Source organism: Xanthomonas sp. NCPPB 901, assembly GCF_056725085.1.
In genome coordinates this window covers 1,204,315-1,261,153 of the sequence record NZ_CM161511.1, presented here as the reverse complement: position 1 = coordinate 1,261,153, position 56,839 = coordinate 1,204,315, and the positions used below count along the sequence as shown (strand labels likewise).

Sequence of the window (56,839 nt, the reverse complement as noted above, 5' to 3'; positions counted from 1 at the left end):
GCACATGGACGTGCGCCGCAACCTGGGCTACGGCCGCCACGGCCGCGGTCAGCCGGCGCGTTTCGCATTGGATGCGGTGATCGAACTGCTGGGCATCGGCGCCCTGCTGGGGCGGCGCCCCGACACGCTCTCCGGCGGCGAAGCGCAGCGCGTGGCGATCGGCCGCGCGCTGCTGTCGCAGCCATCGCTGCTGCTGTTCGACGAACCGTTGTCGGCGCTGGACGCCGACCGCCGCAGCGAACTGATCCCCTACCTGCAGCGGGTACGCGACGACGTGCGCCTGCCGATGCTCTACGTCAGCCACCAGGCCGAGGAAGTGGCGCGCATCGCCGATACGGTGCATCGGCTGGACTGACGCCGACATCGCGTTCACCAGGGCCGGGCAGACTGATGTCCCCGCCACGGCAGACCTCGCATGCGTCGCTACCGCAAGCTCGACTTCCCCACGCAGGACGTCCGCCGCTTCCTCGAGCCAGGCCCGGTGGTGCTGGTCAGTTCGGCCTGGAAGCAGCAACGCGACGTCATGACCCTGGGCTGGCACATGGTGCTGGAGTTCACGCCGTCGCTGCTGGCCTGCTGCATCTCCAGCGCCAACCACAGCTTCGCGCTGATCCGGCGCAGCAAGCAATGCGTGATCAACCTGCCCACTGCCGACCTGGTCGATACGGTGGTCGGCATCGGCAACAGCAGCGGCGCGGACCTGGACAAGTTCGCGCACTTCGGCCTCACCGCGGTGCCCGCCACGCACGTGGCGGCGCCGCTGATCGCCGAGTGCTACGCCAGCTTCGAGTGCCGCCTGCACGACGGCAGCCAGATCGGTAAGCACGGCCTGTTCGTGTGGGAGGTGGTCAAGGCGCACGTGGCCACCTCGCCGAAGCGGCCGCGCACCCTGCACTACCGCGGCGACGGCCGCTTCATGCTGTCCGGCCCTGAAATCTCGCGGCGCCGGCTGTTCAAGCCGGAGATGCTGTAGACCGCGGCGGCTGGCGCACCGCGACGGCGCGTCGCGGCAACGGCGGGGGGGTGGATCCCGAACGCGATCGCGGCGCTCAACGCGCGCCGCTCACGCGCCCGGACTGCACACTGGCCTTGCCCTGCCGGACCTCGAAGGTGAACGCGTAGGCCAACGTCACCGGCACCTCCTGCACCGATTGCGCGCCGTCGCAGCGCCCGTCCTGCGCCGGCCGCTGCGCTGGATCGGCATACGTGCAGATCGCCGCCGGCACGAACTGCCACTGCGCAACCGCCTCCTGTACGGCCTGCAGCAGATCGGCCATCTGCGGCTGCGCGCCCGCGCTGCAGTCCGGGCGATCGTCCAGCAGCGCGCTGCGCTCCACCGCACCTTGTGCGGACAGGATCACCCGCACGCACACGGTGGTCGCGGCCAGGCTGCGGCGCGGCGAATCGGCCGGCAACTGCGGCGTCGGCGCCTGCAGCGGTTGCGGCATGCGGAACACCTGCTGCGGCTGCATCCGATACGACGGCACTGCCGCCGCACCCGGCGCCGCACCGAACCCGGTTTCCAGCATGCGCTGATCCACCGAGTCGATGCGCTGGGTCGGCTGCATGGCCTCTCTCGGTGCCTGGCTGGCGCAGCCAGTCACGCCGAACGCGAGCAACATGCCGGTCCACCGGTGCAGCCTCATCGCACAGTCCGCACCATGCCGCACAGCGGCGCGGCGCCACCCGTGCCCGGGAACATCTTGTCGCACAGGCTCGCCACCGCATCGCCGGCGCCTTCGCCCAGGCGGTACCAACGGTAATCCGCGGCCTCGGCGACGCCCGCCGGCGCCGCCACGGGATCCATTTCCACGTCGAACGCCACCGGGATCCGCATGCGGCTGGGCACCGGCCGGCCGTGTTCGGTCGCCGGAGAGAAGCGCCACTTCCAGGCGGCGGAGACCGCCGCCGCGTCCAATGCCGCACTGCCGCTGCCATGGTCGAGCACGCGCACACCGCTGGGCGTGCCGTGTGCGTCAAGCTCGACCAGCAGCATCACCTTCCCGGAAATGCCCGCACGCACGGCCGCTTCGGGATACGTCGGCGGAGTCATGACGATCATCTTGGCCGGCCGCGTCGCCCGCGCGGTGGCAGCTCCGCGCGGCGGCGCGGGCGCGGGCGCACTATCCCTCTCGCTCGCCACCAACGCGCGCGCCATCCCACCGACCGGCGCCGCGGTGGGCAGCGCCAACACCCCTGCACTCCCGCTCAACGCGGCCAGCGTCACCACCGCGATGCCCAAACGACGCCGCCAACCACGCACCGCCGGTCGCCGCAGCAGGGCAATGCGCTGACGCAACACACTACCCGCCTGCCAATGGCAGCCGACCGGCAGGGCCAGCGCATCCAGCTGCGTCTGCAGCATCGCCTCGGCGTAGTGCCGGCGCGCATTGGGATGGCGTGCCAGCACCGCCGCATCGCAGGCCAGTTCCTGATCCAGGCGGAAGCGCGTGGCGGCCCAGTGCAGCAGCGGATTGAACCAGTACACGCAGCGCAGCGCGGCGAGCAGCAGATTGCTGCGGGTGTCGCCGCGGGCGATGTGCATGCGCTCGTGCGCCAGCACCAACTGCGCCTGCGGCGGAGGGTAGCGCGCAGCGAAGTCCGTCGGCACCACCACCTGCGGCCGCCACGCGCCCAGCACCAGTGGCCCATGCAGCGCATGCTCGGCGACCAACACGCCCTCGGCGCCCGGCCGCAAGCGACCCAGGCTGCGCCGATAGCGGCGCTGTTGCCGCCACAACACCGCAGCCGAGGCCAACGCACCCGCCAGCCACACCGTCAGCAACCAGAGCGTGGCGTGGCCGTTCGCCGGCGCACCGCCATCGGCGGATATCTGCGTCCGTGGCACGCCGACCAGCACCGCCGGCATGTCCCACACCAACCCCGCTGGCAACGATGGACGCCATCCGCTCGGCAGCAGTGCCACCAGCAGCGCCAGCGGTACCGCCGCCCATAGCGCGTAGGCGATGCTGGCACCGAAGGCGCGCCGCATCGGCACGCGCACCACCAGCACCGCCACGATGGCCACGCTGACGACCAGCGTGGTGCTCCCGAGGTCCCTCACGATCCCGTCAATGCTCATCGTCCAGCTCCTGGATCAGTCGTTTGAGTTCGGCGATATCGGCGTCGCTGAGCTTGCCGCGTTCGCTGAAGTGCGCCACCAGCGGCGCGATGCGGCCGCCGAACAGGCGGTCGAGCAGGCCTTCGCTCTGTTGCTGCACCCACTGCGCGCGCTGCAGCAGGGGCGTGTACAGATAACGGCGGCCTTGTTTGTCGGCGCGGATCGCGCCCTTGTTGAGCAAGCGGTTGAGCAGGGTCTTGACCGTGGGTTCGGCCCAGCCGCCATGGCCGGACAAGGCGGCGAACACCTCCTCGGCGCTGAGCGGATGCCGCTCCCACAGCACCTCCATGACCACGGCTTCCGCATCGCTGATCGACATTCGATTACACCCGTAAATTTTCATCGATTACACGAGTAAACAAACCCGCTGTCAAGCGCTTTTCTTCACCTCCCTGGGCCGCCGCCTCGGCCTGCGTCGGAACGCCGAGGTCGCGCGGCCGGCGCCATGCACCCTGGGCACCGCGGCCACCGCGGGGCGCATCGACGGCCAGCCAGCATGGGCCGCAAGCGCTCATCGGATGCTGTCTCCCCCTGCTCCGACGTCCCCACGCCACGTCCGAACGCACTGCAATCGGCGGCACACGCTCTAAGCTATGCCGATGACCGATCATCTCGACGACCTCGACGCCGCTGCCGACCTGATCCTGCAGCGCATCGCCGGCCCGCTGCGCGTGGGCGCGCCGCTGGGCCTGGGCAAACCGCACCGCCTGCTCAACGCGCTGTACGACCGCATCGAACGCGATCCGACGCGGCCGATGCAGATCTACACCGCGCTGTCGCTGCATCCGCCGACGCCCGGCGGCGGGCTGCAGGGCCGCTTCGCGCGGCCGTTCGTGCAACGCCATTTCGGCGAGGACTTTCCGCGCCTGCGCTACGTGCAGGCGCTGCAGCGCGATGCGCTGCCGGCGCATATCCAGGTCGAGGAGTTCTACATGCAGTCCGGCGCGCTGCTGCGCTCGACCCAGGCCCAGCGCAGCTACACCAGCCTCAACTACACCCACGCCGCCGACGCGGTGGCGCAGCGCGCGCCGAACCTGATCGTGCAGAAGATGGCGCGCGAGCCCGGCGGCACCCGGCTGTCGTTCTCGTGCAACAACGACATCACCCAGGACACGCTGGCCGCGGTGCAACGGCGCGGCCTGCCGCGGCCGCTGCTGGTGGCCGAAGTCGATCCGCAGTTGCCGTGGATCGGCGGCTGCGCGGCGGTGGAACCGAGCTTCTTCGACGTGGTGGTGACCCCGCCGGGGCCGTATCCGCGCCTGTTCGGACTGCCGCGGCAGCCGGTCGCCGATGCCGATTACGCCATCGGCCTGTACGCCAGCACGCTGGTGCGCGACGGCGGCACCCTGCAGATCGGCATCGGCACCCTGGCCGATGCGCTGTGCCACGCGCTGGTGCTGCGGCACACCGACAACGCGCGCTACAGGCAGGTGCTGGCGGCGCTGGACCCGGAGCTGGAGCGGCATCCGGCGGTCATCGAATGCGGCGGCCTGGAACCATTCGCGGTGGGCCTGTTCGGTTGCAGCGAGATGCTCAACGAAGGCTTCCGGCAACTGGTCCAGTGCGGGGTGATCCGGCGCAAGGTGCTCGACGACGCGCCGCTGCTGCAGCGCGTGGCCGACGGCAGCGCCGACGCGCAGGACCTGCAGCGCCTGGAGCGCGAAGGCGAGTACCTGCAGGGCGCGTTCTACCTGGGCTCGCCGGAGTTCTACGCCTGGCTGCGCGACATGGATCCGCAGGCGCGCGCGGCGATCGGCATGCGCCGCATCAGCGAGATCAACCAGCTCTACGGCGGCGAGGCGCTGCGCCGGCTGCAGCGGCGCGAGGCGCGTTTCTTCAATTCCTGCATGATGGCCACCGCGCTCGGCGCGGCGGTGTCCGATGCGCTGGACGACGGCCGCGTGGTGTCCGGCGTCGGCGGCCAGTACAACTTCGTGGCGATGGCGCACGCGCTGGACGACGCACGCAGCGTGCTGATGTTCCGCGCCGTGCGCAGCGAGGGCGGCGCCGTGCAGTCCAACGTGCGCTGGAACTACGGCCACACCACCATTCCGCGGCACCTGCGCGACCTCTACGTCAACGAGTACGGCATCGCCGACCTGCGCGGCCTGACCGACGAGGATTGCATCGTCGCCATGGCCGGCATTGCCGATGTGCAAGCGCAGACCGCACTGCTGGAGACGGCGAAGGCCAACGGCAAGCTCAGTGCCGGCTTCACCGCGCCGGCGTACTGGCAGCGCAACCGCGCCGGGCGCGTGCGCGACGCATTGGCGCCGTTCCGCCGCGACGGCACCCTGCCCGACTACCCACTGGGCAGCGATTTCACCGAGGTCGAGCAGCGCCTGCTGTGCGCACTGGCCTGGCTGCAGCAACACACCGCCGGCACCGCTGCCAAGCTGAAGACGGTGGCCAGCGCGTTGCTGGCGCGCCCCGCGGCGGAAGCCGCCTGCATGCAGCGCATGGGGCTGGACGCGCCGCGCAGCGTCGGCGAGCGCCTGGAGGCGCGGTTGCTGGCCTTCGCCCTGCAGCGCACGCGCGTACCGCAGTGACGCGCGCGCAACGGCTTCCGTGGGCCGCCTGACGCCGCGGGGTCAGGTGTAGGCGCGGCGTCGGCCGCGACGCGCTACTGGAATGCCCGTCGCGGCGGAAGCCGCGCCCACCAGCGCGATGACGGTTCGCGCTGAGTGGCGGCAAAAGCGACGTAGCAGAGACGCCCTTCAACCAGGCGCAACACCGTGACGACGGCCGCACGCGCATAGGACGCCGCGCACGATCGCAGCACGGCGCGGGCCATGACACGATTCCGCAATACGCACGCAGGAAGCGCGTCAACTCTGCTTGGGATGCTGGCGGGATATCGTTACCAAGCGTGCCCGCGATGCCTTCCCAAGCTCCTGCTCCGATGTCCTCGTCGCTCTCCGGCCGCACCGCGCTGCGTGTGCTGCTGGCGGTACTGGCGCTGTTGCCGCTGGTCGCGTCCGCCGCGCCCAGGCTCAACGACCTGCAGTACATCGGCAGCCACAACAGCTACCACGCCGGTTTCGCGCCCAGCGAAACGGCGCTGTGGAAGCGCCTGGATCCGGCGACGTTCGCGTTGCTGGACTACCGGCATCCGCGGTTGATGCAGCAACTGGACGATGGCGTGCGCCAGATCGAACTGGACATCTACGCCGACGCCAAGGGCGGTCGCTACGCGCACCCGGCGATGATCGACCAACTCGCCAAGGCCGGGCTGCCGCCGGCCCCGCCGATCGCCGCGCCGGGGGTGATGCAGCAACCGGGCTTCAAGGTCATGCACATCCAGGATCTCGACCAGCGCAGCACCTGCCAACCGCTGCTGGCCTGCCTGCGCGAGGTGCGGGCGTGGTCGCAGCGGCACCCCGGGCATCTGCCGATCTTCATCCTGCTGGAAACCAAGCAATCGACAGTGCCTGCGGCCTTCCCGACGGTGCAGCCGGAGCCGTTCGACGGCAAGGCGCTGGATGCGCTGGACGCCGAACTGCGCTCGGTGTTCGCCGCCAACGAGTACATCAGCCCCGACCAGGTGCGCGGCAGCGCGGCCACGCTCAACGCCGCCGTGCGCGCGCAAGGCTGGCCGACGCTGGCGGCGGCGCGCGGCAAGGTGGTGTTCCTGCTCGACCAGCGGGCCGTCGGCCCGGCCTACCTGGCCGGCCATCCGGCCCTGCGCGGCCGGGTGTGTTTCACCAATGCCGATCCCGGCGCCGACGATGCCGCCTTCGTCGAGCGCAACGACGGCAGCGCCGGCGAGATCGCTGGGCTGGTGAAGGCAGGTTACCTGGTGCGCACGCGCACCGATGCCGACCTCAAGGAAGCCGCGCACGCCGACACCACGCGGCGCGACGCCATGCTCGCCAGCGGCGCGCAACTGCTCAGCACCGACTTTCCCGATCACGAGCCGGCCGCCTCCGGCTACGTGGTGCGCTTCCCCGGCGACGCCGTCGCCCGCTGCAATCCGCAACGTCCGCAGGCCGACTGCCACGGCGTCGACCTGCGCCACTGATCGCCGGCGGCCGCGCTGCGTCGCGGCCAGCTCCCACACCTGCGCAATGGAAGGCCTGGGCGATCCGCGCGCCGGCATCGGCGTGTCCGGACCTCGGATCGCAACCGCTGTTTCCCCCAACGAGCGCCCCCCCATGCCCCCGTTCTTCCACCGCCCCCGTCCCCTCTGCTGCGCCATCGCCCTCGCGCTTGCGCTCTCGCCTGCCGCCCACGCCAGCGGCGTCGATGATGTCGATGACGCCAGCGCGCGCACCACCACCACCCTGGACTCGGTCAACGTGCAGGCCACGCAGGCCAGCGTCCCGGGTTCGCTGGACGAACAGCGCCTGTCCAACGGCGTCGCCAGCGTGATGAGCAAGCAGCAGATCGACGCGATTCCCTCGGCCGGCATCGCCGACGTGGTCGCGCACCTGCCCGGCCTGTCGGCCTACAGCGACATGCACCTGGGCCAGGCCACCACCGGCGAGAACGCCTACGTCAGCATCCGCGGCCTGGATGCCAGCTACAACAGCTACCGTCTCAACGGCTTCGGCATGCCCGAGACCGATTCGTCCACGCGCGCGATCTCGCTGAACATGCTCGCGCCGTTCGGCATCCAGTCGGTCAAGGTCTCCAAGTCGCCGACCCCGGACCTGCCGGGCGATGCGATCGGCGGCGCGATCGACATGCGCACGCCCAGCGCGTTCGACTTCGACGGCGACGTTTATGGCAAGACCACCGCGCAAGGCCAGTTCAACGCGCTCGCCTCCGACCTCGGCGGCAAGCACACCGGCGGCACGGTGCAACAGGAGCTCGCCTGGAAGTTCGGCGACGACCGCGCGTTCGGTCTCTATGCCTCGGCGTACTACGGCAAGAACAACAACATGGCGCAGGCGCCCGCGCCCAACAGCGCGTACTTCCCGGCGGACCCGGCGCAGGCCAAGGCGGTGGATCTGCGCGACGTCGGCCCGCTGCTCAGCGCCCGCTATAAGTACAGCGTCTACACCAGCCAGATCGAGCGCTACGGCGGCAACCTCGCCTTCGACTGGCAGGGCGAGCACAGCGCCTTCTTCGCCCGCGCCATCTACGGCAGCTACGCCGTCACCGGCCAGCAGGACCAGTCCAGCGCGCGCCTGGAAACCGTCAACAACCAGCCGACCGCGGTGCGTGGCGGCTACTTCAACACCCACGACATCAAGGAAACCCTGGCCACGTTGCAACTGGGCGGGCAGACCACGCTGGACCGCCTGCGCTTCGACTACGGCGGCTCGTTCGGCCGCGGCACGCGCAGCCGCCCGGACTACGTCGCGGCCAGCCTGTACGGCTTCACCCCGGGCAGTTTCGCGTTCGACCTGAGCGACCCCACCTATCCCAGCATCGGCCCGAGCTCGCCCGCGCTGAAGAACTTCTTCTACAGCCTGGATTCGGCGCTGTTCTGGAAGACCCAGGGCCACGACGCCGGCAGCCACGACAACCGCGCCAGCGCGCATGCCGACATCAGCTACCGCGTGGACGGCGACCTGCTCGACGAGGTCAAGACCGGCCTGTCGCTGGACCACGCCGACCGCGGTTCCTACGACCACCCGTTCTTCCACAAGGACGGCAACTTCATCTACAACGGCCCCTACTTCGGCGGCAGCAACTACGTGTTCCCCAACGCCGGCGGCCCACCGCTGAGCGCACTGCCCGGCCGCCTCACCTACGCCGCCTTCGATGGCCACTACGCCGGCCCGTTCAAGATCCTGGACCGCGACTGGGTGCGCGCGCAGGCGGTGCCCTACAAGTACGTCAACGATCCCGCCGGCGTCGGCGTCTACACCGCCAACGACTACAACGCCAACACCACCTCCAGCACCGAGGCGATCTACGCCGGCTATGCGATGGCGACCCTGCATGTCGGCGCGGTGACCGTGCTGCCCGGCGTGCGCTACGAGCTGACCCGCTATTCGGCCGACGCCTGGCAATCCAACGGCGACGGCATCAATGGCCGCTTCGTCGGCAGCGGCCGCAGCTACGGCGAGGTGCTGCCGGGCATCAGCCTCAACTACCGTCCCGACGAGCTGACCGTCTACCGCGCCTCGCTGCGGCGCAGCTTCAGCCGTCCGGCCTTCGGCCTGATCTCCGGCGAGACCGTGTACACGGTCGATCCGACCCAGAAGATCATCGGCATCTCCAAGCCCAACCCCGACCTGCAGCCGAGCAAGGCCGACAACGCCGACCTGTCCGCCGAGTTCTACGACCGCAACGGCGGCGTGCTCAGCGCCTCGACCTACTACAAGCGCATCACCGGCTTCATCTACACCTCGCAGTCGGCGACCAGCAACGACAACACGCTCGGCGGCCTGGTCCCGACCGGCACCACCTTCGAGGACGGCGTGCCGGTGACCATGCCGCAGAACGGCGGCACCGCCAAGCTGTACGGCGTGGAGCTGGCCGGCAGCAAGCGCCTGCAGGACCTGCCGGGGTTCTGGGGCAATCTCGGCATCGCCGCCAACCTCACCCTGCAGCACAGCGCCGCCGACAGCAAGCGCGCCGACCAGCCCGGCAAGACCTGGCTGCCGCGTGCACCCGAGCGCATCTACAACCTGGACCTGTTCTACGACGACAGCCGCCTGCGCGCCGACCTCAGCTACAACTACACCGGCCTGCAACTGCTCGGCCTGACCAGCGACCGGCTCAACTACTACCTGCAACCGGTCAAGTCGCTGGACTTCACCGCCACCTACCACCTGCCGCACGGCATCGACGTCGGCATCGCCGCCAAGAACCTGCTGAACTCGGCCACGTTCTACGAGACCCAGGGCAAGTCCACGCGCTACATGGCCTACGACCCCGGTGCCGATGGCGCCTACGTGGAAACCGGGCGCGTGTACATGCTTACGCTGAGCTACACCTACTGACGCCGTCCCTGCCTCCGGCGTGCCGCGCCGGAGGCCTTGTGGCGCCCATGCGGGCCGGGACGGGCACAGGCCGGTGGGTGGGCCTGGACAGCGATCAGCCGGCGCGTCGTCCCGGCACGCCCCCCGGCATCCGCGCCGCCAGCCCCGCCTGGACGACGCCAGGACCGCGCGGAGCCCGCCACGCAACGGTTTGCGCCCCGCAGCGGGCGGTTGCCGGCGGGGGATGTCATTCGCGTGTAAAATTGCGGGTTTTTGACCCTACGCATGGCGAAAGCCCTCCCACGGGCGCCCGTCCCGGGCCCGGCCTTCATTCGCCTTCTGGCGCGCCTGAGCGATGCGCCGATGCCCGCGTCCAGCCCCGCGCTGGCCGACCGGCTCGGCCAATGGATCGACTGGAACCGCGCGGTGGCGGTGTCGCGGGCGCTGGACGGCAAACTGCCCGAGCCCGCTGACGACGCGCCCGCGGCGCCGGAACCATCGGCGCTGGAGGCCGAGTGCGTGCGCGTGCGCGCCGCGCTGGAAGAGAGCATCGCACTGGACATCGCCAAGGAGACCGGCAAGCCCGTGGGCAAGCGCCAGCACGACCCGGATGCACCGATCGACTACGCACCGTTCCGCCAGCGCTACCTGACGCTGCAACGCGCCATGCTCACCGCCACCGGGCGCCTGCGCGGCCTGCTGCGCGATGCGCTGATCCCGCTCTCCCCGGACATGGCGCGCCTGGCCGAGGTCGACGCGGTCATGGAACTGACCCTCAGCCCGCGCGAGCAGAGCTTGCTGGCCACGGTGCCCAACCTGCTGGAAGCGCATTTCCAGCGCCTGCGCGCCGCCACGGCGGCGCCCACCCCCGATCCCTCCCTCACCGACGTTCCGCCGGCAGCGTCCGACGCAGCCTGGCTGGCCCTGTTCCGCCAGGACCTGCACAGCGTCCTGCGCGCCGAACTGGACGTCCGCTTCCATCCCATCGAAGCGCTGCTCGCCGCGCTTCGCAGCCGTTGATCCGACCCTCATGCCCAAGACCCTGCTCCATTCCACCCTGTTCCTCGCCGGCCTCGCCGTGGTCTGCTGGATCGGCGCCGGCTATCTCGGCTCCAACCCGCTGGGCGCCGGCTTCGCCGCGCTGATCGGCCTCTGCTACCTGGCCGGCGTCGCCGAGCTGTACCGCTACCGCCAGGCCACCGCGACCCTGCACGCGGCGCTGGCCGATGCCGAGGCCGCGCGCAGCGATCTGGGTGGCTGGCTGCAACGGCTGCACCCGAGCCTGCGCAACGCCGTGCGCCTGCGCATCGAAGGCGAACGCGCGGCGCTGCCGGTGCCGGCGCTGACCCCGTACCTGGTCGGCCTGCTGGTGCTGCTGGGCATGCTCGGCACCTTCCTGGGCATGATGGCCACGCTGCGCGGCACCGGCCTGGCGCTGGACAGCGCCACCGACCTGCAGGCCATCCGCGCCTCGCTGGCGGCGCCGCTGAAGGGCCTGGGCTTCGCCTTCGGCACCTCCATCGCCGGCGTGGCCGCCTCGGCGATGCTCGGCCTGCTCGCCGCGCTGTGCCGGCGCGAGCGCCTGCAGGCGGTGCAGCAACTGGACCTGCATGCGGCGACCGCGCTGCGCACGCATTCGCTGGCCTATCAACGCACGGAGGCGTTCAAGCTGCTGCAGACCCAGGCCACGCTGCTGCCGGGACTGATCGACCGCATGCAGACGATGATGGCGGCGCTGGAGCAGCACAGCGCGGCCAGCGGCGAACGCCTGGCCAGCAGCCAGGACGCCTTCCACAGCCGCACCGAGGCCGCCTACACGCGCCTGGCCGGGGCGGTGGAACAGGCGCTGCAGGCCGGCGTGGCCGCGCACGCGCGGGCGTTCGGCGATGCGCTGGAACCGGTGGTGCAACGCACGCTCGACGGCGTGGCGCGCGAGACCGCCGCGCTGCAGGACACCGTCGGCCAGGCGGTGCAGCGGCAACTGGACGGCCTGTCCAACGGCTTCGCGCACGCCACCGAGCAAGCCACGCAGCGCTGGGACAGCGCGCTGGCCGAGCAGCAACGCGTCAATGGCGCGCTGCTGCAGGAACTCGGCAGCACGCTGCAACGCGCCGGCGACGGCCTGGAACAGCGTGCCACCCGCCTGGTGGAGACGACCGCGGCACGCCTGCAGGCCGCCAGCGACGACGCCAGGCAGGCCTGGGCCGAGGCACTGACGCAGCAACGCGAGGCCAACGACGGCCTGGCCGCGCGCAACGCGCAGGCGCTGGACGCCGTGGCCGCCCGCCTGGACACCACCGCCGAGGCCGCACAACAGGCCTGGGGCGCCGCGCTGACCCAGCAGCGCGAGGTCAACGATGCGCTGGCGACGCGCAACGCGCAGGCGCTGGACACCGTGGCGACGCGCCTGGATGCCACCGCCGCGGCCGCGCAACAAGCCTGGAGCGCGGCGCTGGCGCAGCAGCGCGAGGCCAACGAAGCGCTGGTCGCGCGCAACGCGCAGGCGCTGGACACCGTAACGACCCGCCTCGACGCCACCGCCGCGACCGCGCAACAGGCCTGGAACGCGGCGCTGGCGCAGCAGCGCGAGGCCAACGACACCCTCGCCACGCGCAATGCGCAGGCGCTGGACGCCGCGGCGGCAAGCCTGGAACAGCGCGCCGCCGCGCTCGCCGACACGCTGCAGCAGGCGCACACCCACCTGCAGGAGGCGCTGGAAGCCCGCGACCAGGCGCGCCTGCGCGCCTGGACCGACAGCTTCGCCAGCATGGCCGCGACCCTCGGCGGTCAGTGGGAACAGCACGGCGAGCGCATCGCGCAGCGCCAGCAGGAGATCTGCGGCACCCTGCAGGAGACCGCCGCGGCGATGTCCGCGCAGAGCCAGGCGCACGCGCGCGAGACCATCGCCGAGATCGAACGGCTGGTGCAGGTCGCCTCGGAAGCGCCGAAGGCCGCGGCCGACGTGGTCGCGGAGCTGCGCCAGACGCTCTCCGAGAGCATGGTCCGCGACACCGCCATGCTGGACGAGCGCAATCGGCTGCTGGCCACGCTGCAGACCCTGCTGGAGGCGGTCAACCACGCCTCCACCGAGCAGCGCGAGGCGGTGGACGCGCTGGTGGCGACCTCGGCCGACCTGCTGGAACGCGTCGGCAGCCGTTTCACCGACCGCATTGAGGCCGAGACCGGCAAGCTCGATGCCGCCGCCGCGCAGGTCGCGGCCGGCGCCACCGAAGTGGCCAGCCTGGGCGATGCGTTCGCCGGCGCGGTACAGGCCTTCGGCGACGCCAACACCGCCCTGCTGGAACGCCTGCAGGGCATCGAACAGGCACTGGACAAGTCGCTGGCGCGCAGCGATGAACAGCTGGCGTACTACGTGGCGCAGGCGCGCGAAGTGATCGATCTGAGCATGCTCTCGCAGCAGCAGATCACCGAAGAGCTGCGCCAGCTGGCCGCGCGCCAGGCGCCCGACCAGGCCGACGCGGCATGAGCGAGGAACTGGAGCTCGACGCCGACAGCGGCGCCCCGGTGTGGGCGGTGTTCGGCGACCTGATGTCGGTGCTGCTCGGCGCCTTCGTGCTGATCCTGATCGGGGTGATCGGCGTGCAGTTGCAGCTGTCGAACAAATTGGACGCGGAGATGCGCCAGCGCCAGATCGAAGCGCAGCAGCGCAAGACCCTGGAACAGGCGCTGGCCGTGCCGCTGGCGGCCGGCCGGGTGACCCTGGTGGACGGCCGCATCGGCATCCGCGGCAACGTGCTGTTCGCCCTGAACTCCGACCAGTTGCAGCCGGAAGGCCGGGAACTGCTGAAGAGCCTGGCCGCGCCGCTGGCCGGCTACCTCAAGGCACGCGACGAGATCCTGATGGTCAGCGGCTTCACCGACGACCGCCAGGTGCGCGAGAGCAACCGCCAGTTCGCCGACAACTGGGAGCTGTCGGCCGAGCGCGCGCTGACCGTGACCCGCGCGCTGATCGAGGCAGGCGTGCCGGCCGATGCGATCTTCGCCGCGGCCTTCGGCGCGCAGCAGCCGGTGGCGCCGAACGTCGACGAGGCCGGACGCGCCAGCAACCGCCGCGTGGAAATGGCGCCGCTGCCGCGCCTGCGCAAGAGCGCCGCGACGCCGCATGCCCCCTGATCGGATCGCCGCCGCCGACCGCCTCGCCGCCTGGCGCGCGCAGCGTGCCGAGCGGCTGGACCCGCTGCGCTTCCGCTTCCTCGAAGCGCTGGCGCGCCGCACCCAGGCGCAGCACGGCAAGGCGCGGGAACTGCTGGAGCAGAAGCTGTCCGCTTCGCTGGACGCCTACGCGGCGGCGCTGGCCGCGGCCGCGCAGGACGCCGGCGATGCCAGTGCCGATGCGGCGGCGCGCGCACCCCAACCCGGCCCGCTCGGCACCTTGCTGGCGCAGTACCGGCCGACGACGGCTGCGGCCACCGCCGGCAACGGCCACGACGCCGGCGTCGGCGCCGCCGTGGATGCCGCCGCCGACACCGCCACGGCGGCGGGCGCAATCGGTGCAGACGCCGCTGCGCCATCGCCCTCGCCCGCGAGTGCCACCGCGCGTCTTGCCGCGCCGCAACTGCCGGCCGTCGAAGAGGCACGCCGGCTGTGGACCGAACTGCGCAGCCGCAGCCAGCTGCGGCAATCGCTGCAGCAGGCGCCCGCCGATGCCGGCCCGCTGAATTCCGGCGTGCTGGTGCACCGCTCGCTGGCGCTGATGCGCACGCTCTCGCCCGGCTACCTGCAGCACTTCCTGTCCTACGTCGATGCATTGTCCTGGCTGCAGCAGCTGCAGGAGGCTGGCGCACTGGCGGCGTCGCAGAAGCCCGGCAGCGCCGCTGGAAAACCTGCGACACCGCGCAGCAAACCGCGCAAGCGCGGTTGACCACATCGCCGGTGCACATCGCGCCGATGGCGTGGTCGTAGCAGCGGCTTCAGCCGCGACAGGCGTTCCCGGGAATGGCGGTCGCGGCTGAAGCCGCTCCTACCGGATCCGCTTTTCCCTCGTGCGCCGCATCCGCACGGGCAAGAAAAAGGCCGGCATGCGCCGGCCTTTTTCGTCACCCGTCGTGGAACCGGCTTACAACGCCTTCGCCGCCGCCACCACGTGCTCGGCGGTGATCTGGAAGTGCTTGTACAGCACGTTCGCCGGCGCCGAGGCGCCGAAGCTGTCGATGCCGACCACGGCGCCGTCCAGGCCCACATAGGCGCGCCAGAACGCGGTGACGCCGGCCTCCACCGCCACGCGCTTGCGCACCGCCGACGGCAGCACCGACTCGCGGTAGGCGGCATCCTGGCGATCGAACACGTCGGTGCAGGGCATCGACACCACGCGGGTCTTCAGGCCCGCGGCATCCAGCGCCTGCTTGGCTTCCACCGCCAGGCCGACTTCCGAGCCGGTGCCGATCAGGATCACGTCGGGCGCGCCGCCCTCGGCATCGGCCAGCACGTAGCCGCCGCGTTCGATCAGCTTGATCTGCTCGGCGCTGCGCGGCTGGTGCGGTAGGTTCTGGCGGCTGAACACCAGGCAGCTCGGACCGTCCTTGCGGGTGATCGCGGCCTTCCAGCTCACCGCCGACTCCACCGTGTCGCAGGGGCGCCACACGTCGTTGTTGGGGATGTAGCGCAGCGACGCCAGGTGTTCCACCGGCTGGTGGGTCGGGCCGTCCTCGCCCAGGCCGATCGAGTCGTGGGTGTAGACGTGGATCGCATGCGCCGGGATCAGCGCGCTCATGCGCACGCCGTTGCGCGCGTAGTCGCTGAACACCAGGAAGGTGGCATCGAACGGAATGAAGCCGCCGTGCAGCGCCAGGCCGTTGGCGATGGCGGTCATGCCGAACTCGCGCACGCCGTAGTACACGTAGTTGGCGTTCGGGTCGTCGCTGGCGACCGACTTGCTGGCCTTCCACAGAGTCAGGTTGGAATGCGCCAGGTCGGCCGAACCGCCGACCAGCTCCGGCAGCAGCGGCGCGAACGCCTCGATCGCCATCTGCGAGGCCTTGCGCGAGGCGATGCTCTGGCCTTCGGCGGCCTGCTTGGCGATGTAGGCGTCGGCCTGGGCGAGGAAGTCCTCCGGCAGCTCGCCGTGCGAGCGGCGGGTCAGCTCCGCGGCTTCGGCCGGGTACTGCTTGGCGTACTTGTCGAAGGCCTGTTCCCACTGGGCCTGGCGCAGCGTGCCGGCACCGCCGGCGCGCCAGCCGTCGTAGATCTCCTGCGGAATCTCGAACGGCGCGTACGGCCAGTCCAGCGCCTTGCGCGCGCCTTCCAGTTCTTCCTTGCCCAGCGCGGCGCCGTGCGCGGACTCCTTGCCGGCCTTGGTCGGCGCACCGAAGCCGATGGTGGTGCGGCAGCAGATCAGGGTCGGCTTCTCGCTCTCGGCGATGGCCGCCTCGATCGCCGCCTTGACCGCGTCGGCGTCCTGGCCATCGACGTCGCGGATCACGTGCCAGTTGTAGGCCTCGAAGCGGGCCGGGGTGTTGTCGCTGAACCAGCCGGCGGTGTTGCCGTCGATGGAAATATGGTTGTTGTCCCAGAACGCCACCAGCTTGCCCAGGCCCCAGGTGCCGGCGAGCGAGGCGGCCTCGTGGGAGACGCCTTCCATCATGCAGCCGTCGCCCATGAACACCCAGGTGCGGTGGTCGACGATCTGGTGCTCGGGACGGTTGTAGCGCTGCGCCAGCAGCTTCTCGGCCAGCGCGAAACCGACCGCGTTGGCGAAGCCCTGGCCGAGTGGACCGGTGGTGGTCTCCACCCCCGGGGTCTCGCTGCGCTCGGGGTGGCCGGCGGTCTTGCTGTGCAGCTGGCGGAAGCGCTTGAGTTCTTCGATCGGCAGGTCGTAGCCGGACAGGTGCAGCAGCGCGTACTGCAGCATCGAGCCGTGGCCGTTGGACAGCACGAAGCGGTCGCGGTTGAACCAGTGCGGATTGTTCGGGTTGTGGCTGAGGAAGTCGTTCCACAGCACTTCGGCGATGTCGGCCATGCCCATCGGCATGCCGGGATGGCCGGAATTGGCGGCCTCGACCGCATCGGCGGCAAGGAAACGGATCGCGTTGGCGAGTTGGCGGCGGGTAGGCGTCGTCATGAGGGATCTGTCGGCAGCGGGCGCGTGGCGTCGGGTCCGCTATTGTCCCACAGGCAGGGATTGGGGATTGGGGATTGGGGATTCGTAGCGTCACCGGCTGGACGCCCGAGATGGCGTAGGAGCGGCTTCAGCCGCGACGGGCCATTGCCAGCAGACACCCATCGCGGCTGAAGCCGGTCCAACGCGTGGCCCGTCCGGCCGCGACGCTGCGGCCTTTACCAATCCCGAATCCCGACTCCCTAATCCCGGCCATCTTCTCCCTTGGCCACCAGCGTGGTCAGGGCCAGGTCGCCGGTCACGTTCAGCGCGGTGCGGCACATGTCCAGGAAATGGTTGACGCCCAGGATCATGCCGATGCCGACCGGGTCCACGCCCACCATCGCGCAGATCAGCGCCACCACCGGCAGCGAGCCCGACGGCACGCCGGCGGTGCCGATGCCGCCCAGGATGCACACCAGCATCACCATGCACTGCTGCGCGATGCTCAGCTCCACGCCGAAGAACTGCGCCAGGAAGATCACCGTCACGCCCTCGAACAGCGCGGTGCCGTTCTGGTTGGCGGTGGCGCCCACGGTCAGCACGAAACGCGAGACCTTGTGCGGCAAGCCCATCTGGTCGGCCACGCGCAGCGCGGTCGGCAGCGTGGCGTTGCTGGACGCGGTGGAGAACGCCATCACCGTCGCCTCGCGGGTGGCGCGGAAGAACCACAGCGGCGAGCGCCCGGCCAGGCGCACCGCCAGGCCGTAGCTCACCACCATGTGCAGGCCCAGCGCCAGCACCACCACGCCCACGTAGGCACCCAGCCGTACCAGCAGCTCGAAGCCGAACAGCGCCGCCAGGTTGAACATGAAGCAGGCCACCGCATAGGGCGCCAGGCGGATCACCAGCCCGATCAGGGTCATCGAGATCTCGAACACGCCCTCGATGCCGCGGCGCAGCGTCGCCACCTTGGCGTCTTCGCTGAGCACCATGCCCACGCCGAACATCACCGCGAAGAACATCAGCGACAGGATCGCGCCGTTGCTGGAGGCCGCTTGGACCACGTTGTCGGGCACGATCGACAGCAGCATGTCCATGCCGTGCGGCTGGTGCTTGCTCTGGTCGACGATCTGCGCGGCGCGCTCCACGTTCTGCTGCAGCAGTTGCTGCGCCAGTTCGTGATCCACGCCGATGCCGGGCTTGAGTACGTTGACCAACACCAGGCCGAGCAGCACCGCCACGCCGGACAGCACCACGGTATAGCCCAGCGTCTTCCAGCCGATGCGGCCGAGCGCGCGGATGTCGCCCATTTCCGAAATGCCCATCACCAGCGCCGAGAACAGCAGCGGCACGATGAGCATGAAGATCAGGTTGAGGAACAGCTTGGAGAACGGCGTGGTGAGGTACTTGGTCAGCGCCTGCACCCAGGCCGCATCGCCGCCAACGCTCAGGTGCACCGCCAGCCCCAGCACCAGCCCGAGGACGAAGCCGATCGCCATTTTCCAATGCAACGGCATGCCGGTTTCGGCCTTCACGGGGGTGTCGGTCATGGTGTGCGCCTTGCAAGGAGGAACCTGCAGCTTAACAAACCATAAGCAGGCATCGACCAACGCGCGACGGTGCGCTGCGCAGCGAGCGCATCGGCTTGCGCGCCGCGCCTACTCCGCAGCCCCCCTTTGCGGCGCTGGCGAACCGCAATGCCTGCGACAGCGCGCGTGGCCGGGGCTGCGCGCGCCCGGCTCAGGCGTTGCGCTTGGGATACAGCGGCGGCAGCTCGTCTGCCGCCGCATCGCGCGTTGCCGCGCGCCAGCGCGGACCCGATGCGAACGCCGCGCGCAACGCGGCACGCGCGCCGGCCACATCGCCCCCACCGCCCCAACGCGCGTGCTGCATGCGCAGGACCGCCTCGCGCTGCGCCGGGTCGTCCAGGCGCCGCACCACCGCATCCAGCTCGGCGACGCCGGCCTGCGCGCACAGGATCGCCGCGACCTCGTCCAGGCCGCCGCTGTCCAGGGCCTTGCGCAACTCCGGCAGCGCGGCGCGTGCGCGCGCAGGCGCCGATGTCGCGCCGGGCGCCGTGGCCGGCAACGCCACGACGGCACGCGCACGGCGCGCGCGGCGCCAGGCCCAGACCAGGGTGGCCAGCCACAACACCGCGAAGCCGGTGGCCAGCGCCATCCACAGCGACGACGCGGCCAGCCATCCCCGCAGCGTGTGCGTCGGCGCCACCGCATTGTCGGCCGGCACCACGCTCGGCGCCGGCGCCGCCGGGCTGGCCGGGGCCGGCACCGGCGCGGGCACGCCCTGTCCGGGCTGCACCTGCAGGGTCAGGTCCGGCAGGCTGGCCTCGCGCGCGGCGCCGGCGCTGACGTCCCACCAGGGCATGCGCAGGCCGCGCACCAGCAGCGGACCCGCCGCCTGCGGCACGATCGAGTAGCGGCGGCTGACGGTCACCTGCGGACTGCCGTCGACGAAGCGTTCCTGCACCTGCGGCGGCTCGGCGAACACCTGCGCGCCGTCCACGCTGGGCGTGGGCAGTTCGGGGAACTGCGCCTGGGTCGCGCCGCGTGCGGTGGCCTCGACCACGATGTCGGCCGCCTCGCCGACCTTGGCGCGCTGCGGCGTGGCGGTGTAGCGCAGGCGCAGTTCGTGCAGCGGCAACCATGGCTGCGGCGCATTGGCCGGCTGCGCGCGCACCTGCAGGGTCTGCGCGGTGCCGCGCGCATTGAGTTCGCCGCCGCGGCCGAAGTAGTCGTCGAAGAAGCCGGTGGGGCCGCGGCCGCTGAACCGCGCGCCCGGCAACAACAGCGGTCCGCTGCGCTCGGGCACCAGCAGGTAGTGGCGCTCGACCACCGTATACATGCGCCCGTCGATCTGGCGGCGATTCTGGATGTCGTCGCCGACGCGCTGCAGCGACGCGCCGGCCGGCGTGTCCAGGTCCAGTTCGCCCGAACTCAGCGGCACGCCGAGATACAGCCGCACCACCACGCCCACGCTCTGCTGCACGTAGGGCCGCGCGTCGTCGACGACGGTCTGCACGAACACGTCGGCGTTGCCCACCTGCGCCGGCACAGCGGCGTTGGCGGAGGCAGGCGCCGCGGCGCTGGCCGCCGCGACCTGCAGCCGCAACGGCGCGGTACGCTCGTTGCCGACCTGCAGCGACGGGATCTGCAATGTGCCGGTACTGCGCGGCGTCAGCATCACGCCGAACAGGGACGTCGACGAGACCGCGCCGTTGACGATCTGCATCTGCCGGCTCTTGATCTCGTTGCTCAGCCCGAACTCCGCGCGCAGCGGCGTGTAGTCCGGCGTCGCCATCGCCTGGTCGGTCTCGATGTTGAGGGTCACGCCCTCGCCGGCGCCGACGCTGTCGCGGTCCAGCCACGCGCGCGTGGCGGCGCCTGCCGGCAGCGCCAGCAGCAGCGCGGCCAATCCCATCAGTAGCGCGTAGACGCGCACCTCCTGGCCGAGTCGCCTGAAGTGGATCATGGTTCTTGTTCCCGCTGCCTGCGTTCGTGTTCCAGCCTGAATTTGGCGCGCAACAGATTGCCCGGATCGTCCGGCACCCGCCGCAACCACGCCTCCACCGCCTGGCGCTGCTCGCGCTGTTGCGGCGTCTCGTTCGCAGCGGCAGCGGCGCGCTCGGCGGCCTGTTTGTCGGTACCGCCCTGCTGCGCCATGGCCTGCTGCATCTGCTGGCGCTGCGCCGCATCGGCCTGCTGTTGCGCCTGCGCGTCGCCGGGCTTGGGCGGCGCCTGTTGCGCGTCCTTGGTACCGCTGCGTCCCTGCTGGCCGTCCCGCGGCTGGCCATTTTGTTGCTGTCCGCCCTGTTGCTGGTTGTTCTGCTGCTGGTTGTTCTGCTGCTGGTCCTTCTGCGCACCGTTCTGCTGTTGGCCCGACTGCTGTTGGCCCGACTGCTGCTGACCGTTCTGCTGCTGACCGTTCTTTTGCTGGCCGTTCTGCTGCTGGCCGTTCTGCGACTGCCCATCCTTCTGCTGCTTACCGTCCTTCTGCTGCTTACCGTCCTTGCCCTGCTGGCCGGACTGCGCATTCTGCGACGACTGGCGCTTGCGCGCCGCCTCCACCGCGGCGCGGTTGGCGATCGCATCGGCCATCTGCGGATGCAGCTTCAGCGCCCTGTCGTAGGCGGCGATCGCCTCGTCGTAACGGCCCTGGCGCGCCAGCGCATTGCCGAGGTTGTACCAGCCGGCATCGCTGTCGATGCCTTCGAACTGCTGTTGCGCGGCGGCGAAATTACCCTTGCGATAGGCCTGCACGCCCGCGTCCAGGTGTTGCTGGCGCACCTGGTCGGCACGTTCCCACCATCCGCCCGCAACGGGACCGGGAGCGGCGGCCTGCGGCTGCGCCGTGGTCTGCGCCTGAGCCGGTCCCGGCAGCGCCCACGGCGCCAACACCAGCAGCAGCACCGCCGCACCGCCGCGACGGCGGAACGCCAGCAAGGCCAGCAGCATCAGCGGCGGCAGCAACCAATAGCCCTGGTCGAGCCACACGCGGCCATGGCTGTCGTCGGCGGTGCCGGCGTCCGCTTCCTGCGGCCGCAGCACGCCCAGCGCGCGCAGGTCGCTGTCGTCGGGGGTCAAGCCGGCATAGCGGCCCGCGCCGGCCGCCGCCAGCGCGCGCAGCGAGGCCGCATCCAGTTGCGCATGCGCCAGCCGCCCCTGGTCGTCACGGTAGGCGGCGCCCTGTGCGGTGCCCAGGCCCAGCACCGACACGTGATAGCCCTGCCCGGCGGCGCGCGCCGCCGCCTGCTGCGCCTGCGCGTCGGCCCGATCGCTGAGCACCAGGATGTCGCCACGGGAGAAACCGGCCTGGCGCAGCAACTGTGCCGCCCAGTCGATCGCCAGGTCCGTGCGCTGCCCCGGCACCGGCATCACCTGCGGCGACAACGCATCGAGGAACAGGCCCACGTTGGCCGCATCGTCGGTCAGCGGCGCGACCGTGTACGGCTCGCCGGCATAGGCAAGCAGCGCCACTTCGCCGCCCGCGCGCTCGTGCAGCAGCCGCGCCAGCTTGGCCCGCGCCTGCAACAGCCGCGACGGCGGCAGGTCGCGCGCGTCGATCTGCGCCGACAGGTCCAGCGCGATCACCAACGGCGTGTGCGCCTGCCACAGCGGCTGCGGTTCCTGGCGCCAGCTCGGCCCGGCCAGGGCCAGCACCGCCAGCGTGTAGCCCAACGCCCCCAGCAGCAGGCCGGCACCGCCCTTGGCACTACCGCGCACCAGCAGGTGCGGCAGCAGGTGCGGGTCCACCGTACGCCGCCAGATGATGTCGCGGCGGCGGCGCCGGCGCCACCAACTCCAGGCCAGCAACGGCAGCAACAGCAGCGCCCACAGCCACTCCGGACGCAACAGGTGCAGGGCCTGCAGGAATTCCAGTACGCGGGTCATTGCCGCCTCCAGGGCCAGATGAAGGACAGCAACGCCAGCGCCAGCGCGGCGGCCAGCGGCCAGGCATAGCGTTCGATCCGCGGCCGCACCGCCGGACCGGCCGAACGCACCGGCTCGAGCCGGTCCAGCTCGGCATAGATCGAGGCCAGCTCGGCGGTATCGCGGGCGCGGAAGAAGCGGCCGCCGGTGTCCTGCGCGATCTTGCGCAAGGTGTCCTCGTCGACCTGGTCGTCGCCGCCGCCAGGGATCGGCAGGCCGAACAGCGACATGCCGCCATCGCCACCGAAGGCGATGGTGTACACGCGCACATGTTCGGCCTTGGCCAGTTCGGCGGCCTTCAGCGGGTCGAGTACGCCGGCGGTGTTGACGCCGTCGGTGAGCACGATCAACACCCGCTCGCCCTGCTTCTGCTCGCGCAGGCGCTTGACCGCCAGCGCGATCGCATCGCCCAACGCGGTCTCGCGTCCGGCCAGGCCGACCACGCTGTCGCGCAACTGGTCGCGCACCGTGGCCAGGTCGGCGGTCAGCGGGGTCAGCGCATACGCCTGCTGGCCGAACACCAGCAAGCCGATGCGGTCGCCGTCGCGGCGGTCGAGGAAGTCGGCCAGCACCGCCTTGGCCGCGGTGAGGCGATCGACCACGCGTCCGCCCAGGCTCATGTCCGGCTCGCTCATGCTGCCGGACAGATCCACCGCCAGCATCAGTTGCCGCGCCTGCTGCGGCGGCGCGATGGGTTCGCCCAGTTGCAGTGGCCGCGCCGCGGCTGCGCACAGGCAGAACCAGGCCAGCCAGGCCAGCCACACGCTGGCCCGCCACCGCCCGCCCCGCGTCGGCGCGGCGGCCACCGCCTGCAGGCGCTCGCCATAGGGCACGCGCAAGGCCGGCGCCGTGCCGCGCCGTGCCGGCAACAGCAGCTTGGCCAGCAAGGGCAGCGGCATCGCCAGCCACATCCACGGCCAAGCGAAACCGGCCACCAAGTCGCTGAGGCTCTGCCAGGACGAGGGCAACAGGCTCATCGCCGTCCTCCGCGCCGCGCCGCCATCAGCGCAAGGAACCGGCGCTGCGCGTGCGGCAACAGCGCCTGCACCTGCGCCGGGTCCACGCTGGGCCGATAACCGCCGTCGAGCAGCACACGGCCCGGGCCGGCGGAGAACGGCTGGCGCTTGTCGTCGCCATCCAGAAACCGCAACCAGGCCTCGCCCTGCAACACCGCAGCGGCCGGATCGCGACGTTGCGCCGCGCGCCGCAGCAATTCCGAGACCGCGGCCACCTGCGCCGGCGCTTCACCGCTGCGTGCCGCCGCGTCGAACTGGCGCTGCCAGCGCTGCACGCGCCGGCGCCGGCGCATCCACACCCACAGCGCCGCGCCGATCACCAGCAGCAACAGCGCTGCCAGCATCCACCAACCCGGTGCGGGCGGCCACCAGGCCGGGGCCGGCGGCAGGTGCACATCGCGCAGGGGCAGTTGCTGCGGACTCATGACACGGTCCCCCGCTGCGCCGGCAACAACCACGATTCGCTGGGCACGTCGCTCAACAGCACCCGCACCTGTACGCCGCGGCCCGGCAGTTCCGCGGCCAACGTTTCCAGCGGCTGCACGAACTGCGCGCGCCAGTGCTGTTGCGCGGCGCTCGCCAGCAGGTCCACTTCCACGCGGCGGCCACTCGCCCAGAACGGCAGGGCCGCACGCGGCGGCTGCAGCTCCAATGGATCGGCGAGCAACAGCAGCTCCACGTCGCTGTGCAGCGCCAGCCCGGCCCAGCGCGCCGCGGGCACGGCCTGCGCGCTGGCCGGATCGGCCAGCACGGTCAAACGCGACCCCGGCCGCAACAGCTTGGCCGCGTGATCCAGGGCCATGCCCAGACCGGCATCGTCCTGCGGTGGCTGCGCATACCAGCGCGCCAGCGCATCGAGGACGCGCAGCACGCCACGCGGCCCCGAGGCGGGTGGCACCGGCGCTTCGCTGCGGCTGCCGCGCAAGGCGGCCAGGCGGTCGCCCTGGCGCTGCGCCGCCCACGCCGCCACCGCCCCGGCACGTGCCGCCTGCACCGACTTGAAGCGCACGCGGGTGCCGAAATACAGCGACGGGGCGGTATCGGCGACGATCAGGCTGAGCCGTTCGCGCTCGGCCTGGAACACCTTGGTGTGGGTGCGGCCGCTGCGCGCGGTGAGCCGCCAGTCGATGTGCCGCACGTCGTCGCCGGCCACGTACTCGCGCGATTCGGCGTACTCCATGCCGCGCCCGCGCATCGGCGACGGTGCGGCGCCGCTGAGGCCATGGCGGCCCCGACGCGGCGGCGGTACGCGCGCGACAGCGGCGCGCAGGGCCACCAGTTCGGCCAGGCTGGGACGGATCCCCGCCTCGGCCGGCGCAGCGGCGTGCGGCAGGCCAGGCGCGGTCGGCTGCGGTGCCATCGTCGTTACTCCGCGTGAACGCGGGCGGCGGGCAACCGGACGTGGCGGCGTGCGTTCACGGCGGCGGCACCTTGTCCAGCAACGCGGCGACCAGGCGATCGCCGTCCCAGCCTTCGGCGGTCGCCTCGTAGCTGGGCAGCACGCGGTGGCGCAGCACATCGGCGGCGACCGCACGCACATCGTCGGGCGTGACGAAATCGCGCCCGGCCAGCCAGGCCCGGGCGCGGGCGCAGCGCTCCAGCGCGATCGAACCGCGCGGGCTCGCGCCCCACGCGATGCGCCGCGCCAACGCCGCGTCGTAGCCGCTGGCATCGCGCGAGGCCAGCACCAGTTCGATCAGATAGCGCTCCAGCGGCGGCGCCATGTGCAGCGCCAGCACCGCACGGCGTGCGGCGAACACATCCTCCAGCGGCATGCGCGGCGGCGGTGCCTCGCCGGCCTCCAGCGTCTCGCGTGCGCGCTCGCGCGCCAGGCGCAGGATCTCCGCTTCCGCCGCCGCTTCCGGATAGCCGATCCGCACATGCATCAGGAAGCGGTCCAGTTGCGCTTCCGGCAGCGGGAAGGTGCCTTCCTGTTCGATCGGGTTCTGCGTCGCCATCACCAGGAACAGCTTGGGCAGCGCATAGGTATGCCGACCGACGGTGACCTGGCGCTCGCCCATCGCCTCGAGCAGCGCCGATTGCACCTTGGCCGGCGCACGGTTGATCTCGTCGGCGAGCAGGATCGGATGGAAGATCGGCCCGGGCAGAAACTCGAAGCGGCTCTCCTGTGGACGCCACACCTCGGTGCCGGTGAGGTCGGCCGGCAGCAGATCGGGGGTGAACTGGACGCGGGCGAAGTCCGCTTCCAGGCGCGACGCCAGGGCCCGGATCGCGGTGGTCTTGGCCAGGCCGGGCGCGCCTTCGACCAGCAGATGGCCGTCGGCGAGCAGCGCGATCAGCAGGCGCTCTACCAGCGCCGACTGGCCGATGATGGTTTGGGACAGGCCGTCGCGCAGGGCGACAAACGCGGCGTGCAGGCGCTGCTGCTCGGGCGCGGCCGGCGGGGAAGCGAGGGTTGGGGATGGCGTGTTCATTTGTGCAGTCTGACCGATCGCCGGGGGAAATGGTTCCGCGCGCGGCCGACCTGGCGTGCTGCGAATTCAGGATTTCCTCATCCACCATGGCCCGCAAACGCCGACGGGAGAGGCCTGCGCCTCTCCCGTCGGAGGATCCCGCCTTGTCCGCGCCGATCAGCCGGCGCGCTTGGCCACGCGCATCACCTTCGGGGTCACGAAGATCAGCAGTTCCGCCTTGCTCTTGCTGCGGCCACGCTGCTTGAACAGATTGCCCAGGAACGGGATGTCGCCCAGGAACGGCACCTTGGCAACGCTGCTGCGGTCGGTGAACTCGTAGACGCCGCCGATCACCACGGTCTGCCCGTCGTCGACCAGCACCGCGGTGTTGATCTCGCGGCGATTGATTTCCGGGACCGTGCCGTACAGCGGCAGGGTGACGTAGCGCTCCACCTCGTCCTTCTTGACATTCATGTTCAAGAAGATGCGATTGTCGTCGGTGATCGTCGGCGTCACCTTCAGTTCCAGCAGCACTTCCTTGAACTGCACGTTCGGGGTGGCAGCGGTGCCGCCGGTGCCGCCGGTGACCGTGACGTAGCCGATTTCCTTGCCTTGCCGGATCACCGCCTCGCGCTGGTTGGACGTCACGATACGCGGATTGGAGAGCACCTCACCGCGGCCCTCTTCCTGCAGCGCCGACAATTCCATGTCCAGCGAGAAGTTGGCGCCCAGCAAGGTGTAGGCGATGGCACCCGGCGTGCCGTTGGTGAAGGTGCCGGCGGGCATGTTGAAGTTCAGCCCGCTGGGGATGTTGTGCACACTGTTGTTGAGGATCGACGTGTTGTTGGCCAGGTTGCCGCTGACCACGCCGGTGTTGTCGCCGTACTGCCGGCGACCGGCGATGCCGAAGCGCGCGCCCAGATCGCGGGCGAAGGTATCGGTGGCGATGACGATGCGGCCCTCGATCAGCACCTGGTCGACCGGCCGGTCGATCACGTTGATCAGCTCGCGCATCTGCGCGACCTTCTTGGGGATGTCGCTGATCATCAACGTATTGGTGCGCTCGTCGGCGACGATGCGTCCACGCGGCGACAGGAAGCCGTTGTCGTTCTGGCTGTTGCTGCCACCCGAGCCGCCGCCACCGCCACCGCCACCGCCGATGCCCTTGGCCTCGGTCAGCGCCTTGAAGATCGCCGTGGCGCTGTGGTAGTTGATCTGCACGTAGTCGGTGACCAGGTCCTCGCGGTTCTCGATCGCGATGCGCGCGTCTTCCTTGTCCTGTTCGAACTTGGCCAGCTCCTGCTGCGGCGCGACCCAGATCACCTTGCCGTCGCGGCGCTTGTCCAGGCCCTTGGCGCGCAGCACGATGTCCAGGGCCTGGTCCCACGGCACGTTGACCAGGCGCAGGGTGACGCTGCCCTGCACGGTGTCGGAGGCGACGATGTTGAGATTGGATTCCTCGGCGATCAGCTGCAGCACCGTGCGCACCGGCACGTCCTGGAAGTTGAAGGTCACCGGCTTGCCGCTGTAGCCGCGGGCGGCCACCTGCGCGGCGGCCTGGCTGACCGTGGTCGCGGTGACCGCGCCCACCGCCGGCGCGGCGGCGCGCGGGGTGATCTCGACCACGTAGTCGCTGCCCGACTGGTAGGCCATCGATTCGAACGGGCCATTGGTGTTCAGCACCAGCTCGGCACCGCCGGCGTACGGCTTGGCGTCGATGCGCTGCACCGGGGTGGCGAAGTCGGTGACGTTGAGCGGCCGCTGCAACTCCGGCGGCAGCGTCGCGTTGCCGACGTCGACCACGACGCTGTTGCCCTGGGTGCGCAGATCCGGGCTGGCGCCGGTCCCGCTGAAGGACAGGATCAGCCGTCCCGCGCCGCCGTCGCCGCGCTTGAAGTCGATCTTCGACACCGTGAGCTTGGCCGGCGCCGTCGCAGCTGCGGCGGGCGCGGCAGCAGGCGCGGCGGCCGGCGTCGCGCTGGCGACGACCGCGTTCCCGAGCATCGCCGCCAACCCCAACGCGCATAGCCGCATCGTCGCGTGGCGCCGGATGGGGCGCAAGCTCAGGGCTTTGGAAAAAGTCATCGTGCTATCCCCATAATCAATCATTGATCGTCCAGCGCGACGGAGGCGGGACGTTCCAGCCAGCCGCCGGCGCCATCCGGCACCAGTTCAATCAAATCGATGCGATCCTCGTGCACCCCGGTCACGCGGCCATCGCTCTGCCCCATGTACACGCCCGGACGCACGCGGTAGGTCACCTTGTCCGGTGCCATCACCAGCGCCACCTGGCCCGCGCCGCTGCCGAGCGTGCCGACCATGTTGAGGCTGTCCAGCGGGAACTGTTCCAGCGGCTCCTTGCGGCGGTTCGGATCCGGGCGCAGGCCGCTGCTGCCGTCGGGGCTGGCCCAGGCATCGCTGAACGGATCGCGCAGACCCTGCGCCGCATACTCGAAGGTCTCGAACTGCTGCATCACCGGCAACGGCTCCAGTGGCTGCGCCGGTCGGGCGCGCACTTCCTTCACCCAGTTCTCCAGATTGGGCGCATCGCCCGGCGTGCTGGTGATGCTGCGGCCGCAACCGCCAAGCACCAGCGCCAGCGCGACCGCGGCAAGCATCTTGACCATGCGAGGCTGCCGGCTCATGCACCACCGCCTTGCTTGCCGGCCTTCTTCGCGGCCGCCGCGGCCTGCTCCTGTTCGGCCATTTCCTTGTCGTCCAGATAGCGATAGGTCTTGACCGTGCCGGACAGTTCCAATTCGCCGCGCGCGGTGATGCCGTTGCTCTTGTCGCGCGGCTTCAGGTTGATGTCGTGCATGGTCAGGATCACCACCCGCGGCAGCGACGCCACGCCGCTGACGAAGGCGCCGAACTGGTGGTAGCTGCCGACCATGCGCAAGGCGATCGGCTTCTCCGCGTAGAACTCCTTCGGCGACTCCGGGCCCGGCTGGAACAGCTCGTTGGTCAGGCCGCTGGACAGCGCGGTCTGCGAGATGTCGATGATCAGGTCGGGCATCTCGGTCTTGCTCGGCAACTGCCGCAGCATCTGCTGCAATACCTGCTCCATCTGCACCAGCTGCTGCTTGAGCGGCTGCAGGTTCACCGCACGGCTCTGTTCCTTCTCGAAGGTGGCGCGCAGCTCGGTTTCCTTCTGTTCCAGCCCTTCCAGCTCATCGCTCTTGCCGCTGATCAGCAGGAACCACGAGATGGCCAGGATGAACAGGGTCACCAGCACGCAGAACACGATCTTGGCCTGCTGCGGCCAGCTGCCGATGTTGTTGAAATCCAGCTCTTTGATATTGAATTTCTTGCTCATGACGCCGGTCCCTGTTGCGCTGGCGTGGCGGCCGGTGCCGGCGCAGTGGCCGGTGCCGGTGCGGCAGGGCTGCCCGCCGCAGGTGCAGGGGCGCCCGGTGCGCCGGCGGGGGGCGCGGGCGTCGCGGGGCCGGCAGGTGGCGTCGCATCGGCGGCCGGATCGACGCCCTCGCCCGGCACCGGCAGCTTGACCCGCAGCGTGAACACGTACGGCAACGCCTTGGTGTCGACGATCGGCCCCTTGGCTTCCTTCTCCTGGGCCTTGGCCTCGATCACCGTCAGCTCCGGATTGGTCATCCAGCCCGAGCCTTCGAGATTGCGCATGTAGTTGCTGACCCGGGCATTGGATTGCGAGCGGCCTTCCAGGGTGAGCGTGTCGCCTTCCTGCTTCACCGAGGTCAGCACCACACCGTCGGGGATGGTCCGCACCAGCGCGTCGAACAGATGCACCATCTGCGAGCGCTTGGCCTGCAGCTCCTCGATGACCTGCTTGCGCGCCAGCAGCCGGCGCTTCTTCTCGTCGAGGGTGTCGATTTCCTTGTTCTGCGCCTGGACCTTCTCGATCTCGCTCTGCAGGTAGGCGTTGCGCTCGTTCTGGCCGCTGATCTGCAGGTCGTAGTAGAACCAGATCAGCGCCGCCAGCAACACCCCGGCGAATGCGGCCAGGCCAAGCATCGAATAGAACTCGCGTTCGCGCTGCTTGCGCCGTTCCGCCCGCCAGGGCAGCAGATTGATCTTCGCCATCAGTCGAAGCTCCTCAGCGCCAGGCCGGTGGCGATCATCAGCGCCGGCGCATCCTGGGCCAGCGCATGCGCCTGGACCTTCGGCCCCAGGGTCATCTGCGCCAACGGGTTGGCGACCACCGTGGCCACGCCCAGTTGCTCCTCCACCATCTCCGGCAATCCGACCAGGGCGGCGCAGCCGCCGGCCAGCACGATGTGGTCGACCCGGTTGAATTCGCTGCCGGCGTAGAAGAACTGCAGCAGGCGGCTGATCTGCTGCACCGTGGCTTCCTTGAACGGTTCCAGCACCTCGACCTCGTAGCTCTCCGGCAGCCCGCCCTGGCGCTTGGCCATGCCGGCTTCCTCGTAGGTCAGGCCATAGCGGCGCATCACTTCGTCGGTCAGCTGCTTGCCGCCGAACACCTGTTCGCGGCTGTACAGGCTGCGCCCGCCGCGCAGGACATTGAGGGTGGTCATGGTGGCGCCGATGTCGACCAGGGCGACGATGCCGTCGGCGGCCACCGGCAGCTCGCTGGCCACCAGCGCGAAGGCGTTCTCGACCGCGAAGGCCTCCACGTCCATCACCTTGGCCACCAGGCCGCCCAGTTCCAGGGCCGACTGGCGCAGTTCCACGTTCTCCGAACGCGAGGCGGCCAGCAGCACCTGCACCATCTCGGGGTTGTTGGGGATGACGCCCAGCACCTCGAAATCCAGGTTCACTTCCTCGATCGGATACGGGATGTAGTTCACCGCCTCCAGCTCGACCTGGGCTTCCAGCTCGCTCTCGTCCAGCTCGGCCGGCATCGGGATCACCTTGGTGATCACCGCCGAACCGGCCACGGCCGCCGCGGCATGCTTGGCGCGGGTGCCGGAACGGGTCACGGCGCGACGGATCGCCTCGCCCACCGCCTCGACCTCGACGATGTTCTTTTCGACCACGGCATTGGGCGGCAAGGGTTCGACGGCGTAATGCTCGACGCGGAACCGGTTGCCGTTACGCGAAAGCTGCAGCAGCTTGACTGCGGTAGAACTGATGTCGATGCCGATCAGCGGTTGCTGACTCTTTGGGATAAGCCCCACGGATTTTCCCCTGCCGGCGGGCATTTGGGCGCCAATGTTGCGCCAGCGCATTAATAACAAATTTTTTGCAATTGGCAACCGCCCGGTTGCATGTCGCGATCCGTGTCACGGCATGACCTGCGGCAGCAAACCCGTCGCATCCCCGGAACCGGCCCCAGCCGTTCCCCGGCGTACTCTATACTCTGCGCCCAAGAAATCTGCAATCGGAATCTCTCGCGATGCCCCGTTTTCGTCGTTGGCTGCGCTGGGCGCTGGTCACGTTCGTCCTCCTCGGCCTGGTCGGCGCCGCCGTGGCAGGCGGGCTGTACTACGTCGTCTCCTCCAAGCTCCCGGATGTGCAGACCCTGCGCAAGGTCGAACTGCAGGAGCCCATGTACGTCTACTCCAGCGACGGCAAGCTGATGGCGCTGTTCGGCGAGACCCGGCGCTACCCCATCACCATGAAGGACGTGCCAGAGCGGCTGAAGCAGGCCTTCCTGGCCACCGAGGACGCCCGTTTCTACGAGCACGGCGGCGTCGACTACAAGGGCATCGCCCGCGCGGTGTGGCTGCTGGCCACCACCAACGACAAGCGCGTGCCGGGCGGCTCCACCATCACCCAGCAGGTCGCCCGCCAGTTCTTCCTGAGTTCGGAGTACAGCTACACCCGCAAGCTGGCGGAGATCCTGCTGGCACGCAAGATCGAGGCCGAGCTGAGCAAGGACGAGATCTTCGAGCTGTATCTCAACAAGAGCTTCTTCGGCAACCGCGCCTACGGCATCGCCGCCGCCGCCGAGTACTACTACGGCAAGAAGCTCAACGAGCTGAGCCTGGACGAGATGGCCTCGCTGGCCGGCATCCCCAAGTTCCCCTCCAGCGGCAACCCGATCAGCAACCCCGAGCGCGCCAAGCAGCGCCGCGACAACTACGTGCTCAGCCGCATGGCCGCCCTGGGCTTCATCACCCCGGCCGAGGCCGAGGCGGCCAAGGCGGTGCCGATGCACGCCACGCCGCACGAACGCCCGGTCGAGGTCGAGGCGCCCTACGTGGCCGAACTGGTCCGCCAGGAGATGATCGCGCGCTTCGGCGGCGACGTGCTGGACAAGGGCTACCACGTCTACACCAGCATCGACTCGACCCTGCAGACCGCGGCCAACCATGCGGTGCGCGAGGGCCTGATCATCTACGACCGTCGACATGGCTGGCATGGCGTGGAGAAGCACTTCGACGTCCCCGCCAATGCCGATGCGGCGGCGCTGGCCAGCCACCTGAGCGGCGTCTACGGGCAGGACGGGATGCTGCCGAGCATCGTCGCCAGCACCGGCAGCGACGGCAGCGCGACCGTGGTGCTCGCCAACAAGACCGAGCTGGTGCTGCCGGTGGCCGCCAGCCGCTGGACCGGACGCAGCCCGGCCGCCCTGCTCAAGCGCGGCGACCTGGTGCGCATCCAGGCCGGCGACAAGCCGGGCGAATGGGAGATCACCCAGATCCCGCGCGCCCAGGCCGCGCTGGTCTCGCTGGACGCCAACAACGGCGCGCTGCGCGCCATGGTCGGCGGCTTCAGCTATGCCGGCAACAAGTTCAATCGCGCCACCCAGGCGCGGCGCCAGCCCGGCTCCAGCTTCAAGCCCTTCCTGTACGCGGCCTCGTTCGAGAAGGGCTTCAACCCGGCCTCGATCGTGCTCGACGCGCCGGTGGTGTTCCGCGACCGCCGCGGCAAGACCTGGTCGCCGCAGAACGACGGCGGCGGCTTCCGCGGCCCGATGCGCCTGCGCGAAGCGCTGGTGCAGTCGCGCAACCTGGTCTCGGTGCGCCTGCTGGACGCCATCGGCGTGGACTTCGCGCGCAAGTACATCAGCCAGTTCGGCTTCCAGGAGGCCGAGCTGCCGCCGAACCTGTCGATGTCGCTGGGCACCGCCTCGCTGACGCCGCTGTCGGTGGCCCGCGGCTACACGGTGTTCGTCAATGGCGGCTCGCTGGTCAACACCTGGATCATCGACAAGGTCACCGACCGCGACGGCAAGGTGCTGTTCCAGGAGCATCCGCTGACCGCCTGCCGCAGCTGCGGCAGCGTCGGCGGCAACGCCGCGCCGGTCAGCCAGGTGGTCGACGGCTTCAACTTCGGCGCGGCGACGCCGCCGCCGGCGGACAAGCCGGCCGCGCCCGCGGCCACCGCGGCCACGGCGGCCGCAGCCGAAAAGCCCACCGACCCCGAGGCCAAGGTGGCGCCGCGCGCCATCGACGAACGCACCGCCTATCAGCTGGTGTCGATGATGCGCGACGTGGTCCAGCGCGGCACCGGCACCCCGGCCAAGGTGCTGGGCCGCGAGGACGTCGGCGGCAAGACCGGCTCCACCAACGACCACCGCGACGCCTGGTTCTCCGGCTTCGGCGGGCCGTACGTGACCACCGTCTGGGTCGGCCGCGACGACTACCGCTCGCTCGGCTACCGCGAGTACGGCGGCAAGGCGGCGCTGCCGATCTGGATCGACTACATGCGGGTCGCGCTGAAGGACCAGCCGATCGCCCGCAACGATCCGCCGGGCGGCATGGTCCAGGTCACCCTCAACGGCGCCACCGAGTGGGTCAAGACCGAGGACATGGACCGCATCCAGCAGTTCGACGAAAGCCTGCAGGACCAGAAGACCGACGACGCGGCGTTCGACATCTTCTGATCGCGCCGCACTCCACGCCCCCGGCGCCCGCCGGGGGCAGTGCGCCGGGCGCGCGCCCCGCCGGCGACTGTCGCACGCAGCGCCGCCGGCTACACCCGAATTTCGCAAGGCTGCGGTACAGTCGGGCCAGGCTTTGAGGGGAGGCGCTCCATGCACCACGCTCGGCAACATGCCCGGACCCGCACGCACGAACGCCGCCGCCGGCTGGCGCACGAAGCCGCCCGCCTGATGGCCGAAGGCGGCATCCGCGATTTCCACCAGGCCAAGCTGAAAGCGGCCGACCGGCTCGGCATCCACGACGACGCCTCGCTGCCGCGCAACAGCGAGATCGAGGACGCCCTGCGCGAATACCAGCGGCTGTTCGCCGGCCCCGACCATGCCGGCGAACTGCGCCGGCGCCGCGAGGCGGCGCTGCGCGCGATGGACTTCCTGCACGCGTTCGCGCCGCGCCTGGCCGGGCCGGTGCACGACGGCACCGCCGACGCCAACAGCCCGGTGCAACTGCACCTGCACAGCGACGATGCCGAGGCGGTGGCGCGCTTCCTCGAAGAGCACCGCGTCCCGGCCGAGCTGCGCAGCCGTCGCCTGCGCCTGGACCGCGAGCGCAGCGAGGACTTCCCGGTGTGGCTGTTCACCGCCGAGGAGCTGACCTTCGACCTGACCGTGCTGCCCTACGACGCGCTGCGCCAGGCGCCGCTGTCGCAGGTCGACGAAAAACCGATGCGACGCGCCTCGATGCCGCAATTGCGGCAACTGCTGACCGAGCAGGACATCGCCGACTACCAGGACGGCTGAACGCGGCCACGCACCGCGCGATGGCTGAGGCGGGCGGCGCGCCATCGTGCGGGCGCGCCGCGGGCGCGACCCGACGGCGGCCAGGCCCTTCCCCGCTGCCCCCCGCGCAAACGAAAACGCCCCGCGCGAGGCGGGGCGTTGCGGACCACCGTGAGGGGATCGATCAGCGCTTGTCGGCGCTGGTGTAGTCGCGCTTGTCGTAGCCGGTGTAGATCTGGCGCGGACGGCCGATCTTCATTTCCGGATCGACCTGCTGCTCCAGCCAGTGCGAGACCCAGCCGGCGGTGCGGGCGATGGCGAACATCACGGTGAACATCTCCACCGGAATGTTCAGCGCCTTGTAGATGATGCCCGAGTAGAAGTCGACGTTCGGGTACAGCTTGCGCTGCACGAAGTAGTCGTCCTTCAGCGCGGCCTCTTCCAGCTTCAGCGCCACTTCCAGCAGCGGGTCGTTGACGCCCAGCTCGCCCAGCACCTTGTGGGTCATCTCGCGGATGATCTTCGCGCGCGGGTCGAAGTTCTTGTACACGCGGTGGCCGAAGCCCATCAGGCGGAAGCTCGAGTTCTTGTCCTTGGCCTTGGCCACGGCGCTCTCGACGTTGTCGGCGGTGCCGATCTCTTCCAGCATCTTCAGCACGGCTTCGTTGGCGCCGCCATGCGCCGGGCCCCACAGCGCGGTGATGCCCGCGGCGACCGAGGCGTACGGGTTGGCGCCGGTGGAACCGACCAGACGCACGGTCGAGGTCGAGGCATTCTGCTCGTGGTCGGCGTGCAGGATGAACAGCAGGTCCAGGGCCTTGGCCACGACCGGGTTCATCTGCAGCTGCTCGCTCGGCACCTCGAACATCATGTGCAGGAAGCGCTCGACGTAGCCGAGGTTGTTGCGCGGGTAGCGGATCGGCCAGCCGATCGAATAACGGTAGGCGGCGGCGGCGATCGTCGGCACCTTGGCGATCAGGCGGATCGCGGCCAGGCGGCGCTGCTCCGGATCGTTGAGGTCGAGGGTGTCGTGGTAGAACGCCGACAGCGAGGCCACGGTACCGGCCATCATCGCCATCGGATGCGCGTCGTGGCGGAAGCCGCCGAGGAAGTTCTTCAGCGACTCGTGCATCATCGTGTGATGCGTCACTTCGTGGTCGAACTTCTTGAATTCGTCGGCGGTGGGCAACTCGCCGTTCATCAGCAGGTAGGCCACTTCGAGGAAGTTGGACTTCTCGGCCAGCTGTTCGATCGGGTAGCCGCGGTACAGCAGCACGCCGTTGTCGCCGTCGATGTAGGTGATCGCCGACTTGCAGCTGGCGGTCGCGGTGAAGCCCGAGTCGTAGGTGAAGAAACCGGTCTCCTTGGTCAACTTGGAAATGTCGACGCAATCGTTGCCCAGGGTGGGCTTGAGTACCGGAAGAACGACCGACTTGTCGCCGGCGTTCAACGTGACCTGATCAAGATCGGACACAGTGTGCGCTCCTCGATGGAAGGCGCCTGTCCGATTACGTTGCGAACAGACGCGTGAAGGAAGTCCACGGCAATCGCCACGGATCGCGCCATTATCGCACAGCAGCATTTGCGTCGTCGCTCATCGCCCCCGCGGCACGATGGCGGCGGGAAAGCGACACAGCGTTGCATCCTCGCCGCACTATCGCGGGAGGAGGCCACCGGCGCATTCGCGCCGGGAGGAGACAGCGGATAGCAAAACGGCCGCGCAAGCGGCCGTCGCTTTACTTCCGTCCGACGGTTCCGATCAGCGCGCGTAGCGCTTCTGGAACTTGTCGATACGGCCGCTGGTGTCGATGACCTTGTGCTTGCCCGTGTAGAACGGGTGCGAAGCCGAGGAAATTTCGACCTTGATCAGCGGGTACTCTTCGCCGTCTTCCCACTTGACCGTCTCTTTCGAGGACATGGTCGAACGGGTCAGGATCTTGAAATCGGAGGTGACATCGTGGAACACGACGTCGCGGTACTGGGGATGGATGTCGGCCTTCATGGGCTCGCACCGTAGGTGGCTGCTGGACAAGAGGGAAACTATAACAGCGCTCCTGCCCTCCACGCAACGTTTACGTTCGGGCAGGTGCGCTGACGTCGCCCGGGGCGCCCTGCCCCGGAGGTGCCGCCCGGTCCGACAGGCTCAACCGGCGCCGACCGCCGCGCGGGCCAGTCCCAGGAAGCGGGCGTGGTCGTAGCGGATGAGCATGGTCGCGTTGTCCGGCAGGCCCAGCTGGCGGTTCCAGTCGACCAGGGTGGCGCCGCGGGTGTGCACCCCGGACAGCTCGATCTGCAACGGCCGCGCCTGCACTTCCTCGGCGCCCTCGGGCTGCAGCGCCCAGGCCATCGCCAGCGCGTCGGCCGCATACCAGTGCTCGCCGCGCGCGTCTTCCGACCACAGCCGGGTCTTGCGCGAGATCAGCTCGTAGAAGCGCGCCTTGGGCGCATCCACCGCCAGCCACTGCTCGACCTCGCGGTGCGGCAGGCCGTGCGCCACCGTCGCCTCCCAGTCGGCGACCTCGATGTGCGGGAATGCCTTGAACACGATGTGCGCGGCCTCCGGATCGAAGGCGATGTTGAACTCGGCGGCCGGGGTGATGTTGCCGTGGCAGGTGATCGCCCCGCCCATCACCAGGAAGCGGCCCACGCGCTGCGGCAGGGTCGGGTCCAGCTTCAGCGCCAGCGCGATGTTGGTCAGCGGCCCCAGCGCGACCAGCAGCAGGCGCCCGGCGTACTGGTGGGACAGGCGCAGGATCGCCAGCGCGGCATGCTCGGCCTCGGCCCCGCGCGCGGCCGGCGGCAGGTCGACGTCGCCGAAGCCGTCCTGGCCATGCACGTGCCCGGCGTCCACCGAGGGATGCAGCAGCGGATCGGCGCAGCCGGCGAACACCGGCACATCCTCGCGCCCGGCCACTTCGCACAGCTTCAGCGCATTGCGCACGGTGTGGCGCAGCCCGACGTTGCCGGCGGCGATGGTCAGCCCGACCACCTCGTGGCGCGGATCGGCGAACGCCATCAGTAGCGCCAGCGCATCGTCCACGCCGGGGTCGGTATCGATCAACAGGGGAATCTTGTCGCTCATGCGTCGTTTCGCTCGTCCGTTCGGCCACCGAGTCTGGCACTGCGGCGCGGGCATGGGAAGGAGCCGGGATTGGGGAGTCAGGAGTGGGGATTCGTGAGAAGCGGCCGCACGACTCTCCGTCGCAGGAGCGGCTTCAGCCGCGACCTACGAACGAAGACGTGGCGATGCCGCGTTTGCCAATCCCCACTCCCCGATGCCGAATCCCCGCCCCTCACGCCCCGGCAAACCGCACCGCGCCGCCGACCCAGCGCGCGACGATGCGGTCGGCCACGACCGGCGCCTCCTCCAGCAGCCGGTCGGCCAGGGCATGCACGCGCGGCAGCAGGCCGGCGTCGCGGGCCAGGTCGGCCACGCGGAACGCGGCCAGACCGGTCTGGCGGGTGCCGAGCAGTTCGCCCGGCCCGCGCAGCTCCAGGTCCTTCTCGGCGATGACGAAGCCGTCGTTGGTCTGGCGCATGGTTTCCAGGCGCTGCCGCGCCATCGCCGACAGCGGCGCCTGGTACATGAGTACGCAACTGGAGGCGGCCGCGCCGCGCCCGACCCGCCCGCGCAGCTGGTGCAACTGCGCCAGGCCCAGGCGTTCGGCGTTCTCGATGATCATCAGCGAGGCATTGGGCACGTCCACGCCGACCTCGATGACGGTGGTGGCGACCAGCAGGTCGATCTCGCCCTGCTTGAACGCGCGCATCGCCGCCTGCTTCTCCGCCGGCTTCATGCGCCCATGCACCAGGCCCACGCGCAGCTCCGGCAACTGCGCCGACAGCGCCTCGAAGGTGGCCTGCGCGGCGCTGGCCTCGAGCCGGTTGCCGGCACCGCCCTGCGCGGATTTGGCGTTGTCCTCGGCCTCTTCGATCAGGGTGCAGACCCAGTACGCCTGGCGGCCTTCCGCGCAGGCCACGCGGATGCGCTGCACCAGCTCCGGACGACGCTCGGCATTGAGCACGATGGTCTGCACCGGGGTGCGCCCCGGCGGAAGTTCGTCGATCGAGGACACGTCCAGGTCGGCATATGCGGCCATCGCCAGCGTGCGCGGGATCGGCGTGGCTGTCATCACCAACTGGTGCGGCACGCCCGCGCCCGAGGCGCCCTTGTCGCGCAGCGCCAGGCGCTGGTGCACGCCGAAGCGATGCTGCTCGTCGACGATGGCCAGCGCCAGGTCGTGGAAGCGCACCGCCTCCTGCATCAGCGCGTGCGTGCCGACCACCACCTGCGCCTCGCCCGAGGCGATCTGCGCCAGGGTCGCGCTGCGCGCCTTGCCGGTGACCTTGCCGGCCAGCCAGGCCACGCGCACGCCCAGCGGCTCCAGCCAACCGCGCAGGTTGGCCAGATGCTGTTCGGCGAGCAGTTCGGTCGGCGCCGCCAGCGCCGCCTGCTTGCGCTTGTCCACCGCCAGCATCGCCGCCAGCGCCGCGACCACGGTCTTGCCGCTGCCGACGTCGCCCTGCACCAGCCGCAGCATCGGCACCGGCCGTTCCAGGTCGGCGCGGATCTGCGCGAACACGCGCTGCTGCGCGCCGGTGAGTCGGAACGGCAGCGACTGCTGCAAACGCTTGGCCAGCGCCCCGCGGCCGCGCAGCGACGGCGCCGGCTGGCACTGCAGGGCGATGCGCTGGCGACGCAGGCTCAGGTGATGCGCGAGCAGTTCTTCCAGCGCCAGGCGCTGCTGCGCCGGATGCAGGCCGGCGGCGAGCGCGGCCAGGTCGGCCTGCGGCGGCGGCCGGTGCGCGACCAGCAGCGCGCTGCGCAGCGACGGCAGGCCGAGTTCGGCCAGCAGCGAGGCCGGCAGCAGTTCCAGCGCCGCCTCCTCCGGCAGCCGGTCCAGCGCCTGCCCGATCAGCCGGCGCACGGTCGCCGGGCCGACGCCCTCCACCGCCGGATACACCGGATCCAGGCGATCGCCCAGCGCCGCGTCGCCGTCCTCGCCGAGGAGCTGATAGCTGGGATGCACGAACTCCAGCCCGTGCTGGCCCGGCTTGGGCGTGCCGAACGCGCGCAAACGCACGCCGACCGCGAACTGCGCCGCCTGCGCGGCGCGGAACTGGAAGAAGCGCAGCACCAGGGTGCCGCGCGAGTCGTCGGCCACCGCCACGCGCAGCATCGGCCGGTAGCGGAAGCCGCGGTCCACCGCCTGCACCCGCCCTTCGATCTGCGCCGGCACACCCGGCTGCAGTGCCGCCACCGTGGTCAGGCGGGTGCGGTCCTCATAGCGCAGCGGCAGGTGCAGCCACAGGTCCTGCAGCGTGGACAGGCCGCGCGCGGCGAACTTCTCGGCCAGCTTGGGACCGACGCCGGGCAGCGTGGTCAGCGGCACCTCGCCTGCCGCCGACAGCGCCGGCGCCGGAACCTGCACGCGCGGCACGGCTGGGGATCAGTCCAGCACCATCACCGCGTCCACCTCGAAGCCCGCGCCCTTGGGTAGCGCCGACACTTCGATGGTGGAACGCGCGGGGAACGGCGCCTGAAAGTAGTCCTGCATCACCGCGTTGACCTGCGCGAACTGCGCCAGGTCGGTGAGGTACAGCCCCAGGCGCACGATGCGGTCCAGCGAGCCGCCGGCCGCCTCGGCCACCGCTTGCAGGTTGTCGAAGGCGCGGCGCGCCTGCGCGGCGATGTCGCCGGCGACGATCTCGCCGGTGGCCGGATCCAGCGGGATCTGCCCGGAGAAGTACACGGTGTTGCCGGCACGCACGGCCTGCGAATACGGGCCGATCGCGGCCGGTGCTCGGTCGGTATGGATGATCTGGCGGGACATGGCGACTCCGTTGGAAGAATGTCCGCCTAGTTTAGCTGGCGCGCGCGATTGGGGATTGGGGATTGGGGATTGGGGAATCGGGAATCGGGAATCGGGAATCGGGAACAGCGTGCCCGCCAGGCATGCCGCGGGTATCCACTTTGCCCGCTCCTACGACGCCAAGGCCAGGCGCGCTCCGACTCCCCAATCCCGACGCCTTACTGGCGACGCACGCTCTGCACCGCATTCAAGCGCCGCAGCCGGCGCATCACTTCGGCCAGGTGGTTGCGGTCGCGCACCTGGATGTTGAAGCGCAGCACCGCGGCGTTGAAGTCGCGGTCCAGGTAGTCGACGCGCTCGATGTTGGACTGGCTCTGCGCGATCGCCGCGGCCAGCTGCGCGAGCACGCCGGTGCGGTTCTCCACCTCCACCACCAGCGCGGTGTCGTAGTCGCCGATGACGCTGCTGTCCCAGCCGATCGGCACCCAGCGCTCGGGCGACTTGCGCAGTTCGGCGAGGTTCGGACAGTCCAGGCGATGCACCACGATGCCCTTGCCGGCGGTGTGGTAGCCCATGATCTCGTCGCCGGGAATCGGCTGGCAGCAGTTGGCGAAGCTGACCACGCCGCGCTCGGTGCCGTTGATCAGGATCTTTTCCTGCGAGTGCTTGGAATGGCCGCCACCACGCAGTTCGGCATAGGCCATCAGCGCCTGCGCCGCCTGGTTGGGCATCCAGTTGCCCAGCGCCACGTCGGCCAGCAGCGCCTCCAGGCGCGGATAGCGGTGTTCGCTGAGGAACGAATCCAGGCGGCCCTTGGGCAGCCGCTCCAGCGAGCTGTCCATCGCCTCCAGCGCGCGGTCGAGCATGCGATGGCCGAGCTGCACCGCGTCCTCGTGCTCGAGCTGCTTGAGCTGGTGGCGGATCGCGGTGCGCGCCTTGCTGCTGACCACGAACTCCAGCCACTGCGGCTTGGGCGTGGCCGAGCGCGCGGTGATCACTTCCACCGTCTGCCCGCTGACCAGCTTGGTGCGCAGCGGCACCAGTTTCTTGTCCACGCGCGAGGCCACCGCGCGGTTGCCGACGTCGGTATGCACCGCATAGGCGAAGTCCAGCGCCGTGGAGTTGCGCGGCAGCGCCAGGATCTTGCCCTTGGGCGTGAACAGGTAGACCTCGTCCGGGAACAGATCGACCTTGACGTTGTCCAGGAACTCCAGCGACGAGCCGGCGGCGCGCTGCGATTCGATCAGTTCGACGATCCACGCATGCGCGCGACTCTGCGCGCTGTTGGGCGAATCGCCGCCGAACTTGTAGGTCCAGTGCGCGGCGACGCCGCGTTCGGCGATCAGGTCCATCTCCTCGGTGCGGATCTGCACCTCGATCGGCGAGCCGTAGGGGCCGAACAGCACCGTGTGCAGCGACTGGTAGCCGTTGGCCTTGGGAATGGCGATGAAATCGCGGAAACGCGCGTCCAGCGGCTTGAAGGTGGCATGCACCGCACCGAGGGCGTGGTAGCAGTCCGGCACGCCGCGCACCACCAGGCGGAAGCCGAACACGTCCATCACCTGATCGAAGGATTTGTTCTCGTCGCGCATCTTGTTGTAGATGCTCCACGGCGTCTTGATCCGGCTCACCAGCCGGTGTTCCAGCCCTTCCTTGGCCAGACGCTGCGACAACTGCACTTCCACCTGCGCCATCGACTCGCGGCGCACCACCGGCTGGCTGCGGATGTGCTTTTCGATGATCGCGTGGCGCCACGGGTGCAGGGCGCGGAAGCCGAGGTTCTGCAGCTCGGACTTCATCAGGCTCATGCCCAGGCGCTGGGCGATCGGCGCGTAGATCTCCAGGGTCTCGCGGGCGATGCGGCTGCGCGCCTCGGCGCTCTGCGCGCCCAGCGTGCGCATGTTGTGCAGGCGGTCGGCGAGCTTGATCATGATCACGCGCAGGTCGCGCGACATCGCCAGCAGCATCTTGCGGAAGCTCTCGGCGGCCGCTTCCTGGCGGTCGCGGAACTTGAGCTTGTCCAGCTTGGTGACGCCGTCGACCAGTTCGGCCACCGCCTCGCCGAACTCGGCGGCCAGCTCGGCGCGGGTCAGCGGCGTGTCCTCGATGGTGTCGTGCAGGATCGCCGCGATCAGCGCCTCCACGTCCAGGCCGAGCTCGGCCAGCACCCCGGCCACCGCCACCGGATGGGTGATGTACGGCTCGCCCGACTTGCGGGTCTGCCCCGCGTGCGCGGCCGCCCCGACCTCCCAGGCGCGGCGCAGCAGCGGGATCTGCTCGGCAGGCAGATAGCTGGCGCTGCGTTCGAGCTGAAGGACGTAGTCGGGGACGCCCTCGTCGGCCGGCGGCGGCGGCGGCGCGGCGTTGGCGACCTGGGCGGAAGGGCCTGGGTTCATGCGGAAAGACTATGCCAGCGGCGCGTGGACGGCAAACCCGCAAAACGAAACAGCCCGCGGATGCGGGCTGTTCGCAGGACGCTCGCGACGCGGCGGCGCGGTCAGTCGTCGTTCTTGGACATGTCCTCGTCGGCCACCACCTCGGCCGCGGCCCATTCCAGGGCTTCGCGCTCGGCGCGCTCGCGCTCGGCCTTCTCGACCTCGTCGATCAGCGCGTTGTCGATCTTGCGCGCGGCGATCTCGCGCAGCGCCAGCACGGTCGGCTTGTCGGCCGCCTCGGTGTTGTCGAGGGTGGCCTGCACGCCGTTGGCGAGCTGGCGGGCGCGCTTGGACGCCATCATGACCAGTTCGAAACGGTTGTTAACGACTTCCAGGCAATCTTCTACGGTGATGCGGGCCATGCGGGCTCCCGGCGGGCCGGCGGCGGCCACGCGTTCGAATGAGGGAAAGGGCGAGGATTGTAGGGCGGACACCGCCCGAGTTCAACCCCACCCCATTCAGTTCCCTTTGAAATCAGCCAGTTGGCTGCTCTTCCAGGAGGGTCGCGATCAGCCCGGCATGGCGCTGCTGCTGCTGCGGCCGGCGCAGGCGGCTGGCGACGAAGATCGCGCACATCTCGTCCACGGCGGTGTCGAAGTGCTCGTTGACGATGACGTAGTCGAAATCGGCGTAGTGCGACATCTCCTCGCGCGCGGCGGCCAGCCGTTGCGCGATCACCGCCTCGCTGTCCTGGCCGCGCTTGCGCATGCGCTGCTCCAGCGCCTCGCGCGAGGGCGGCAGGATGAACACGCTGACCGCGTCCGGCACCTTGGCCCGCACCTGGCGCGCGCCCTGCCAGTCGATCTCCAGCAACACGTCGTGGCCGGCGTCCAGCTGCGGCTCCACCGACTGCCGCGCGGTGCCCTTCCAGTCGCCGTGCACGCGCGCGTACTCGAAGAAGTCGCCGGCATCGATCATGCGCTGGAACTCTTCGGCGGAGACGAAATGGTAGTGCTCGGCATGGCGTTCGCCCGGACGCGGCGAACGCGAGGTGAACGAGATCGACAGCGCGATCTGCGGATCGCGCGCCAGGGTGGCGTTGACGATGCTGCTCTTGCCGGCGCCGGACGGGGCCGCCACGATGTAGAGAGTGCCACGCATCGCTCAGGTCTCGGCGTCGAGGATCGGGCGGCGCACGATACCAGTCCCAGCCACGACCGCAAGCGCGTGCGCGGCCAGACCCTCGCCGGGCGGGCGCCGCCGGCATTCGCTGTCCTAGCCCAAGCGCCTGATCCGGCAGCGGTTTTGCAGTTTCTCCAGCGTGGACCGCAGTGCCGACGCAAACGCACGGCGGAAACCGGCGTGGCGTCACTTCAATTGAGAATGAATCTCATCCAAATTAGAATTCCATCCCTTTCCTTGTGGTCTGCGGATGGATGCCATGCCCCTTCCTCCTCCCCAGGACCCGCCAGCCGCGCTGGCGGATGCGCTGGAAAGCCACTACACCGAGCTGCAGCGCTACGCGGCGCGCAAGTACGCCGGCGCGGCCAACGACCTGGTGCACGATGCCTGGCTGCGCCTGGCCACCCGCGCCCCGGCCGCCGATGCGCCCGACGCGCGCAGCCTGCGCGATCCGGCCAGTTACCTGCGGCGCGTGGTCGACAACGTAGCCATCGACCAGGGCCGCGTGGCGGCCTCGCGCAGCCGCTTTGCCGCCGCCAACGACGGCATCGACACGGTGCCGTCGCCGGCGCCCTCGCCGTACCAGAGCGCGTTGAGCCAGCAGGAGTACGCGCTGCTGCTGCAGGCGATCCGCGACCTGCCGGCGCAGGCGCGGCGGGTGTTCGTGCTGTTCCGCGGGCGCAACCTGAGCATCGCGCAGATCGCCGCGCGACTGGGCATCTCGCCGCGCACGGTCGAAAAGCACATCGCCGTGGCGGTGACGCACTGCCGGCGCCGCCTGCGCGAGGCCGGTCGCGACGTCTGAGCAGCCGCCGGCTACGGGGACGCGCACACTCGACCCGTCGTCCCGAATAATCCCCTGGCCTGCGCCCGCCGCGCGCCCCGACCCATTCCTGACGGATAGGCACTGCATGCCCGCGCCCCCTCACGTCGATGACGCCCTGTTCGAACAAGCGCTGCACTGGCTCCTGCAACTGGATGCGGCGCCGGACGACCCCGACACGCGACGCGCGCATGCCGCGTGGCTGGCGCTGGCGCCGCAGGCGCACGCGCAGGCCATGGCCGAGGCCGGCGCCATGCTCGGCCTGCTGCAGGCGCCGGCCGCGGCCCTGGCCGACGAACTGGATCCGGTGGCCGCCGCAGTAGCGGCACCGCTGCCGACCAGTTCGCCGACACATACGCGGCGGCACCGGCGCTGGCCGCGCCATGCCGCCGCCGCGGCCGGGCTGGCGCTGGCGATCGGTGGCGGCCTGTGGCTGGGCAGCGGCGGCGTGGAACGGCTGCGCAGCGATGCCTACACCCGGGTCGGCGAGATCCGCACCCTGCGCCTGGCCGACGGCAGCGTGGTCACGCTCGATACCGACAGCGCCATCGCCGTCGAACTGCGCCCGGGCCTGCGCACGGTGCGGCTGTTGCGCGGCGAAGCGGCATTCCAGGTGACCCACGACCCGCGGCGCCCGTTCGTGGTGGACAGCCGCGGCGGCAGCGCGCGCGTCCTCGGCACGCGCTTCGCTGTGCGCGTACAGGGCGATACCGCCGAGGTCGGGGTCATCGCTGGCCGCGTCGCCGTGCGTGCGCCGGACGGCGGCGCCGGCGCGGTGCTGGGCGCGGGCCAATCCGCGCGGCTGCAGGACACGGTCGTGCGCCGTCTTGCCGATCGCGATCCCCTGACGATCGGCGCCTGGCAGCGTCGGCAACTGGTGTTCTCCGACATGTCGCTGGCACAGGCGCTGGACGCACTCGCGCGCTATCGGCACGGCCACGTCGTCGTCCGCGGCGACGCTCTGCGTGCGCTGCCGGTGTCCGGGTCGCTGGACATCGCCGATCCGGACCTCGCCATGCGCACGCTGCTGGACAGCCTGCGGCTGCGCTCGCTGGACCTGCCCTGGCTGACCATCGTGTACCGGTCGCCAGCGGATGCGGCTGGCGCACCCGCGCCGAAAAAGTGAACGCAAACTAAATAAAAACCGGGTGCGTCCGTTTCGTCGAACGCGCCACTGGGGAGCGCGCGGGCGTCGGCCCGTCTAAACGGGAAGAACGGAATGATTTTCATTCCCACAAATCCGTCTTCGATACCCCCAGCATGCCAACCCATTCCCCTGCCGCCCGCGTTCGCCGTGCGCCCGCGTTCGCCCTGCTCAGCCATGCCCTGGCGCTGGCCCTGCTCAGTCCTGCCGCGATCGCGCAAACGCCCTCCCCCGTCACCGAGCAAGCCCCCCGCTATCCCGTCGACCTGACGGCGCAGCCGCTCTCGCAAGCGCTATTGCAGTTGTCGGCACAAACCGGCCTGCAGGTGCTGTACACCGGCCGGACCACCGACGGCCTCACGGCGCCGGCGGTGCGGGGCGACTACAGCGCCGAACAGGCCTTGCAGCAGTTGCTGCAGGGCAGCGGCCTGCGCGCGCGCCACACCGGCCCGAACGCGGTCACCTTGGAACCGGCCGCGGCGCAGGACGGCGCGATCGCCATCGACACGCTGCGGGTGGCCGGCAACGCCGACGACAACCGTGGCGGCGAAGCGCGCGACCGCCGCGGCCGCGACGCGGTCTACGACCTGGACCTGTCCAGCGCCTACATCGGCCGTACCGAGGTGGAGCGCTACAAGGGCGCCACGCCCTCGGACCTGGTCAACGGCGTACCCGGCGTGTTCAGCGGCGACGCCCGCAACAGCGGCGCGCTGGACCTCAACATCCGCGGCATCCAGGGACCTGGCCGGGTGCCGGTGAGCATCGACGGCACCGAACAGGCGTTGACCGTGTGGCGCGGCTACAACGGCGCCAGCAATCGCAACTACATCGATCCGTTCCTGATCGGCGGCATCCAGATCCTCAAGGGTCCGTCGCTGACCCGCAATGTCGTCACCGGGATCGGCGGCGCGATGGTGATCAATACCCTGGACGTGGACGACATCCTCGATCCCGGCCAGCGCTTCGGCGGCGAGTTCCGCGCCGAGGGCAGCAGCAACGCGACCCGGCCGCGGCTGCCGACCCTGCACACCGGCGAGGACTACCGCACGGTCGCGGATTTCCCGCAGAACACTCCGAACATCCCCTACACCGACCCCACGCTGATGATCACGCCAAGGCGCGGTGGCGGCGGCTACAACGTGTTCAGCGGCAAGGACGACGCCTATCGGCTGGCGCTCGGCTGGCGGCCGACCGAGAACCTCGACCTGCTCGCTGCCTACGCCTATCGCGAGCGCGGCAACTACTTCTCGGGCAAGCGCGGCGCCGGCTACTACAGCAAGCCGAGAAGCTCCTCCGCCGACGACTACATCCTGTCGATGGCCAACTACTGGTTGCCCGGCAACGAAGTACCCAACACCTCCAGCCAGATGGAGTCCTGGCTGTTCAAGGTCACCTGGCGCCCCAGCGACAGCCAGGCGCTGCAGCTGGGGTACCGCGACAGTCTCTCGCACTACGGCGAAGTGATGCCCTCGCGCATCATCGAATCCAAGGACCGTGCCGCCATCCAATGGCCGTTGAGCCGGGTCGATGCCCAGGCATGGAACCTGGAGTACACCTGGCGCCCGGCGGACAGCCGCTGGATCGACCTGTACGCCAACCTGTGGCGCACCAGCACCGAAAGCGATACCTACACCGCCGGCGGCTTTCCCAACTTCGCCAATCCCTATTGGCAGACTGGCAACGGGGCCAGCCCGATCATCCGCAATACCGCGCTGGCCAACGCCAGCAACGCCCGCAACGGCCTCACTCTGAGCAACAAGATCGCCCTGGCCGACACGCTGGACCTGACCGTGGGCGGCAGCTTCCAACACGAGAAGCTGCGCTCGCGCGATCCGTACTTCGGCAGCAGCGACGGCTGGCGCATGTACCCCCGCGCGGGCCGGCGCCAGGAGTGGCAGGCCGACTTCAATGTCGAATGGCGACCGCTGGAGTTCCTGACCCTGAGTGGCGGCGCGCGCTACGCCAGCTACTGGGCCTTCGACGACTTCCTGGCCGCGCATCCGGGGCAGATCAGGGAATCGGTGACCACCGGCTACGACGTCGAGTACAAGACCACCGAAACCTATACCCAGCAGCAGCGCGAGGCACTGGCCGCCGACAGCATCGCCGGCTACAGCGAATTGTTGGACCTGGGAATACTCACGCAAGAGGAGTTCAACGAGTTAACCGCCTCCGTGTGGAACAGCCTCCCCACCACCTACCAGGTCGAGCACCAGGTGCCGTGGATGCCGGATGGCGACGGCAAGTACAGCAAGGCCGGCAACCCATGCCTCAACGGCTCGCTGGAGGGATTGCCCGGTGCGGCCGGAAACACCTGCTTCATCAATTCGGTGCGGCACACCATCGAAGGCACCGCGCGCAAGCGCAAGGACCATGGCTGGGTCCCGTTCTTCTCGGCCACCGCCAATCTCAGCGACAACAGCCGCGTCTACTTCCGCTACGGCGAGACCCTGCGCTATCCCAGCATGTTCGAGAGCACGGTGGCCTTCTCCGCCTCGCTCAATCCGTGGAATCTCAAGCCCGAGCATGCCTACAACTGGGAAGTCGCCTATGTCCACGACCTGGGTCCGCTGCTCGGCGCCGACACCATCGCCGACCTCAAGCTGGCCTACTACGTCAACAAGACCCGCGACGTGATCGAGCGCGATCCCAGTTTCAAGTTCGACAACATCGACAAGCAGACCATCCGCGGCCTCGAGTTCCAGGGCCGCTACGACAACGGCCGCGTGTTCACCGACCTCGGCGCCAACTACACCCTGAAGAACCAGGTCTGCGACGAGACCACCGCAGCGCTGCTGAGCACCACCAACGGCTTCGTCATCGGCCGCGGCAAGATCGTGCCGACCTGCGTGGACTACGGCTTCGTCGGCGGCTATCTGCTGACCCAGAGCACGCCGAAGCTGTCGGCCAGCTGGTCGCTGGGCGCGCGCATGCTGCAGCGCCGCCTGGAACTGGGCGGGCGCGTCACCTATTACCAGCAGTACCGCAACCCGGACCTGGAATGGTTCCGCGACAACTCGATACAGAAAGAACCCGGCACCGGTCGATTCGTCTATACCTTCAACGTGCCGTTCTCCTGGGGCACGACCGTGCTGCTGGACGCCTACGCGCGCTACACGTTGCGCGACAACCTGAGCATCGAACTGACCGGCACCAATCTGACCGACCGCTACTACGTGGATCCGGCCACGCGCTCGGCCATGGCCGCGCCAGGACGCACGCTGAAACTCAGCCTGACCGGGAGATTCTGAGCGCGCGCGCACCGATCAAGGAGTGTCACCTACCCCGGACAGGGATGTCCCCCTCGTTCCAATCCAACCAGAAGGACGTATCGCATGAACATGAAACGCACTCACGCCGCCCTGCTCGGCCTGGCCGTCGCCAGCGTGCTGGGCAGCGCCCACGCCGCGCCGTTCCTCGGCAAGTCGAGCAACGAAAGCTACGTCAAGGTCGGCGAATCCACCGTCAACGGCGGCCCGCACCACGCCGGCCTGGCCGGCATCGCGGTGAACTCGACCGGCCTGGACAAGCCGGTGGACTTCCAGGGCCTGTCCACGTACGGCGGTCCCGGCTCGGTCAAGGTGCTGAACTTCCCGTACAGCGGCGCACCGAGCAGCCACGACAACCTCGGCGTGTTCGCCTTCGCCCAGGTCGGCAGCCAGGACGTGTGGTTCGGCGAGTGGTATTCGCGCAAGGACAATGCCGAGGGTCTGAAAACGCACACCGTGTACTTCATCGGCGACAAGCCCGACAGCAGCGTGCCCAGCTCCGGCACCGCCAGCTACAGCGTGGTCGGCCTCAACAACTACAACGGCAGCAACCAGCTGACCGGCACCTTCACCGCCAACTTCGGCACCGGCCGCCTGACCGGCTCGATCCAGAACAACGCCGGCTTCGCGGTCAACATCGGCACGGCCAGCATCAACAGCAACGCCAGCATCTCCGGCAGCAACGCCATCGCGCGTCAGTCCGGCAGCGTGGTCGCAAGCAACGGTGCGGTCTCCGGCCAGTTCTACGCCAACCAGAGCGCGCTGGCCGGCATCGCCGATTTCGCAGGGGTCCAGTACGACACCGCGTTCGGCGGCACCAAGCAGTAAGCCGACCGATTCTCCACGTTGCACCCATACCAAGCAGGACCAGCCGCCGTCATGCCAGTCCTGCTTGCCGCCTCCAGCGACCGTTCGATGCACCCCATGCCTTTTCCACGGCGCCGCCTGCCGCGCTCGCTTCCCCGTTTGGCAGCGTGTCTGATGCTGGCCGCGATCGCCTTCTGCGCCCCGGCGCAGCAGCAGGACGACACCCGGCGCATGCTCGAGCAGCGCGACCAGCGCCAGGCCGCCGAGCGCGAGCGCGCCCTGCTGCAGGAACACGGCGAAGGCGAGCGGCCGAGCATCGTCATCGACGGCACGCCCTACGTCGTCGCCCACAGCGCCAACGACGTCGGCCGCGCGCTGTACCTGTCGCTGCAGCACCGGCAATGGCCGGCGGTGCAGCGCTTCCTGCAGGAATACCTGACCCTGCCCGACCGCGATCCGCTGCTGGTGCACTACGCGCAGGGCGCGGTCGCGCGCAACGCTGGCCGCTACCGCGACGCAGAGCGCGAGTACCGCGCGCTGCTGGCGCTGCAGCCGGACTTCCTGCCCGGGCGCCTGGAACTGGCGCGGGTGCTGTTCGAGGATCAGCAGGACCGCGAGGCCGAACAGGCGTTCGCGGCGATCGCCGCGTCGATCGACGCCGGCGATCCCAAGACCGAGGGCGTGCGCAACAGCATCGCCGGCTTTCGGGAAGCGCTGGCCAAGCGGCGTGGCTGGAACGGCAGCCTCGCGCTCGGCCCGGCCTGGAGCGACAACGTCAACCGCACTTCGGCCAGTTCCACCTGCCTGTTGAGCTTCGATGGACGCTGCTACTTCAGCCGCAGCACGCCGGCGGCGATCACCGCCTTCGGCGACGACTACGACGCCAGCCTCGACCGGCGCCTGCCGCTGCGCGGACACCATGGGCTGTACCTGCGTGCCGTGCTGTTCGGCCAGGGCTACCGCGACCACAGCGCCTACAACGAGCTGACCACGAGCGCGCAGGCCGGCTACAGCTACCGCAGCGGACGCCACAGCGCCGCGCTGGCGCCAGCGTTCGACTACTACGCCCTGGGCAACCAGGCGCTGTACGGCGCCTGGGGCGCGCATGCGGAGTGGAGCTGGACGCTGTCGGCGCGCTCCCTGCTCAAGCTGGAAGGCGACTGGAGGGCGCAACGCTACCGGCGCCAGGACTACGCCGCCAGCTACGACGCGATCGTGCGCAGCGCCTACGCCACCTACTTCCGCAGCCTCGACGAACGCTGGACGGTGTTCGCCGGGCTGGACGTCAGCGACAGCGCCGCGGTGCGCGACACCGAGGCCTATCTGCAGCGCGGTGTGCGCCTCGGCGGTTCGCGGCAATGGGCGGGCGTCAGCGCCACCCTGTTCGCCTCCTACCGGCAGCGCGACTACGGCGCCTACAGCACGGTGTTGCGCGCCCGCCGCCACGACGACGAGCAGGGCTACACCTTCGTGCTGCGCGCGCCGCGGCTGGCCGTCGCCGGCTTCGTGCCGCTGCTGACGCTGCGCCGCAACCGCGTACGCAGCAACGTCGACTGGCTGTACACCTACGACCGCAACACGCTGAGCCTGAAGCTGGAGCGTGCGCTGTGACGCCCCCATCACCGCTCCCGAGGCCACAGATGCCGCACTGCTCCCTCCCCCCGACCAACGAGCGCCCGCTGCCATGACCGACCTCCTCGCCCACGCCAGCCGCGCCGAGCGGCTGAAGGCCGCCACCCACCAGGCGCATGCACGACTGGACCAGCGCATCATGGCCGCGCAGCCGTTCGCCTCGCGCGAGCACTACATGCGCTTCCTGCAGGTGCAGTACCGCTTCCACTGCGACATGGAGAGCATCTACGGCAACCCGGTGCTGGCCAGCGTGGTGCCGGACCTGGCGCAACGCCGGCGGCTGCCGGCGCTGGTCGCCGATCTGCACGACCTGGGCGTCGCGCCGCCGGCCACCGGCGGCACCGCGCTCCACCGCACCGACTACCCCCGGCAGGTCGATGCATTGGGCTGGCTGTATGTGGCCGAGGGCTCCAACCTGGGCGCGGCGATCCTGGCCAAGCTGGCCGCGCGGCTGGGCCTGCACGCGCAGTTCGGCGCGCGCCACCTGGCCGGCCCCGAGGACGGGCGCGCGCGGCACTGGCGCCAGTTCACCGCGGCGCTGGACCGCATCGCGCTGGCCACCGAGCAGGAACAGGCGGTGATCGCGGCGGCGCGTGCGGCCTTCGCGCAGGTCGAGGCCTATGTCGACCTGCATCTGCCGGCCGTCCCCCGATGACGCCGACATCCCTGCCGGAGCGGCCGCGGTGCGGGTGAGCCGCGCGCTGTGGTGCGGCCTGGGCCTGCTGATGCTGGCGCTGGGCCTGATCGGCGCACTGCTGCCGGTGATGCCGACCACCATCTTCCTGATCCTGGCGGCGTACTGCTTCTCGCGCTCCTCGCCGCGGCTGGAGGCCTGGCTGCTGACGCATCCGCGCTACGGCACGCCGCTGCGGCTGTGGCGCGAGCAGGGCGCGATCAGCCGCCGCGGCAAGGCCTTCGCCGCCAGCGGCATGGCGGTCGGCTACCTGCTGTTCTGCTGTGGCACGCACCCCGGCGCCCCCTTGGCGTTGGGCGTGGGCCTGGCCATCGCCGCCAGCGCCGCGTTCGTGCTGAGCCGGCCGGCACCACGCGATCCGCCGGCACCGCCGCACTGACGCCACATGCGGTGACGCCGGCATCCGCGCACGTTCGCCGGCCCCGCCGTTGCCGGTCACCGCGCTGCGCCGGCTTGCTCCAGCGGGGATGACGCCTGGTCGGCGATCAGCGACACCTCACCCGTCCCGGAGAAGGCCGTTAACTGCCCAGGCGCAACCCGCCATCGCAGATCAGCATCTGCCCGCTGACGAAGCCATTGCTGACCAGCAGGGCGATGGCCTGCGCCACGTCGTCCGGTTGGCCGACGCGGCCGACCGGGGTCTTGGCGGCGTAGTCGGCAAACACCGCCGCCTTCTGCGCATCGTCCAGGAAGCCCCACCAGGGCGTATCGATCACGCCAGGCGAAACCCCGTTGACCCGCAGTGGACGCAACTCGGCCGCAAGGATGGGCACGAGCGCGGCGACCGCTGCATTCGCGGCGCCGATCCCTGCAGTACCGGGCATGGCGGCGTGGGCCGTCACCGCCGAGACAAACGTCAGGCTGCCGTCCTTGCGCAACGACGGCAGCGCCGCCTGCGCCACAGCGAAGTGCGGGAAGAACTTCTCCTCGAACCCCTGGCGTACATCGTCGAGCGCCATCGAGGCAAAGGGCCCAGCGCCCTTGCCGCTGCCCAGCGCCAGCACGAGGTGGTCCAGCGCGCCGAGCCGTGCGAAGGCCTGCGGCAGGTGGTCGGTCTCCGCCGCATCCATGACGGCGGTAGCGAGGTCGCCGGACACTGCCTGCCTGGCGGCCTCCAGGCGCTTCGCATCGCGTCCGGCGATGGTGACGCGGTGGCCTAGGGCGAGCAGTTCCCGGGCGCTGGCCAGGCCGATGCCCGAGGAGCCTCCGACGATCAGGGTGTGGGGTTGCGGCATGGTGTCGGTCCTTCATGGTTGGGGAGTCGCCGCATTGTTGGGAGGCGCTTCATGCGCAACCAGTTTCGGCGGCATCCTGGTACCCGGTACTGCTAGGCTTCCCGCATGCCCCCATCCTCCTTGCCCGAGTCTGCAACCCGGCGGCGCGAGCTTGGCGCCTTCTTGCGCTCGCGCCGCGAACGGCTGAGCCCGGCTCAGACCGGCCTGCCCGCCAGCATCCGCCGCCGCACGCCCGGCCTGCGACGTGAGGAAGTCGCCCAGCTCGCCGGCATCGGCACCACCTGGTACACGTGGCTCGAACAGGGACGCGACGTCTCGCCCTCGATCGAGGCACTGTCCGCATTGGCGGACGCGCTGAAGCTCGACGCCGCTGAGCGGCAACACCTGTTCCTGCTGAGCGACCGACCCGTGCCGGCGCCGACAGCGGCGGGAGCGGAGCAGGTGGACGCTCCGCTGCGGCGCATGCTGGACAGCATGGAAACCCAGCCTGCCTACGTGCTGGGGCGCCGCTGGGACGTCCTGGCCTGGAACCGGGCCGCGCAGGCGCTGTTCGGTGACTACGACCGGCTGCAGGGCGACCAGCGCAACATCATGCACCTGGTCTTCGCCGACCCGGCCCACCGGCGCCTGCTGCTCGATTGGGAGCAACTCGCCCCGAGCGCATTGGCGATGTTCCGCGCCGACAGTGCCCGCCACATCGGCGACCCCGGTTTCGCCCGTCTGATCGACACGCTGGCGCAGGCCAGTCCCGAGTTCCGCCAGTGGTGGCCCAAGCAGGACGTGCTGCGGCCATTCGATGGCCATAAGCGCATCCAGCATCCGGAGGCGGGTCGCATGACCTTCGAGTACACCACTCTGGAGGTCGCCGACCGGCCAGGCATGAAGCTGGTGGTGTACACGCCGCTGGATGAGGATGGCACAGCGCAGAAGCTGCGGGAGTTGCGCAGCGCGACGGCGTGCGCTGCCGACCGCTTGTGATGGGAGCACGTCTCTACGCAGAGATGGCCGGGAGCCCGAAGCACCCTTCCAGCACCTCGACCACTGCCGGTCCGGCCAGTTGCCGCGTCTCGACATGCCCCCGCGTCACCGTCTTGAGCGTGTCGCCCAGCAGGATCAGCCGCCCATCGGGCCGATGCAGCACGACCAGCAGCGTCTGCACGAAGATGGCGTCGGGGTGGGTGGAATTGAGATTGAGGTAGTTGGCGGGGACGAAATCGACCCACTCCTGCGGCGACAGATCGAAGCCGTATCGCTTCGCCCAGTCACCTCCCACCTTGGCCCGCAGCAGGGACTCGCCGCGCGCATCGCGGCTCAGGCGGAAGGTGTCGAAGTCCTGCACGAGGTCGGTGTCGAGGCCATCCAGGTCCATCGGCGCGCGGGTCCCGTCGCTGCCAAAGCCCAGGTCGCACAGCCAGCACCGGCCCTCCACCTCGGCGATGTTCGGCGCCCGCGCCGGCGCGTTCGCCATCGAGGGCGATGTGCACAAGATGGTGCGCGCCATCCTCGAAGTCGCCGACGCAGCGGCGATGCCGCGTCGCCTGGTGCTTGGCAGTGCCGCCTATGCCCATGTGCATGCCGGCCTCAGCGCACGCCTGGCCGAGCTGGAAACCCGGCAGGCACTGGCCTGCGTGATGGACATCGACAGGCCCTGATGCAGAAGACGTGATCGCGCCCGTTCCGGATGGACGGGCGCGCCGAACGGCGGCTCAGGTCGCCGCGTCGACCTGCTCGCGATACAGGCGGCGCGCGTCGCGGATCGCGTCGTGGTGGGTCTGTGCCCAGGCCACCAGCGCCTCGATATGCGGCACGAAGCTGCGGCCCAGCGGCGTCAGCGCGTACTCCACCGCCGGCGGCTTGCTGGGGAACACCGTGCGCGTGACCAGCCCGTCTTCCTCGAGCCCGCGCAGGGTCTTGGCCAGCATCCGCTTGGACACATCGTCGATGGCCCGCTGCAACGCGGCGAAGCGCAGCGGCGCCGGCTTGAGCGCCTGCAGCACCAGCGTGCTCCAGCGATCGCCCAGTCGGTCGAGCACATCGCGCACGGGGCAGTGGGCGGCGTAGGGGGCGGTGGAGCGGTGCAGGGTCATTGGATCGGCATTGGGGATCGGGGATTGGGGATGCGCGGGACCTGGGTGACGGGGTTACCTGGCGGTTACCTGGACACGTCGGGTTCCCTTCTTGGCAGACAGGGGCGTGACGCGCATGATGGCATGGTTCCTTTTCGTAACCATCAAGGGAGAAGCACCAATGGCATCCATCGCCCTGCTTGGCGGCACCGGCAACGTCGGCCGTCGTCTTGTGGCCGAGGCCCTGCGCCGCGGCCACTCCGTTACCGTCATCGCGCGCAAGCCGGTCGACGATCTGCCCGAGGGCGTGGCCTTCGTCCAGGGCGACATCACCGCCGACCCGGCCGCGCTGGGCGCCAAGCTGACCGGCCACGATGTCTTCATCAGCGCCGCCAGGTTCGCCGAGGTCACGCCCGAGCACGTGCTGACCGCGGTGCGCGCGGCGAAGATCCCGCGCCTGGCCGTGGTCGGCGGCGCCGGTTCGCTGGAAGTCGCCCCAGGCGTGCGCCTGGTCGATACGCCGGAGTTCCCGGCCGCGTACAAGTCCGAGGCGCTGCCCGGCGCGGCCTTCCTGGATCAGTTGCACGGGGTGAAGGACATCACCTGGACTTTCCTGTCGCCGGCGGCGTTCTTCGGTCCCGGCGAGCGCACCGGCCAGTTCCGCCTGGGCGGCGATGCCTTCCTCACCGACGCCAAGGGCGAAAGCCGCATCTCCTACGAGGACTACGCGGTGGCCCTGCTCGACGAAATCGAATCGCCCAAGCACAACGGCCAGCGCTTCAGCGTCGTGTACTGAGCAAACCAGCGCCTTTCGCGGGGCGCAGCAGGCGCACGCGGCCCTAACCGGCCGCGTCGGCCTCGCCCGCGACGGGCTGCGCGATCGCCATCGCAAAGCCCCGGATGCGCTCGAACGGCGCCAGCGGCTGCAGCATCACCATCGCGCAGGCGCTGAACAGCTTGAGCAGCAGCACGTCGGTGGGCACCAGGTCGGCCCGGCGACGGCCGGCGTCGATCGCGCACTGCACCCGCGGCGGGAAGATCGTCACCAGCTGCTACGATCTGATCCAGTGGCTGGACGCCAAGTGGATCACCGACGCGGACGTCTCGCTGCGCATTTCCAAGCGCCTGGTGCTGACGCTGGGGGCGGACAACGTGTTCAACACCTATCCCACGCGCAATATCGCCACCACCCCCGCCGTCTCTGGCGCCGACACCTATGGCGTGTTCCCCTACAGCGAGCTCTCGCCGTTCGGTTGGAGCGGGGCCTACTACTACGGAAGACTGCAGGTGACGTTCTGATGTCCTCCCACGATGCCTTCGA

51 protein-coding genes (2 of these 51 running past the window's edge) are annotated in these 56,839 nt (G+C 70.0%); 23 read left to right on the top strand and 28 right to left on the bottom strand.

Annotated features, from left to right (window positions below):
• Both AC1PME_RS05205 and AC1PME_RS05200 read left to right on the top strand, forming a co-directional pair.
• Positions 1–355: the 3' portion of a molybdenum ABC transporter ATP-binding protein gene (locus AC1PME_RS05205; protein ID WP_481097517.1), read on the top strand. It extends 263 nt beyond the left edge of the window; only the last 355 of its 618 coding nucleotides appear in the window; the start codon falls outside the window, past its left edge; its stop codon occupies positions 353–355.
• Positions 356–415: 60 nt separating this feature from the next.
• Complete coding sequence (locus AC1PME_RS05200) at positions 416–973, top strand: flavin reductase family protein (protein WP_481097516.1); 558 nt, start codon at positions 416–418, stop codon at positions 971–973.
• Between the two features lie 76 nt (positions 974–1,049).
• Here AC1PME_RS05200 and AC1PME_RS05195 read toward each other — a convergent pair whose 3' ends face one another.
• Genes AC1PME_RS05195 through AC1PME_RS05185 form a run of 3 tightly spaced genes read right to left on the bottom strand, consistent with a single transcriptional unit; the run spans position 1,050 to position 3,440 of the window.
• Positions 1,050–1,646 (bottom strand): hypothetical protein, encoded by a 597-nt coding sequence (locus tag AC1PME_RS05195; RefSeq protein WP_481097515.1) that lies wholly within the window; start codon positions 1,644–1,646, stop codon positions 1,050–1,052.
• Positions 1,643–3,082 (bottom strand): TonB family protein, encoded by a 1,440-nt coding sequence (locus AC1PME_RS05190; protein WP_481097514.1) that lies wholly within the window; start codon positions 3,080–3,082, stop codon positions 1,643–1,645. The genes AC1PME_RS05195 and AC1PME_RS05190 overlap by 4 nt, the downstream gene beginning before the upstream one ends.
• Positions 3,072–3,440, bottom strand: a complete 369-nt coding sequence (locus tag AC1PME_RS05185) for a BlaI/MecI/CopY family transcriptional regulator (protein ID WP_010340889.1) — start codon at positions 3,438–3,440, stop codon at positions 3,072–3,074. Before AC1PME_RS05185 ends, AC1PME_RS05190 begins: the two co-directional genes overlap by 11 nt.
• Before the next feature lie 274 nt (positions 3,441–3,714).
• Here AC1PME_RS05185 and AC1PME_RS05180 point away from each other — a divergent pair, with 274 nt between their 5' ends.
• The 7 genes from AC1PME_RS05180 (at position 3,715) to AC1PME_RS05150 (ending at position 14,881) form a co-directional block, all read left to right on the top strand.
• Positions 3,715–5,670, top strand: coding sequence for an acetyl-CoA hydrolase/transferase C-terminal domain-containing protein (locus AC1PME_RS05180; protein WP_481097513.1), 1,956 nt, complete (start codon positions 3,715–3,717; stop codon positions 5,668–5,670).
• A gap of 353 nt (positions 5,671–6,023) precedes the next feature.
• The gene (locus AC1PME_RS05175; RefSeq protein ID WP_481097512.1) at positions 6,024–7,142 is read left to right on the top strand and encodes a phosphatidylinositol-specific phospholipase C1-like protein; all 1,119 of its coding nucleotides are present in this window, start codon (positions 6,024–6,026) and stop codon (positions 7,140–7,142) included.
• Positions 7,143–7,275: 133 nt separating this feature from the next.
• Complete coding sequence (locus AC1PME_RS05170) at positions 7,276–10,020, top strand: TonB-dependent receptor (RefSeq protein WP_481097511.1); 2,745 nt, start codon at positions 7,276–7,278, stop codon at positions 10,018–10,020.
• Between the two features lie 264 nt (positions 10,021–10,284).
• The gene (locus AC1PME_RS05165; protein WP_481097510.1) at positions 10,285–11,019 is read left to right on the top strand and encodes a DUF3348 domain-containing protein; all 735 of its coding nucleotides are present in this window, start codon (positions 10,285–10,287) and stop codon (positions 11,017–11,019) included.
• 10 nt (positions 11,020–11,029) lie between these two features.
• Positions 11,030–13,486 (top strand): DUF802 domain-containing protein, encoded by a 2,457-nt coding sequence (locus tag AC1PME_RS05160; RefSeq protein ID WP_481097509.1) that lies wholly within the window; start codon positions 11,030–11,032, stop codon positions 13,484–13,486.
• Positions 13,483–14,133, top strand: coding sequence for an OmpA family protein (locus tag AC1PME_RS05155; RefSeq protein WP_307548955.1), 651 nt, complete (start codon positions 13,483–13,485; stop codon positions 14,131–14,133). The genes AC1PME_RS05160 and AC1PME_RS05155 overlap by 4 nt, the downstream gene beginning before the upstream one ends.
• Positions 14,123–14,881 (top strand): DUF2894 domain-containing protein, encoded by a 759-nt coding sequence (locus tag AC1PME_RS05150; protein WP_481097508.1) that lies wholly within the window; start codon positions 14,123–14,125, stop codon positions 14,879–14,881. Before AC1PME_RS05155 ends, AC1PME_RS05150 begins: the two co-directional genes overlap by 11 nt.
• Before the next feature lie 195 nt (positions 14,882–15,076).
• Here the strand turns inward: AC1PME_RS05150 and tkt are convergent, their stop codons facing one another.
• From tkt to AC1PME_RS05085, 13 genes are all read right to left on the bottom strand, one after another.
• Entirely contained in the window at positions 15,077–17,077 is a 2,001-nt protein-coding gene (gene tkt / locus AC1PME_RS05145; RefSeq protein WP_481097507.1) for a transketolase, read from the bottom strand.
• Between the two features lie 239 nt (positions 17,078–17,316).
• The gene (locus AC1PME_RS05140) at positions 17,317–18,606 is read right to left on the bottom strand and encodes a dicarboxylate/amino acid:cation symporter (protein WP_254460589.1); all 1,290 of its coding nucleotides are present in this window, start codon (positions 18,604–18,606) and stop codon (positions 17,317–17,319) included.
• A gap of 190 nt (positions 18,607–18,796) precedes the next feature.
• The gene (locus AC1PME_RS05135) at positions 18,797–20,545 is read right to left on the bottom strand and encodes a BatD family protein (protein WP_481097506.1); all 1,749 of its coding nucleotides are present in this window, start codon (positions 20,543–20,545) and stop codon (positions 18,797–18,799) included.
• Entirely contained in the window at positions 20,542–22,464 is a 1,923-nt protein-coding gene (locus AC1PME_RS05130; protein ID WP_481097505.1) for a vWA domain-containing protein, read from the bottom strand. Before AC1PME_RS05130 ends, AC1PME_RS05135 begins: the two co-directional genes overlap by 4 nt.
• A complete protein-coding gene (locus AC1PME_RS05125) occupies positions 22,461–23,480 on the bottom strand; it encodes a vWA domain-containing protein (protein ID WP_481097504.1) in 1,020 nt (339 codons plus the stop codon). Before AC1PME_RS05125 ends, AC1PME_RS05130 begins: the two co-directional genes overlap by 4 nt.
• Positions 23,477–23,944, bottom strand: a complete 468-nt coding sequence (locus AC1PME_RS05120; protein WP_481097503.1) for a DUF4381 family protein — start codon at positions 23,942–23,944, stop codon at positions 23,477–23,479. The genes AC1PME_RS05125 and AC1PME_RS05120 overlap by 4 nt, the downstream gene beginning before the upstream one ends.
• Entirely contained in the window at positions 23,941–24,879 is a 939-nt protein-coding gene (locus AC1PME_RS05115) for a DUF58 domain-containing protein (RefSeq protein ID WP_481097502.1), read from the bottom strand. Before AC1PME_RS05115 ends, AC1PME_RS05120 begins: the two co-directional genes overlap by 4 nt.
• 55 nt (positions 24,880–24,934) lie before the next feature.
• Positions 24,935–25,954 carry an AAA family ATPase gene (locus tag AC1PME_RS05110; RefSeq protein WP_254460583.1) on the bottom strand — a complete coding sequence of 340 codons (1,020 nt, stop codon included), beginning with the start codon at positions 25,952–25,954 and terminating at the stop codon, positions 24,935–24,937.
• A gap of 156 nt (positions 25,955–26,110) precedes the next feature.
• Entirely contained in the window at positions 26,111–28,018 is a 1,908-nt protein-coding gene (locus tag AC1PME_RS05105) for a type IV pilus secretin PilQ (protein WP_254460582.1), read from the bottom strand.
• A 20-nt stretch (positions 28,019–28,038) separates the two neighbouring features.
• Entirely contained in the window at positions 28,039–28,560 is a 522-nt protein-coding gene (locus AC1PME_RS05100) for a pilus assembly protein PilP (RefSeq protein WP_430543997.1), read from the bottom strand.
• A gap of 14 nt (positions 28,561–28,574) precedes the next feature.
• Positions 28,575–29,249: a type IV pilus inner membrane component PilO gene (locus tag AC1PME_RS05095; protein WP_254460580.1), complete on the bottom strand. Its 675-nt coding sequence runs from the start codon at positions 29,247–29,249 to the stop codon at positions 28,575–28,577.
• Positions 29,246–29,992 carry a PilN domain-containing protein gene (locus tag AC1PME_RS05090; protein WP_481097501.1) on the bottom strand — a complete coding sequence of 249 codons (747 nt, stop codon included), beginning with the start codon at positions 29,990–29,992 and terminating at the stop codon, positions 29,246–29,248. Before AC1PME_RS05090 ends, AC1PME_RS05095 begins: the two co-directional genes overlap by 4 nt.
• A complete protein-coding gene (locus AC1PME_RS05085; RefSeq protein ID WP_343237526.1) occupies positions 29,992–31,050 on the bottom strand; it encodes a pilus assembly protein PilM in 1,059 nt (352 codons plus the stop codon). The genes AC1PME_RS05090 and AC1PME_RS05085 overlap by 1 nt, the downstream gene beginning before the upstream one ends.
• A 218-nt stretch (positions 31,051–31,268) precedes the next feature.
• Between AC1PME_RS05085 and AC1PME_RS05080 the strand changes: the two genes are divergently transcribed.
• Both AC1PME_RS05080 and AC1PME_RS05075 read left to right on the top strand, forming a co-directional pair.
• Entirely contained in the window at positions 31,269–33,704 is a 2,436-nt protein-coding gene (locus tag AC1PME_RS05080) for a penicillin-binding protein 1A (RefSeq protein WP_481097500.1), read from the top strand.
• A 150-nt stretch (positions 33,705–33,854) separates the two neighbouring features.
• Positions 33,855–34,499 carry a hypothetical protein gene (locus AC1PME_RS05075; protein ID WP_254460576.1) on the top strand — a complete coding sequence of 215 codons (645 nt, stop codon included), beginning with the start codon at positions 33,855–33,857 and terminating at the stop codon, positions 34,497–34,499.
• 163 nt (positions 34,500–34,662) lie between these two features.
• Here AC1PME_RS05075 and AC1PME_RS05070 read toward each other — a convergent pair whose 3' ends face one another.
• The 8 genes from AC1PME_RS05070 to gmk form a co-directional block, all read right to left on the bottom strand.
• Positions 34,663–35,952 carry a citrate synthase gene (locus tag AC1PME_RS05070; protein WP_481097499.1) on the bottom strand — a complete coding sequence of 430 codons (1,290 nt, stop codon included), beginning with the start codon at positions 35,950–35,952 and terminating at the stop codon, positions 34,663–34,665.
• A gap of 285 nt (positions 35,953–36,237) precedes the next feature.
• The gene (locus tag AC1PME_RS05065) at positions 36,238–36,480 is read right to left on the bottom strand and encodes a type B 50S ribosomal protein L31 (RefSeq protein ID WP_010341537.1); all 243 of its coding nucleotides are present in this window, start codon (positions 36,478–36,480) and stop codon (positions 36,238–36,240) included.
• Between the two features lie 141 nt (positions 36,481–36,621).
• The gene (locus AC1PME_RS05060) at positions 36,622–37,560 is read right to left on the bottom strand and encodes a nucleoside hydrolase (protein ID WP_481097498.1); all 939 of its coding nucleotides are present in this window, start codon (positions 37,558–37,560) and stop codon (positions 36,622–36,624) included.
• Positions 37,561–37,771: 211 nt separating this feature from the next.
• A complete protein-coding gene (gene recG, locus AC1PME_RS05055; protein ID WP_481097497.1) occupies positions 37,772–39,919 on the bottom strand; it encodes an ATP-dependent DNA helicase RecG in 2,148 nt (715 codons plus the stop codon).
• 9 nt (positions 39,920–39,928) lie between these two features.
• Positions 39,929–40,312: a RidA family protein gene (locus AC1PME_RS05050; RefSeq protein ID WP_010341827.1), complete on the bottom strand. Its 384-nt coding sequence runs from the start codon at positions 40,310–40,312 to the stop codon at positions 39,929–39,931.
• Between the two features lie 197 nt (positions 40,313–40,509).
• Complete coding sequence (locus AC1PME_RS05045; protein WP_254460573.1) at positions 40,510–42,687, bottom strand: RelA/SpoT family protein; 2,178 nt, start codon at positions 42,685–42,687, stop codon at positions 40,510–40,512.
• 101 nt (positions 42,688–42,788) lie between these two features.
• On the bottom strand, positions 42,789–43,088 hold the full coding sequence (rpoZ, locus tag AC1PME_RS05040) for a DNA-directed RNA polymerase subunit omega (RefSeq protein ID WP_254460572.1): 300 nt from the start codon (positions 43,086–43,088) through the stop codon (positions 42,789–42,791).
• Between the two features lie 112 nt (positions 43,089–43,200).
• Positions 43,201–43,827: a guanylate kinase gene (gene gmk, locus AC1PME_RS05035; protein ID WP_481097496.1), complete on the bottom strand. Its 627-nt coding sequence runs from the start codon at positions 43,825–43,827 to the stop codon at positions 43,201–43,203.
• A 280-nt stretch (positions 43,828–44,107) separates the two neighbouring features.
• On the opposite strand from gmk, the gene AC1PME_RS05030 reads away from it, so the two are divergent.
• The 7 genes from AC1PME_RS05030 to AC1PME_RS05000 all read left to right on the top strand — a co-directional run bounded on the left by AC1PME_RS05030 (position 44,108) and on the right by AC1PME_RS05000 (position 52,596).
• Entirely contained in the window at positions 44,108–44,653 is a 546-nt protein-coding gene (locus AC1PME_RS05030; RefSeq protein WP_254460570.1) for an RNA polymerase sigma factor, read from the top strand.
• A gap of 106 nt (positions 44,654–44,759) precedes the next feature.
• The gene (locus AC1PME_RS05025) at positions 44,760–45,797 is read left to right on the top strand and encodes a FecR family protein (RefSeq protein ID WP_481097495.1); all 1,038 of its coding nucleotides are present in this window, start codon (positions 44,760–44,762) and stop codon (positions 45,795–45,797) included.
• Between the two features lie 134 nt (positions 45,798–45,931).
• A complete protein-coding gene (locus AC1PME_RS05020) occupies positions 45,932–49,066 on the top strand; it encodes a TonB-dependent receptor (protein WP_481097494.1) in 3,135 nt (1,044 codons plus the stop codon).
• 84 nt (positions 49,067–49,150) lie between these two features.
• Complete coding sequence (locus tag AC1PME_RS05015; RefSeq protein ID WP_481097493.1) at positions 49,151–49,912, top strand: Slam-dependent surface lipoprotein; 762 nt, start codon at positions 49,151–49,153, stop codon at positions 49,910–49,912.
• 153 nt (positions 49,913–50,065) lie between these two features.
• On the top strand, positions 50,066–51,502 hold the full coding sequence (locus AC1PME_RS05010) for a surface lipoprotein assembly modifier (protein ID WP_481097492.1): 1,437 nt from the start codon (positions 50,066–50,068) through the stop codon (positions 51,500–51,502).
• A 73-nt stretch (positions 51,503–51,575) separates the two neighbouring features.
• Positions 51,576–52,178, top strand: coding sequence for a biliverdin-producing heme oxygenase (locus tag AC1PME_RS05005; protein ID WP_481097491.1), 603 nt, complete (start codon positions 51,576–51,578; stop codon positions 52,176–52,178).
• A 70-nt stretch (positions 52,179–52,248) separates the two neighbouring features.
• The gene (locus tag AC1PME_RS05000) at positions 52,249–52,596 is read left to right on the top strand and encodes a YbaN family protein (RefSeq protein WP_481098073.1); all 348 of its coding nucleotides are present in this window, start codon (positions 52,249–52,251) and stop codon (positions 52,594–52,596) included.
• 139 nt (positions 52,597–52,735) lie between these two features.
• Here the strand turns inward: AC1PME_RS05000 and AC1PME_RS04995 are convergent, their stop codons facing one another.
• Positions 52,736–53,452: an SDR family oxidoreductase gene (locus AC1PME_RS04995; RefSeq protein ID WP_481097490.1), complete on the bottom strand. Its 717-nt coding sequence runs from the start codon at positions 53,450–53,452 to the stop codon at positions 52,736–52,738.
• Positions 53,453–53,557: 105 nt separating this feature from the next.
• On the opposite strand from AC1PME_RS04995, the gene AC1PME_RS04990 reads away from it, so the two are divergent.
• The gene (locus tag AC1PME_RS04990; protein ID WP_481097489.1) at positions 53,558–54,430 is read left to right on the top strand and encodes a helix-turn-helix transcriptional regulator; all 873 of its coding nucleotides are present in this window, start codon (positions 53,558–53,560) and stop codon (positions 54,428–54,430) included.
• A 13-nt stretch (positions 54,431–54,443) separates the two neighbouring features.
• Here AC1PME_RS04990 and AC1PME_RS04985 read toward each other — a convergent pair whose 3' ends face one another.
• Entirely contained in the window at positions 54,444–54,953 is a 510-nt protein-coding gene (locus AC1PME_RS04985; RefSeq protein WP_481097488.1) for an arylamine N-acetyltransferase family protein, read from the bottom strand.
• Here AC1PME_RS04985 and AC1PME_RS04980 point away from each other — a divergent pair.
• Positions 54,940–55,104 carry a hypothetical protein gene (locus AC1PME_RS04980; RefSeq protein ID WP_481097487.1) on the top strand — a complete coding sequence of 55 codons (165 nt, stop codon included), beginning with the start codon at positions 54,940–54,942 and terminating at the stop codon, positions 55,102–55,104. The genes AC1PME_RS04985 and AC1PME_RS04980 overlap by 14 nt on opposite strands.
• Before the next feature lie 54 nt (positions 55,105–55,158).
• On the opposite strand, the gene AC1PME_RS04975 is transcribed toward AC1PME_RS04980, so the two are convergent.
• Complete coding sequence (locus AC1PME_RS04975) at positions 55,159–55,539, bottom strand: winged helix-turn-helix transcriptional regulator (RefSeq protein WP_254460559.1); 381 nt, start codon at positions 55,537–55,539, stop codon at positions 55,159–55,161.
• Positions 55,540–55,699: 160 nt separating this feature from the next.
• Here AC1PME_RS04975 and AC1PME_RS04970 point away from each other — a divergent pair, with 160 nt between their 5' ends.
• Entirely contained in the window at positions 55,700–56,314 is a 615-nt protein-coding gene (locus tag AC1PME_RS04970; protein ID WP_307548895.1) for an NAD(P)-dependent oxidoreductase, read from the top strand.
• Positions 56,315–56,357: 43 nt separating this feature from the next.
• On the opposite strand, the gene AC1PME_RS04965 is transcribed toward AC1PME_RS04970, so the two are convergent.
• A complete protein-coding gene (locus AC1PME_RS04965; protein WP_481097486.1) occupies positions 56,358–56,489 on the bottom strand; it encodes a hypothetical protein in 132 nt (43 codons plus the stop codon).
• Between the two features lie 4 nt (positions 56,490–56,493).
• On the opposite strand from AC1PME_RS04965, the gene AC1PME_RS04960 reads away from it, so the two are divergent.
• Both AC1PME_RS04960 and AC1PME_RS04955 read left to right on the top strand, forming a co-directional pair.
• Positions 56,494–56,817 (top strand): hypothetical protein, encoded by a 324-nt coding sequence (locus AC1PME_RS04960; protein ID WP_481097485.1) that lies wholly within the window; start codon positions 56,494–56,496, stop codon positions 56,815–56,817.
• Positions 56,817–56,839, top strand: the 5' portion of a protein-coding gene (locus AC1PME_RS04955) for a pyridoxal phosphate-dependent aminotransferase (protein ID WP_481097484.1). Its footprint extends 1,126 nt past the window's final position; 23 of the gene's 1,149 nt are visible here — the first part of the coding sequence; its start codon is at positions 56,817–56,819; the stop codon falls past the right edge of the window. The genes AC1PME_RS04960 and AC1PME_RS04955 overlap by 1 nt, the downstream gene beginning before the upstream one ends.

Coding starts and splice junctions, on each gene's coding strand:
- AC1PME_RS05200 (WP_481097516.1), top strand. CDS start 416: ATGCGTCGCTACCGCAAGCTCGACTTCCCCACGCAGGACGTCCGCCGC.
- AC1PME_RS05195 (WP_481097515.1), bottom strand. CDS start 1,646: ATGAGGCTGCACCGGTGGACCGGCATGTTGCTCGCGTTCGGCGTGACT.
- AC1PME_RS05190 (WP_481097514.1), bottom strand. CDS start 3,082: ATGAGCATTGACGGGATCGTGAGGGACCTCGGGAGCACCACGCTGGTC.
- AC1PME_RS05185 (WP_010340889.1), bottom strand. CDS start 3,440: ATGTCGATCAGCGATGCGGAAGCCGTGGTCATGGAGGTGCTGTGGGAG.
- AC1PME_RS05180 (WP_481097513.1), top strand. CDS start 3,715: ATGCCGATGACCGATCATCTCGACGACCTCGACGCCGCTGCCGACCTG.
- AC1PME_RS05175 (WP_481097512.1), top strand. CDS start 6,024: ATGTCCTCGTCGCTCTCCGGCCGCACCGCGCTGCGTGTGCTGCTGGCG.
- AC1PME_RS05170 (WP_481097511.1), top strand. CDS start 7,276: ATGCCCCCGTTCTTCCACCGCCCCCGTCCCCTCTGCTGCGCCATCGCC.
- AC1PME_RS05165 (WP_481097510.1), top strand. CDS start 10,285: ATGGCGAAAGCCCTCCCACGGGCGCCCGTCCCGGGCCCGGCCTTCATT.
- AC1PME_RS05160 (WP_481097509.1), top strand. CDS start 11,030: ATGCCCAAGACCCTGCTCCATTCCACCCTGTTCCTCGCCGGCCTCGCC.
- AC1PME_RS05155 (WP_307548955.1), top strand. CDS start 13,483: ATGAGCGAGGAACTGGAGCTCGACGCCGACAGCGGCGCCCCGGTGTGG.
- AC1PME_RS05150 (WP_481097508.1), top strand. CDS start 14,123: ATGCCCCCTGATCGGATCGCCGCCGCCGACCGCCTCGCCGCCTGGCGC.
- tkt (WP_481097507.1), bottom strand. CDS start 17,077: ATGACGACGCCTACCCGCCGCCAACTCGCCAACGCGATCCGTTTCCTT.
- AC1PME_RS05140 (WP_254460589.1), bottom strand. CDS start 18,606: ATGACCGACACCCCCGTGAAGGCCGAAACCGGCATGCCGTTGCATTGG.
- AC1PME_RS05135 (WP_481097506.1), bottom strand. CDS start 20,545: ATGATCCACTTCAGGCGACTCGGCCAGGAGGTGCGCGTCTACGCGCTA.
- AC1PME_RS05130 (WP_481097505.1), bottom strand. CDS start 22,464: ATGACCCGCGTACTGGAATTCCTGCAGGCCCTGCACCTGTTGCGTCCG.
- AC1PME_RS05125 (WP_481097504.1), bottom strand. CDS start 23,480: ATGAGCCTGTTGCCCTCGTCCTGGCAGAGCCTCAGCGACTTGGTGGCC.
- AC1PME_RS05120 (WP_481097503.1), bottom strand. CDS start 23,944: ATGAGTCCGCAGCAACTGCCCCTGCGCGATGTGCACCTGCCGCCGGCC.
- AC1PME_RS05115 (WP_481097502.1), bottom strand. CDS start 24,879: ATGGCACCGCAGCCGACCGCGCCTGGCCTGCCGCACGCCGCTGCGCCG.
- AC1PME_RS05110 (WP_254460583.1), bottom strand. CDS start 25,954: ATGAACACGCCATCCCCAACCCTCGCTTCCCCGCCGGCCGCGCCCGAG.
- AC1PME_RS05105 (WP_254460582.1), bottom strand. CDS start 28,018: ATGACTTTTTCCAAAGCCCTGAGCTTGCGCCCCATCCGGCGCCACGCG.
- AC1PME_RS05100 (WP_430543997.1), bottom strand. CDS start 28,560: ATGGTCAAGATGCTTGCCGCGGTCGCGCTGGCGCTGGTGCTTGGCGGT.
- AC1PME_RS05095 (WP_254460580.1), bottom strand. CDS start 29,249: ATGAGCAAGAAATTCAATATCAAAGAGCTGGATTTCAACAACATCGGC.
- AC1PME_RS05090 (WP_481097501.1), bottom strand. CDS start 29,992: ATGGCGAAGATCAATCTGCTGCCCTGGCGGGCGGAACGGCGCAAGCAG.
- AC1PME_RS05080 (WP_481097500.1), top strand. CDS start 31,269: ATGCCCCGTTTTCGTCGTTGGCTGCGCTGGGCGCTGGTCACGTTCGTC.
- AC1PME_RS05075 (WP_254460576.1), top strand. CDS start 33,855: ATGCACCACGCTCGGCAACATGCCCGGACCCGCACGCACGAACGCCGC.
- AC1PME_RS05065 (WP_010341537.1), bottom strand. CDS start 36,480: ATGAAGGCCGACATCCATCCCCAGTACCGCGACGTCGTGTTCCACGAT.
- AC1PME_RS05060 (WP_481097498.1), bottom strand. CDS start 37,560: ATGAGCGACAAGATTCCCCTGTTGATCGATACCGACCCCGGCGTGGAC.
- AC1PME_RS05050 (WP_010341827.1), bottom strand. CDS start 40,312: ATGTCCCGCCAGATCATCCATACCGACCGAGCACCGGCCGCGATCGGC.
- AC1PME_RS05045 (WP_254460573.1), bottom strand. CDS start 42,687: ATGAACCCAGGCCCTTCCGCCCAGGTCGCCAACGCCGCGCCGCCGCCG.
- rpoZ (WP_254460572.1), bottom strand. CDS start 43,088: ATGGCCCGCATCACCGTAGAAGATTGCCTGGAAGTCGTTAACAACCGT.
- gmk (WP_481097496.1), bottom strand. CDS start 43,827: ATGCGTGGCACTCTCTACATCGTGGCGGCCCCGTCCGGCGCCGGCAAG.
- AC1PME_RS05030 (WP_254460570.1), top strand. CDS start 44,108: ATGCCCCTTCCTCCTCCCCAGGACCCGCCAGCCGCGCTGGCGGATGCG.
- AC1PME_RS05025 (WP_481097495.1), top strand. CDS start 44,760: ATGCCCGCGCCCCCTCACGTCGATGACGCCCTGTTCGAACAAGCGCTG.
- AC1PME_RS05020 (WP_481097494.1), top strand. CDS start 45,932: ATGCCAACCCATTCCCCTGCCGCCCGCGTTCGCCGTGCGCCCGCGTTC.
- AC1PME_RS05015 (WP_481097493.1), top strand. CDS start 49,151: ATGAACATGAAACGCACTCACGCCGCCCTGCTCGGCCTGGCCGTCGCC.
- AC1PME_RS05010 (WP_481097492.1), top strand. CDS start 50,066: ATGCTGGCCGCGATCGCCTTCTGCGCCCCGGCGCAGCAGCAGGACGAC.
- AC1PME_RS05005 (WP_481097491.1), top strand. CDS start 51,576: ATGACCGACCTCCTCGCCCACGCCAGCCGCGCCGAGCGGCTGAAGGCC.
- AC1PME_RS05000 (WP_481098073.1), top strand. CDS start 52,249: ATGCTGGCGCTGGGCCTGATCGGCGCACTGCTGCCGGTGATGCCGACC.
- AC1PME_RS04995 (WP_481097490.1), bottom strand. CDS start 53,452: ATGCCGCAACCCCACACCCTGATCGTCGGAGGCTCCTCGGGCATCGGC.
- AC1PME_RS04990 (WP_481097489.1), top strand. CDS start 53,558: ATGCCCCCATCCTCCTTGCCCGAGTCTGCAACCCGGCGGCGCGAGCTT.
- AC1PME_RS04980 (WP_481097487.1), top strand. CDS start 54,940: ATGGTGCGCGCCATCCTCGAAGTCGCCGACGCAGCGGCGATGCCGCGT.
- AC1PME_RS04985 (WP_481097488.1), bottom strand. CDS start 54,953: ATGGCGCGCACCATCTTGTGCACATCGCCCTCGATGGCGAACGCGCCG.
- AC1PME_RS04975 (WP_254460559.1), bottom strand. CDS start 55,539: ATGACCCTGCACCGCTCCACCGCCCCCTACGCCGCCCACTGCCCCGTG.
- AC1PME_RS04970 (WP_307548895.1), top strand. CDS start 55,700: ATGGCATCCATCGCCCTGCTTGGCGGCACCGGCAACGTCGGCCGTCGT.